This is a genomic window from Aneurinibacillus aneurinilyticus ATCC 12856, assembly GCF_000466385.1.
Lineage (GTDB): Bacteria > Bacillota > Bacilli > Aneurinibacillales > Aneurinibacillaceae > Aneurinibacillus > Aneurinibacillus aneurinilyticus.
Window position 1 is genome coordinate 1 of record NZ_KE952869.1, and the last position, 46097, is coordinate 46097.

Below are 46097 nucleotides of genomic sequence, written 5' to 3' on the forward strand. Positions count from 1 at the left end.
ACGTTTAGAAGTGGGAGACTTCTTTCGGAGGGAATTTAAATGTTCTATAAACACCGTGTCCGCTATGCTCCAGTGCCAAATGTAGTCGCACCATTATTCGAAATTTCAATGAGGTTGTTATCGGGATCTCTTATGTAGACGGACTCGATAGGACCGAGTGCCCCAGTACGCCTGACAGGCCCCTCTTCGATTTCGATTCCAGCCGAGTGCAGATAAGCTATGACCTGTTGCAGAGGTGTATCAGTAATAAAACACAAGTCAGCGGAACCAGGCGTCGGTCTTGCCGCTTTCGGTTCGAACTCCTTGCCCGCTTCGTGCAAATTTATTTTTTGTTCCCCGAATTGCAGTGCTACTCGCCCGCCTCCGAATGTTACCGGCTTCATTCCTAATACTTCGCAATAAAACCGACGTGTATCTTCTATACTTTTTACTGTTAGCACGAAATGATCCAGATGTTTAATATGCATACTTTCACCTCTTTTTTTACAATTTCCCATATTTTTTTGATATTGCTTCCACATTGTCTGTCTATTCTATACATTGTACAAGGCAAACCCATACATTACCATTAAGGAGGAACAAATGATGAAGAAAAAGCTGTATGCCACTTTATTAGGAACCGGAGTTGCACTGGCAGCGATGAGCTCCGTGTTTGCAGCTGAACCAGCGACAGAGCAACAGGCCAATGAACCGGCTGCTGGTCAAGTGCGTATCTGGCATAAAGTCGAAAAAATGGATGAAAGCAAACTTGAAGAATTAGCAAAAGAAAAAGGCATTTCCGTCGGTGAACTGAAGCAGCAAATGAAGCAGAAAAAAGAAGAAAAGCTGGAACAAATGGCAAAGAAAAAAGGAATTTCCGTCGATGAGCTGAAACAGCAATTGCAGCAAAAGCATGAAGAAAAACTGGAACAAATCGCTAAACAAAAAGGGATCAGTGTGGACGAATTGAAAAAGCAACTGCCGGACAGCGGTCAGCTTTAATTCGCTGCACTAATCTTTTGAAAGGGACATGTTGCCTCTGCATGTCTCTTTCTTTATTCTTAACTATATAAAATAAAACTTCCATCGGGGGATGAAGCATGACTTATCACGTATATCTAGTCGAAGATGAAGTCAATTTGAATCGACTGTTAACCTCTTATCTGCAAAACGAAGGATGGCATGTCACATCATTTACTACCGGAACAGAAGCAAAAGCGGCTATCCCACAAAAACCCCATGTGTGGATTCTCGACATTATGCTGCCGGATACAGACGGATTCGAACTCCTTAGTCAGATAAAAAACGAGTGTGCCGATACTCCGATCATATTTATTTCGGCACGTGATGCCGACCTGGACCGGGTCCTCGGATTAGAGATGGGCAGTGACGATTATCTTGCTAAACCGTTTCTGCCACGCGAACTTGTAATTCGCACCAAAAAGCTGCTGGAGCGCATATACGGAAAAACGTCTTCTGCATCTACCCTCCCTATCTCAGACACACTGAGCATTTGCTCCTATACTGTATGGGAAAAGGAGCGCAGGGTATATCATGGTGAGCAGCCAATCGAGCTAACCTCTAAAGAGCTGGATTTGCTGCTGCTGTTTGCAAAACATCCGGGACAGGCTCTCTCCCGCCAGCAAATTCTCAGTCGTATTTGGGGTACAGACTACTTCGGAACAGATCGTGCCGTAGACGACCTAGTACGCCGATTACGCAAGAAAATGCCGGAGTTACACCTTGAAACACTATACGGATATGGCTATAGGATGACGAGCGCATGAAAAACAAACCGCTTGCCGTACAAATCTGGCTCGTATTCTCCGGGGTGATGACGATTATATTATGCATCGTCATCCTGCTCATTCCCCTGCTTGTTCAGCCGTTTCTCGTACAGGATACATATGCGAGAATCAGCGAAGCTCAAACGCTTATCTCAAACAGGCAGGACAATGGCCCAGGCTCAGGGAAACCTTTCCGTACGAAGGATAACGGAGTCGTACATCACTTGTTATTCGTCAATGGGGAGTGGATAGCGCCCCCCTCTTCGCTTACCCGGCTGCCTACAGAGTTTCTGGCCACCGCACAGGGACAAGCTCTGCTTCAAACAGAAGAGGCCAAACAATATAAAGCAGAAGTTGGCCAACAAACGCTATACTATATTATTCGGGTTCAGCAAATGGAAGGACAGAACTTTTTTCTTCTATCCTATGCTTTGGATACGTATCAACGGGAATTTATTTCTTCACTCATCCGTCAATTGTTTGGCATGACTGCCCTGATTTTGTTAGCAAGCTTTCCATTTTGTTATTGGCTATCCAAATATCTGTCTCGCCCGCTTGTGCAAATTGAACAACATGTACAGCGTCTGGCCGAACGCGACTGGAATAAACCGCTGCTGCTGGACCGTAAGGACGAAATCGGCCGGCTGGCAAAATCGGTGGAACGCATGCGTCGCCGATTAGTCAAACAGGATGAGACACAGCGTACCCTGCTGCAAAATGTATCCCATGAGCTAAAAACGCCGGTTATGGTCATTCGAAGCTATACACAAGCTATACAGGATGGCATCTATCCATCCGGAGATCTATCTCAGACGGTCGAAGTCATCGAAAAAGAGGCAGAGCGACTGGAACGCCAAATCCAGCAGCTCCTCTATCTTACCAAACTTGATTATTTGGCAACACAGGAGCTTACAACCCATTCAGTTTGCGTGGTGAACATCATCCAGGATACGGTCCAACGACTGCGCTGGCGCCGCCCGGAATTGGAATGGGAAATTAACGTACCTGATATTCATGTTGAAGGAGATGAGGAGCAATTGCGTACAGCATTGGAAAATATACTTGATAATCAGATTCGTTATGCACAGCAAAAAATCTGGATATCAGGAAAAAAAGCAAATGAAGACGGCGCATACACATTCCAACTGCGACTCGGCAATGACGGGCCGCCGATTCCGCCCGAGAACATTCAGACGATTTTCGAACCCTATCGTAAAGGAGCAAGCGGGCAATTCGGCCTTGGTCTGGCGATTGTTAAGAGGATTGTCGACCTTCATCACGGAAAAATCGGAATAAAAAACGAAGAAACAGGCCCTGTTTTTACGATGCAGTTTCCTCTAGATCAAAAAGATAGCCCCACTAATGTTTCGTAAAAACAACGTTGCCGTATTTATCTGTTGCGTTTATGGGGCTGTATTCATTACAGCCTCGTTTATTGCTTCTACAATACTGTAGAGAGTGCCAGTGTTACGATGGTAAAAAATAAGGCCGAATTGGCAATCTCATAAATGCCAACCTGCAGTATTGATAATTTACGCCCATAAAAAGCATACGCTCGAAAGAGGCTCGGCAGAAACGCTAAACATACAAGCCATTCACCAAACAGCAGCCACGCACATACGATCACACCATGGTAGCCCCATGACACATTGCGATACGTTCGATTGCCTTTCTCTCGAATCATCGTTTTTACATACAAGGCACTGCCCAGGAAGAACAAGAAACAAATGAAAAAGAGGAACAAGCCGATTTTATCCAACTGGTTTGCACCATAAAAATAGCTTGCTGCCCCCGACGACGAGAATATAAAAATCGCACTTATATCATTGGTGAGTGCTCGGTCACAATTTTTTGCGGAGTAATATGCACTTACCGCAAAAAACGGCAACAGGAGTAGTCCAAATCCGATTAGCTTCGGTTGCTGCCAAACCGGAATAAAAATGAATAGCCCTGCAAGACTAAGATAAATGGTCGTCCATTTTTTGTATAAATTTGCTTGCCTCCCCTTAGCCAACATTAACGCGGCATAAGAGGCCAGATAAAGAAAAAGCCAGCCAATGAAAAGAAAAAGGTGTCCAAAGTAAAACGTGGAAGCCATTACACCAAGCCAGAACGGAACAATAAGCATCGCCCAGGCACCATGTTGCTTAGGAATTAACAGTCTCATACTGTCACCACCTCTACATTATCTGTATAAATTACGCTTGATATTTCGACAGGGTGAAGCAGGATCTTCAGAAAAAGAAGAGGTTGGATACGCCCTGCGCTCCAGCAGGATGTCTGCTCTCACGCTTCATTGTACTGCACTATCAGATGGAAAGCTGTAGCATTCATCACACTCTACAAGGAATGATTTAATTTTTATCTAAACACACTTTTCTTCAGATAAAGTTGAATAAACCGAACGATTTTCATTTGACATAACAATATCGTTTGTTTTAATATACAAGTTGTTTGCAATAAAATGTGATACTGATATTAATCGTTCGTATATCCTCGATAATATGGTTTGAGGGTCTCTACAAGGGAACCATAAATTCCTGACTACGGATGGGTGTTTGCTATACCCGTTTTTGGTCAGGAATTTTTCTATTCAATGGATAAGAAAATAGATGTCGTTATAAAGTAAGAAAGCGTCATCTGCTTTCTTCCAAATCATATTGCTTGAAAAACTTGCGAAGCTGCATAAAAGAAATACTTACGAGTTTTTCGCATATTGGGAGGATATTTTATGGAAAATTTTTTTAAACTAAAAGAAAATGGAACAGATGTACGGACCGAATTCATCGCCGGAATTACTACATTTCTGACAATGGTCTATATTGTGGTTGTCAACCCTGCGATTTTATCCTCAGCTGGCGTTCCATTTAACCAGGTGTTCATGGCTACTGTTATCGCAGCTACAATAGGCACACTATGCATGGCCTTATTCGCCAAATATCCTATCGCCATTGCTCCCGGTATGGGCATGAACGCTTATTTCGCAAGCGTCGTCGCAACGCATGGCATTTCCTATCAAACCGTGTTTGGCGCCGTATTTCTAGCTGGTATTATTTTTCTTCTGCTCACCTTCACCTCGCTTAGGGAAGCATTAATTCAATCGATTCCGGCTTCGTTAAAGTACGGGATTACATCGGGGATTGGTCTTTTTATTGCATTTATGGGCTTGAAAATGTCAGGCATTGTAGTACCTAACGAATCTACGATGGTATCGTTTGGAGATTTGCATCAACCTGTTGCATTACTGTCACTGGCCGGTCTCTTTATTACGCTTATCCTTATCGCTAAAAAAGTACATGGCGCTTTGTTCATCGGTATGGCAATAACTGCACTCATCGGATACTTTACCGATCTATTAAAATTTGAAGGAGTCGTATCCTTGCCACCTGCTCCTGTGTTATTCGATATGGATGTTAGCGGTGTCTTTTCCCACGGATTGTACACCATCGTATTCGCTTTTCTTCTGGTAACAATTTTCGATACGACAGGAACAATGATTGGAGTGGCCGAACAAGCGAACTTGCTCCGGGATGGCAAGCTTCCACGGGCTAAATCCGCCCTTATGGCTGACGCCGTAGCTACTACGGTCGGCGCAACACTGGGGACGACTCCATCAAGTGCGTATATCGAATCTTCTACCGGGGTGGCTGCGGGCGGCAGAACCGGATTGACTTCGTTCGTCGTAGCAATGCTCTTCCTAGTGGCTCTTTTCTTTTCTCCTGCCGTCTCTGCCATTTCGTCCCTGCCGGCCATTACAGCACCCGTTCTTATCATTGTCGGATGCTTCATGATGGAAGGACTGGCACGGATCGACTGGAAAACATTTGATGAGGCATTTCCTGCGTTTGCGATTATTCTTACCATGCCGCTGACATCAAGTATTGCCACAGGCATTGCAACTGGCTTTATTACGTATCCGCTAATGAAATTGGTCAGTGGAAAAGGAAAAGAAGTTCATCCTCTGCTTTACGTTTTTGGCGTGATTTTTATTCTTCAAATGATTTATTTTCCGGCACATTAATCTAATCATCTTCCAAAAGCCTCTGTTACAGGGGCCTTTTTCATTTTATTGTAATCTTCTACGCTCGCAAACAAAACCATGTACCAAATATTTCAACTATGTAATAATGGAAAGAACGAACAATGAAAGGAGTCGTTCTGCAATGTGTGCATTAATCAAAAGAATAGCAACGATAATGCTTGTTTGCAGCCTCGCCTTCTCTCTTTCTGCCTGCACGGGGGAGGAAAAAAGTACGAGCGCTGAACAGAGCGAGCCGATTACACCAGGTAACCCGATTGAGCCAGGTACTCCAATTACACCAGGCAAACCGATTGAGCCGGGTACTCCAATCACACCGGGCAAACCGATTGAGCCAGGTACTCCAATTAGTATTTCCATCAATAACCCGGACGTCAAAGTAACGCCAGAAAAGGACGGGATTACCCTCAGGCTTCCTAACAAGTTATTGTTTGATTATAATAGCGATACCCTGCGTCCTGAAGCCGAAAAACTACTTGCACAAATCGCAGGCGAACTCAAAAAAATAGGCAAAGCAAACGTTGAAATTCACGGTCATACCGATAGTAAAGGAAGCGAACAATACAATTTGGCTCTATCGGAAAAACGAGCCAAAGCTGTAGAACACTACCTTGCTACAATGACAGGGCTTGAAGGCATTACACTCTCAACAAAAGGGTTCGGAAAAACAAAACCGACCGCTCCAAATGATACAGAGGAACACCGTGAACAAAACCGGCGTGTAGAAATTATTATACGCTCCAGCGCGCCGTAGCCTTACAACAGGATGAGCCAGGCAAATGTTTGCCTAGCTCATCCTGTTGTATTATCAGCTATTCCATCCATTCCTGCGCTTGCTTAATCACTTGTTCAACAATTGCTTCCGCTCTCTCTCCATCCGTCAGTAGGCGGGTCGCCTGTCCGGCCCATAATGACAGGTAGCGTGAGTCATTCTGTATTGCAGCTGCTCGGCGAATATCACCTGTCGCCGTATTTTGGGTAGGAAAAGGTAACGGCTCTATCCCCGAAGATTCCACATGGTCAATGAAGGCATTGCGAATCCCACGGGCTGGACGTCCCGAAAAAGCTTTTGTAATAACCGTATCTTCCTCCGAGCTAGCTAACAGCGCCTTCCGGTATGCAGGATGCGCACCTGACTCCGCCGCCGTCAGGAAGCGTGTGCCCATCTGTACACCTTGTGCTCCAAGTGCCAGTGCGGCAACCAATCCTCTGCCATCCATAATTCCACCGGCCGCCACGACCGGGATACGCACCTGATCAGCTACCTGCGGAACAAGCGAAAACGTACCGACATTAGCACCGTACGGATGCCGGCCAATATCAAACGTTCCCCTATGTCCCCCGGCATCGCTTCCTTGAGCAACAACAATATCGCATCCTTTTTCTTCAGCAAGCTTTGCTTCCTCAACTGTTGTAATCATCGTTATCACGATTCGGTGTGCCGCCTTGGCTTCACGCATAGCATCATCCGGCAATATGCCGAAAGCCGTACTAATAATTGGTACGCCTTCCTCAAGCAACACTTGAAACTGCTCCGTAAATTTGCTCGGCGTATACAGAGCTTTTTTTCCGGCTTTGATGCCCAATTCATCCCGTATCGGGTCCAGCATTCGCTGCACTTCCTGAACGCGCGATGTATCATCTGTCATATCAGCCGTAAACAAATTCACGCCGAATGGGCGATCGGTTAGCCGGCGGATGGTTCGTACCGTTTCGCGAATCGCTTCCGGCTCCATATATGCTGCTCCAAGCGTGCCCAATCCCCCGGCTCTTGATACGCCGGCCACCAGCTCTGCCGTTGTTGGTCCTCCTGCCATTCCAGCCTGAATGACAGGATATGTAATATCTAATCGTCGGCATAATTCGGTTTGAAAACTATGTTTTATCATCTTTTTCCCTCCTCTGCTTTATTTTCTTTTTTCTCTCTTACTTTTCCTCTTTTTAATTTATCATGTACTCATTGTTTTAAAATGTTATAATATGTAATAGTTACTACATTATATCAAGGATGTTGATATCCAGTACGATCCAGAGTGGGTCGTCACCACACCATGCCCCAAACGGGCGTCGGTTCGTCTCCCGCCCCGAAGCCGTCGAGGGAGCCTCCTATTTATCGAAAACAATTAACACAAAGAAAGCACCAACCATATTACGGCGGTGCCTTCTTTGTATTTATCTACTATTCATTATTCATTTCATAACCTGCGCTCTTCGTTGTTTGCCATTCTTCATTTCCTTTTGCGTGTCTTCGATAGTATCGTACAAGTTCATCAAACGAGCATTCATAAAAATGGCGACCGCCTATTTTGAAAACACCTTGTTCAATTAATTTTTCCTGCAATCTTTCTCTTGTTTCATTCATTTTTCTCACTGCCTTTTTGTTTTCTTACGCTCTTCCTCTTCCGCCAAGCCCTCGTAAAAAAACCTCGAAGAAGAGGCAGCGCCAAAAACCCCTTCTTATCTCTCAGATACGTCTGCTGGAAGTAGCACCGTACAGGTACGCCTATGGTTGCTGAAGCTTCATTGGGCCAGTTCCCTCCACCTCTCTTGATAAGAAAAACTTGCCTACGCAGTATTAATATATAGTATACAGTATACCCAAGATAATACCAAGTATATACATGAGAATTATTGAAATTAGGTGCACAGGATGGTAAAATTAAGAAAACAATGACAAGCTATCAACTTGGCCATACAGGAGGAGAAAGAATGAAGACGATTGCAGTGATCGGAGGAAGTCAGAAGCAAACCCTGGAAAGATTGGCCCGCAAACAAGGATGCAGCATCATTTTTCATAGTGGAAAAACAGGAAAGAAGCGCGAAAAAGAATTTTTGCCTATTTTGCGAAAAGCGGATTGTGTTGTCATAATGGCCGGAGCACTTAATCATCCAAGTATGTGGACGGTACGCGAGGTTGCAGAAAAGCTCGGAAAGCCTATCGTATATCATCAAGGCTTTGGTGCTACTGGTGCCTTGCAAAAAGGAGCAGCGCTGATTAATTGATTCGTCTTTTATTATTTTGCGCAATAATGTCTGGATTGACAAAAAGCCGCAGGCAGAAACCCGCCAGCGGCTCTGTATATTGTTCTTTGTCTACTTCTGCATAGCTTCCGCTGCAATAGCGCGACCTTCTTCTCTACGTACGTCAGCTCCCTGTTGTGCCAGCACTTCTTCAAGTGCTGCAAGGAATAAAAGCACATTGCGTGGCTGGCAGGAGAAACCCATAAGACCGACACGCCACACCTTTCCTTTTAATGCACCCAATCCGCCGCCAATTTCGATGCCGTACTGCTCAAGCAGCTGCTTGCGAACCGATACATCTTCAACCCCATCCGGAATGTATACAGAAGTAAGCTGCGGCAGGCGAATATTCTCGGCTACATGCAGGGACAAGCCCATTCCTTCCAGACCAGACTGTAGGGCGCGACCTAGCTTCCAATGGCGTTCCCACGTATTTTCCAGTCCTTCTTCCACTACAATACGAAGAGCTTCACGCAAAGCATAATTCATGCTAATTGGTGCAGTGTGATGATAAAAGCGTTCTTGTCCCCAATAATTTTGAATCATGGATAGGTCAAGATACCAGCTCTGCACTTTGGATTTTCTTTTCGCCATCGACTCTGCCGCACGTTTGCTAAACGTAACAGGAGATAAGCCCGGCGGTGCACTTATGCATTTTTGCGTACCGCTATAGCATGCATCCACTTCATTCTCATCAATACCTATCTGCACGCCGCCAAGCGATGTAACCGCATCTACGATTAAGAGGGCTTCATGAGCATGAACTAGCTGGGAAATTTCAGCGAGAGGCTGCAGTGCTCCAGTAGACGTTTCGGCGTGTACAACCGCCACAGCCTTCACCCTAGCATGTCCCTGTAATGCTTCTTCCACTTGTTCCGGCTGGATAACCTCTCCCCACGGTGCTTCGATTCGAATAACTTCCGCTCCGCAGCGCTCGGCTACATCTACCATACGCTCACCGAACAGGCCGTTTACACCGATGACGATTTTATCGCCTGGTTCAAGCAGGTTAACAAACACAGTCTCCATACCTGAACTGCCTGTTCCAGACATTGCAAGCGTTAGCTCATTTTTCGTCTCAAATACAGTTCGCATTAATTCCATCGTTTCATTCATTATTTGCAAAAAGCTTGGATCTAGATGCCCGATAAGCGGCGTCGCCATCGCTTTCAATACACGAGGATGAACATCGCTAGGTCCCGGTCCCATCAATACACGGCTCGGAGGATTCAATTCTTTGAACATTGCTCTCATCCTTTCATAATATATTTTCCCCTTACATATGCCATTTTATCTAATAATTTTAAAATGACAAACAATTTCACCGTAAATAAATACCGAAAACGCAATATCTTTATTCTATTTAGCGATCAGATTGTATTATTTTTATCTCTGCACACCGGCTAGGCTTTGGAAACAGCTTATCCGCATTCAATAAGTTGTGAGGATTAAACACTGTGCGAATTCGGGTCTGGGCTTCAATTTCTTCATCCGTGCATACGTACCGCATTTCTTCCCGCTTCTCAATTCCGACACCATGTTCACCTGTAATCGTACCGCCAACATCGGCGCATACTTTAAGAACCGCTGATCCGACCTCTACAGCCAGATCCGTCTCCCCCGGCTTGCGAGCATCAAACAAAATCAAAGGATGAAGATTGCCGTCTCCCGCATGAAATACGTTAGCGATACGCAAACCTGAGGTTTCACTAATCCGTCTGATGCTAGCAAGCACTTCTGGTAGACGACTGCGCGGAATTACACCATCCTGAACAAGATAATCAGGAGAGATTGTTCCCATAGCCGCAAATGCCGTTTTACGGTTTGCCCACCACCGTCCCCGCTCCTCCTCATTTTCCGCAACCCGCACGTCCATCACATTTCTTCGCTTGCATACACCTACAATTTCAGTAATTTGTTCATTGATGCCGGCAGCAATTCCGTCCACCTCAATTAGCAACAGCGCTTGAAGACCGGGGGGGTGACCGACCGGATACGTACCGCATTCCACCCCTTCAATCGCCACCGTATCCATCATTTCAAGCGCCGCTGGAACAATCCCTGCGGCGATAATATCCGAAACCGCGTAGCTGGCGTCTTCTACCTTATCAAAATAGGCGAGCACTGTCTGCTTTTCTTCCGGATTCTTTAAAATACGCACCATAATCTTCGTTACAATACCGAGCGTTCCCTCCGAACCGGTCATTAAACCGAGTAAATCATATCCCGGCATATCAGGTGCACCGCCAAGCTCGATAACTTCCCCATTTGGAAGGACAACCTCCAGACCAAGAACATGGTTAGTCGTCACGCCGTATTTTAAGCAATGGGCACCTCCTGCATTCTCTGCCACATTCCCTCCAATTGTACAGGCATACTGACTAGACGGATCAGGTGCATAATAATAACCTTTATCCGAAATAGAGTGGGTTAGCTTCAGATTGACAAAACCAGGCTGGACGACCGCAATTCGATTCTCTACATCCACATGAAGCAGTTTTTTCATCCGCACCAGGCTGATAATCACTTCGCCACCGAGCGGAATCGCCCCACCGCTAAGCCCCGTACCTGCACCCCGCGGCAAAAACGGAATACGCTTCCCATACAAATGCTTCACTACAGCCGCCACCTCTTGCGTCGTTTTCGGAAAAACAACAGCGCGTGGCATCCCGCGATGAATCGTGTACGCATCGCACTCATACGCCAGCAAATCTTCCGGCTGAAATAATACCGCACTGCTTCCTACGATAGCGGAGAGTTCACCAACTAACGAATCCTTCGTTCCTTTCATCTGCTACACCTCTTCCGCGGGCACATACCGCCCTTCTTTTTGATACGACCAATCAAGCAGCTGCACCGTATGAACAACCTGCTGATTCCGTCCGCATTTGGCCACCCCCATGGCTATCTGGAGCATACAGCCTGGATTCCCCATAGAAATCAGCTCCGCCTCTGCAGGCATGTTCTCCATTTTTTTGTCGAGAATTTTCCCGGCCATGCCCGGATTGGTCAGATTATAGATGCCTGCGCTGCCACAGCAGCGATCGGCATCCGGTAGCGGTATTATCTGTAAGCCTGGTATGCTTTCCAAAAGTTCACGCGGCTCCCGGCGAACACCCTGCCCGTGAGCAAGATGACAAGCATCATGGTATGTAACCCGCGCATTCAGCTTGCCCTGTGGCTTTCTATAGCCGTAATCATGCAAAAACTTCGATACATCCTCCACCTTTGCAGCAAACTGCTTTGCTCTTTCCCTGTATTCCTGATCCTCTCGCAGCAGCTCCGGATATTCTTTCAACGCACAGCCACAGCCCGCTGCGTTCACGATGACCTTATCCGGGTCCGCTTCAAGAAATGCATCAATGTTTTGACGGGCCAAACGTCTGCCTTCTTCCCGATCTCCTGCGTGCACATGAAGTGCACCACAACAGCGCTGGCCTTGCGGCATTTCCACTTCGTATCCGTTGCGCGTCAGCACCCGGATGGTCGCTTCATTAATATCGCTAAACATCACATCCATAATACAACCCGTAAACAGTGCTACCTGCATTTTCACCTTACCGTTTGCCGGAATGCCATGCGGATACTTGGTGAGCGTCGGTTCCGTCACCATAGGCATAATGGCTTCCATATCCCGTAAATGCTGCGGGGCAAGATTGACAAGGCCTGTTTTACGTGCAAATGTCTGCAAACCGCTTCTCTGATATACCTTCAGCGCCTTGCCTAATACTTGCAAACGTGCAGGATACGGAAACAACTTGCGTAAGAACGTGCGACTGATCGTTTTTTTCCATCCAGTCAAAGGTAAAGTTTCTCGAATTTGACCGCGAGCTTCTTCAATCAACGTACCAACCTGCACTCCAGAGGGACATGCGGTCTCACACGCTCTGCAATCTAAACAAGTAAATACCGGGTCTGCAAACGCTTCGCTTATGGCCATCTTGCCCTGTGCCACAGCTTTCATCAAATGCACACGACCGCGTGGGGATTGATGCTCATGCCCAAGCTCATCGTACGTTGGACACGATTCAAGACACATACCACAATGAACACAAGCGGCAAATTTGTCCTCATCTGTTGCACTCATATGTACAAGGGTAGATTCATCAGTATGTGGTTTCACCATCCGAATGCCTGATTGATTCATCGTTATATCCCTCCTATGAACCGGCCCGGATTCAGGATACGATCCGGATCAATCGTATGCTTAATGCCTTCAAGCAATGGAAAATGGGCTGGTACTTCTCCCCACGCTCCTATCCGTCGTCTAAGCGAAAGCGGGGCATGCCTCACGATGGCATATCCTCCCCTATCTTGTGCTAACCGACGAGTGGCATCGGCACAACTGGCAAGCTCCTCCTCGGTTCCTCCTGTAAAAAAAATATATGAAATACCGTGTCCTGCCCCACCATGCGCTTCCACCGTCACCCCCCTGTCCTGCCCTAAATGATGGCAGACAGCAATAATATCAGGTACATCCGTGTTTTTGCTTCCAATTTTCATGGCGATGCGCGTCTCTACCCCGTTCTCCTCTAACCCATATGGCGGAATACAAGCGAACGCATCCCACCACATCTGCGCCTCTCGTCCGATAAGCGTTCTTCCTAACGACGCTTCCGGTGCACAGCTCCGAACCCATGCTTCCTGGTACCTTACCGCACTTTCTACATCTTCAAATGCAATTGCCAGCATATATTCTGGTTTTTCTCCAAGCCGCCCTGCAAGTGTGGGACTAATTAACTCAAGTGAAACCGGCTCCAGCCTTGAATCTTGCAAGCTACGAATAAATCCTCTGATAGCATCCATTTCCCCTTCAGAAAAGGAGAGCAGCAGCAACCGTTCTGCCTTTGGCAACGGCCGAAGTTTAAATGATAATTCGCTGATAATACCTAATGTTCCCATCGAACCGATAAAAAGCTTGTTCATATCATAGCCAGCTACATTTTTGACGACTTTCGCGCCTGTACGAATAATCGTGCCATCCGGATATACAACTCGCATGGCAATCACATGGTCGCGAGCCGATCCGTAACGCAGTCGTTTCGGTCCACTGTCACCTGCGGCAACGATCCCGCCCACCGTAGCGTAAGCCGGCCAGGCAGGATCAAGCGGCAACATTTGTCCATATTCTGCCAAACAATTCTGTAGTTCTTGAACAGTGGTCCCCGGACGAACGGTAACGATCATATCACCCGGTGAATGCTCGATAATACCACTGCAACGAGAAAGTGAGAGTATGGCATCGGCCATTTCCTCCACCCCACCGAATCCCCGCTTCGTACCACCGCCCATCGGAATCAATCTCATCCGGTTCTGCCGGGCATACTTCAGGATTTCTACAATCTCCTGTTCTCCCTCCGGAAAAAATATACAAGGGGCTGTATTGCCTAATGGATGTGAAGCTGGCGCTGCTTCAACGGTAATTTGTTGCAGTAGCGTTCCTTTGTCTATCATTTTTTGTTTGCCTCCCTTTTTTTCTACAAACACGAAACAGGATACAACGATAAAAGGCTGTTGACGGATCGCCAACGGCCTTTAGTATAAGATGATCAGCTTGCATATTATTTATCGTTTTTATGCGCTCCTCTATTGAAAGGGATCGCCTTCTCTTCTTCTGTATTCTGTACTTCCTTAATAACTCGAATATACGATTCTACAACTTTACCCGCCTTTTTAATAACGATATGTTCGTATTTTTCGCTCATATAAACTTCCCCCCTTATTCATATTCGCAAAAAACAGCAGCCTATAATCTATAGGAAAAGCAACGAACAAACATAGAGGAATGAATATTTTTTATTTATTAAATATTTTGATTTCATTTTATCACATATAACTAGCAAAGGTCATCCTTAAAACGTGAAAATCCTGTGTGGTAGACTGAAAAAAGACACACTAGCCTTTCTTCTGCCGAAGCGCAGGGCGCATCGACCCTCTTCTTTTTTCCGAATTTCCTCCTTCCAACCACATGATCATGTCAAAATATCAAGTGTAACTTATATATATTACAAGTGTAGTATGAAGCTGTGCCAAAAGTGTATATTATCTTTTTTGCTGCCGTTTTTTGCGGATCGCATTAAGACGGCGTATTTGCCGATACATGGATTTGTCCTTCAATCGCGCAAACAGCGACTGTGTCGGTGCGGTATTTTCTTCAATAATCCATAGCTTTCCGTTCTTATCTACTGCTAAATCAAGTCCGACTTGCCAATACGTAGTATTGTATTCATCAAATCTTCGGCATGTTCTAAAGCCTAGCTCCTTCATTTCTTCCAATAGCGCATTAATGGACGCTTCGCTTAGGTTAAGTGACTTTTTAAGCGCATATCGAACCCCTGTCACATATCCTTTGCCACGTGCAATGTTCGTCACTGCACTGTTCGGCCCCGCGACTTTAGCCAGCATGCCGATATACTTCCATCTTCCGTATTCACGCATCATCATTAATCGAATATCAAATGGACGACCATTAATTTTAGCGAGGCGAATCCCTTCCTGGATAAGGTATCGTTTTCCTGGTTGCAAGTGCTGTTTTATTTTTCGATACAGGCTTTCTACCGTTTTGCAGCGAATTGTAGCTCCCTTCTCCCGGATGTATGCATATCCATTCTGGGTCCGCCAGATTTTGATGACTCCGCGGCCTCCCCGCCCGTAATCAGGCTTAACGAAAACAAGCTGATACATTCCTATATAGCTCTGCAGCGTATGCTCAGAAAAAATTGCCATAGGCGGCAGATAAGGCTGTATTGCATCTTCTTCCGAAAAGAAATTCCATAGCTTCCATTTCCCCGGCTCACGGCGCCTCGGTTTTCCACCCGGCATCCTATCACCCACTTATCCAAGCTTCTTTTTTTATTGTATTCATGAACAAGCAAAAAGGAACGGGCTGCCTATGCTATAAACTTCTTCATCAAACGTTATTCATCGTCCGCTGCTCCACTTCTAACACACTTGTTCGTATTACCTCCCTTACATCCCGAGCAGTATATACTTTATACTTCTCTATAATTTTAGCCAGAAAGCCGGTTATATGGGCAGCGGCAAAGCTGCTTCCCTGCAGATTAAACTTCTGGAGTGGACCTTCGAGGCGACGAGGAAAACCTAGTGCACGAAAACCAGCGGGTTCTTCTGTATGAAAGTAGAATACTTGCCCATTACAATGTTCTCCCGCTTTTGCACCATATACCGTCGGATAATAAGCGGGCCAGTACAACTGCCTCGTTTCATCACAGGCTGACACGATTATAACACCTTTGCGGTCTGCTTCTTCGCAAACCGACCGCAACTCAGGCACATCTCTGCTTACTCCAAGACTCAAATTAATGATGTGCATCCGTGCATCGATACACCATTCGATGGCGGCACACAGGATTTCTATATGGGTGCTTAATGTACTATGAAAAATTTTAACCGCCCATATGTCCGCTTCCGGTACCTGTTCGTACAGTACGCCTGCCACAGCTGTGCCGTGTCCGAGTTCATCTTGGTAAGCATCACTCAAAAATAATTGCCCTTCCTCCGATACGTGAAAGGCAACTCCGCCTGCCACACATCCGATATGAGAATGTCCTTCATTGATGCCGCTATCGATATGTGCAATCCTGATTCCTTTGCCGCGCCCCCATGCTTCATCAGCCATGTTCCCTTTCCAGAGCATAGGCTTCTCTCCTTTCCGCTCGTCGGTTCCTGATCTGTATCATGGAACCACTTTCCAATGTCCACAACCGGTCTACCCATGCAAGATTTTGTATGCGGTGAGCAATGATGATAACCGTTTGATTCTGAAGTTCCTGCTGGATAAAGTTGAAAATCTCGCCTTCGCCTTCCGCATCAAGATGGCATGTCGCCTCATCCAAAATAAAAATGTCCGCCTCTTGGAGAAAAGCCCAGGCTAGAATAAGCCGTTGCTTCATGCCCGCCGACAATCTGGTTCCCCGCTCTCCAACCTGTGTCTTTAAACCATCCGACATAGCCGCTACCGCTTCCTTAAGCCCAACTGCCTCCAGCATCCTCCACATCCTTTGTCCAGGTATAGGTTCTTTTCCCACCTGTAGAAATTCCTCAATGGTTCCGTGCCAGAGCGGGTGATCGTGCGCAATTAAACATACACGGCGATGCCAGGATTCGCGGGTAAACGCCTGAATATCCACTCCATCGCATCGGATAATGCCGGACGATGGACGTTGCACCCGTACCAGCAGATCGGCCAGCGTGCTCTTGCCTGCGCCATTCGGGCCGATAATCCCTATTTTTTCACCTCTGGCAATAGAAAATGACACATCACTGAACAGTTCAATCCCTTTTTCATGCGAAAACCCTACATTATCGAACGCAATATGCGAATCGAACAAATGCATTATCTCATCCCCGTCCCTATCTACAGACAAGCGAAGAATCGCTTCTGCCCGTTCTACAGCCACTCTGCCCTTCTGCAAACGAATGTACAGCTGAGCGAAGCCTTGGGCGGAAGCGAACAGCTTTGCCTGGTATGCGCCAAACGCCAACAGCGTTCCCAGGCTTAAAGCTCCCGCAAGTACTTTGACACCGAGAAACCAGACCGTGCAAGCGGCGGATGCTAGAATCATTCCCTGTGGAATCCCCTGCGCACAACTAGCAAGCAGGGTGAGTTTGATTTGCTGTTTATTCAGCCCGTTCAGATTGACCCGATATTTGTCTGTAAGTGTATTCGCCAAACCGGCCCCTCTGATAAAGCGTGGGGAAGAGAGCGTATCAAACAGAAAGCTTTGGTTATCTGCAGCCATCGTACGCATTCGCATGTTCGCTCTATACAATAATCGGCGAAACAGACGCGTCACTCCCAAAAGCAAGGGCAACAAACCAAAACAAAACAATGCCATTCTCCATTCCAGATACACCAACAAACTGACATCAATAAGAAATCCCACACTAACGACCACAAGCTGCATTACACCATCCGTGTACAAGCGCTGCGCCTCTCCCGCATCCTCATGAAGACGTGAAATCGTATCCCCGGCTCTTTGCTTCGAAAGAAAAGCACTATTCGCTTTTAGCAAACGGTCATACATAGCACTTTTCACTTCTTTTGTGATTTTCAAGCTAATGTGCAGGTAGCTATATTTGATGGTAAGAAAGAGCAAAAAACCTATGAACATACATGCTATCGCAACCGTCATCGCCTTAGAAAAGGAATAGGCGCGCTCGATAAACACCTGATCGATGATCCACTTGCCAAACAGTGGTTGTACAGCAATAAGCACGGTAGAACAAACGTTAAGGAGAAGAATGAACGAAAGTGATTTCCAATATGGCAGAATAAACGCGTTGATGCGTTCCGGCATCGCGCACCTCCTACCTGTAATAGCACATTAAGCCCGAGTCGCAAAAAGACGGCTGGTTCCTGACTTTCCGGGCAAAGCTTTGAATCTCGTCATCAGCGGCTTTCGCACGCACTTGCTCAACCACCGCCTTGACCAATTGAACGCTTGCCAGCTTCCGATACGGCGAACCTTCCCGTCCTACGATTTTCAACGAATCAATGCCGGCCCGATACAGCTCCGGCAGTGCACATAGACCACACGGACCAAGCGGCAGTCCATCCTGGGCCAATTGGCAGCCACAATCGTTAACAAACCAGACAAACTCACGGTAGTCCGTCACCTGGTTTTCCAATGCTTGCCGCTCCGTATGATTCAGCGATACGTTACCATCAGTTGGCAGCGCGATATACTCCCACTGGCTCTGGGCACAGAATGCCCCTGCCCGATTATGCGTTGTGTGACAAAAGCTTTCTTCATAAACACAGCCATCATTTAAAATAAACATCTCCAGCTCAATATCCCCTGCCGCAGCTTTTAGCTCAGCGATCTCTTCTATTTGTACGGAACGTGATAAAACAATACGCTCCGCTCCCAGCTCCCGGTATAGCTGAACGCTTCCCGTATTCAGCGGAGCAGCCAGACTACTAACATGAATGACGGCAGCAGGCACATTCTCCTTCATCGCCATCATTAGGCCAATATCGCTTACGATAAAAGCATCCACCCCGATGTCCTGCGTACAGCGTGTAATCAACTCCAGCAGCATCGGGTATTGTTCCTGTACATAATACGGTGCGTTCAATGTAAGGTAGACCGGAATGTTGTAGCTATGCGAAGCATTTACTATGTTTTGCAGCTCTTTTAGCGACATAACGCCGGCAAATGGATTTCTCCGATTGAGCCACACCCCGGGAGAATACTTTTCAATCCATTCCATCGGGGTAACGCCGCAGTAGAATTCTTCCGCACCGTTCTCTGCCAGCATCTCCACTTCCTGCAACGAACCAAGAGGCGCCAATATTTTCATGCCTTATCCCTTCTCCCTGTATGAACTATACTGGTAACCGCGGACTATAAACGACTCTGACTGCTCCGGCTTGCATTGCGCGCCGGAGTCCGGTTTCAATAAGCGTTCGGTTATGGGCATAGAAGGCCGTATTTCCTTTTTGAAAAATTCGATGTGTCATATGGGTGAATTGTCTGTTCTTCAATTCAAATGTATAGCGCTGGCATTGTTGCTTACAGTCCGGATCACCACGAAACTTGTCTTTTTTGTCCGAATCCATAAACCCCACCATACAAGCGCTTCCACTTGCTACACAGCCGAACGGATAGTGAAACGATAAAGCATGCGACTCTGTCTCCTGACCGAAACCTTGAATGGCCTCATCGAATTCAAGCCTGACCGTATCGCTCGATTCAAGAAAGCGTCCAAACCATTCGGATACGAGTCCATTTCCCTTTACTACATTTATGGCCTGCGGTGGGGCATTCTCATTGTCATAATAATCCGCAATCCGTGGATCACGGACGACTTTGTTTAACAGCCGTCCGATAACAGGACACAGCATGGGAAACTGTTTTCGGATATGCGAGTATACACCCCAATCGTTCACTACCACTTCTACCTTTTCTTTTACCTTTACGGCCTCTTGCTGCAACTCCGTAAGAATGGTAGTAAGCGCATGGAATTTCACATTATGAACATAAGGTGTGACAAAGGTAAAGGCCAGGCCATTCCGTCGGCTATACTCCAGAGCCTTCATAACGGCTATAGAAGAAGTGAGCCGGTATTGACAAAACTCGGAGCCAAAATAAAGACGATCCGGCATTCGCTTTTTACCATATACCGTTTCCCATGCTTCGAAAAATGCCTTCTGTGTCTGTGTTTCAATCTCATTCTGATAGCTGAAAGGCTTCCATGGCCTCTCGGTAAGCTTCATATCGCGCAGTGACTGAATCGCTATCGCAAACTCCATTGCCTTTCCCCCTTCTTCTTATGAAATGCCCGCTTCTCCACAGGAGGAAGCGGGGACATATTCCGGCAGACAATAGCCGTTATTACAGCGGATTAGTTTTTAATAGCTTTCACTTTAATGTCCATTCCATCTGTCGGTGTTTTTATAATTTTCTCTACGTTCAAATCCGTATCAGCTACGATAAAATCGTTGCCTCCTCCGCCAAGATAAATCTTTTTGCTATCCGTACTCATGTTAATACCGTAAATTGTGCCGGTCGGCGGTTTGGTGTCTTTAATGACATGCCCATTCTTCAAATTGACTTTGTACCAGTGGTTCATAATAACATACCCATATTTTTCCTGATCGTCTATGATAGCGGAGAACATACCTACAGGCTCTTTATCAAAGTCTTTTATTTTAAAAGCGCCTGTCTCCAGATTTGCCCAGCCGATACCCTCTGCCACGCGCCCGTCCGGATACGTTGTTACAGTAGGAAACGAGTTGAATTTCGTATTTTCTCCACGTGGAAAGAGTAGAAGAATATTGGTTGAGCCTTGCCGTTCATCTTTCCTGTTTTTTATTTCCTCTTTTTTCTCAAGCTTCCATGTTTCAGTATGCAGCGTATACAGGTCATATCCCCAGACAAACAACGTGTTCGGATCATTCTTTTTAAACTGTAGACTATGGATGCCATAAGGGGCTTCAATATCTCGTACTACTTCCTTCGTTTTCAAATCGATTTCAATAATTTTACTGGGTAACGCTTTAAACCGATTAGTCTGCTTTTCTCCCTGCGTGACAAACGCGTATGCTTTCAATCCATCCGGCGAGATGGCCGACCCCCATACACGGCGATCCAGCATACCTTTGTCCGTACGCCCAATTAAATTTATTTCTTCCATCACTTTATTCTGTATCGTATCGATCATATATAATGTGGTTCGTCCATTGGCAAGAAGCAGTGCCGTTCGCCCGTCTTCCGTAAAGCTCACATCCCTGACTGGCCCTTTTACTTTAATACTGGCCACTACTTTTGGGACAGCGGGATCGATGACCGTCAGCTCCCCATATCCAGATACATACACCCGTTCTGTATAACTTTGTGCTGTATGCGCTCCAGAAAAGCTGAACACAAGCATAAATAACGACAGCGCAAAAGCATAGGCTACCTTTTTCCACTTCAATTGCTTACACACCCCTCTTTCCCAATGCCTGCAATTCGATCAAGAAATGCCGGATTCTTCTCCATAATCCGTACATATGTCACCAGTCCGACAGTGATCCATTCGTGCATCCAATCACAGTAATGTGCATTTGGCCGACGATAATCTCCCTGACGTTCCATCGCTTCGTAATAACATCCGCCGGAACAAATATGCTTCAATGCACAGGTGGTGCATGATTCTTTACGATCTACATGCAATTCATCAAGCAGATCCCGCTGCCGCTGCCGATTTACTCCCTCATAAATATCACCCAGTTTAAATCGTTCGTCCTCATTAAAGCGGTGGCATAAGTACAAACCTCCATCCGGACTAACAGCGAAAAAACCTAATCCAGCACCGCATCCATACGCCTTGTTCGTTCCGATATGCAGCTCCTTTAGCAAATTCGTCAAATTTGAAAAGCCCAGATACCGATCATTTACAGCGTAATCGATATACAAATCAGCAATATCTTCGAATTGTTCGAGCAGGTCCCGCATGTCTTGCTCATCCAATGCCAGACGATCATCTGTCTCAGTAACAGGCGCAAACCCTACTTCATAAAACCCTTTTGCCAGCAGATGAACCAATGACTTTTCTACTTTCTCAAATCCTTTGGAGACGGTCACTCGGCTTCCCACCGGCGCACTTCGATGCCCCTCTATCAACTGAAATACGTTGCGACTTATCTTCTCATATGAACCCTGTCCACCAGCAAACAAACGATGTCTGTCATGCGCCTCTTTCGTACCGTCCATGCTGACCGATACGCCTACCCTGTATTGTTCGAGAAACCGCACCTTCTCCTCGGAGAGCAGTGTACCGTTGGTTGTGAGGGAATAGTTGACCTTCTTTCCCCATATGCGTCCCTGCTCACTTCCGTACTCGACAAGATGCTTCAGCACCTCCCAGTTTAAAAATGGTTCTCCCCCAAATAAAACAAGCGTAACTTCTTTCTCTTCATAGCTGTTCTCCATCAGAAAACGAACCGCCTGTTCGGCCACTTCGCGGGATAAGTATTTTTTCGGTGCGCCATATTCCCCGTCTCCTGCATAGCAATACGTACATCGCAGGTTGCATTCGTTAACCAAATGCATGACAAGGGTTTTTACCGGCATTCGTTCTGTATGCCGAGGAGCGGGCGGTGTAAGTGTAAAGCCCTGTTCCGGACTTTTGCCTTCATATTGCAGGATTTCCAAATATACAAGCTCCTGCAGCGCCTGCCTATGGTTCTTCTGACCATTCGTCTGTCCGAAATATGCTTCTGCTTCGAATATCATGCTATCCCCTACACGCTCCCCGTTCTGTTTCGCAAAGGAGACGATATCCGCTGCTACATCATCGAGAGCAATAATCGTACCGGTCAAGCCATGAAACAAGTACGGTCGACCATCCACTTCAAAATCGATGTAGTTGCTTAGCCGCATCGTTGGCATATGCTTCCCCTCCTCTTCCGCTAGTTAATAACGTTATTATAATCAGGTACCGTAACGACCAAATGGGTTTTCCCTGTCAACGTATTTCCTCCATAGCGGTATTCTGCGATGACACTGACGCTTCCCACATTTTCCTGGGTGAACGGACGCTCCTTGTTTACTCCTTCGGCCGCCGGCGTAAATAATCCGGTTTTGCTGTCTATGCTACCAATATAATGTAAGTCTTCGTCTTTTTCTCCTTCCGGGTATGAGGCCAACGCCCACTCAGCCGTCACCGGCATCAATTCAATATCGTCGTCTGTTCCCTGTTTACCGTCTTTGCCACTGCTATAGGCGTATGCGACGAATTGTGTACTCACTTTGTGCATCAGCCCCGCGCCCCCTACTCGGGCTACCGCGTACGGCGGAGTTACTTTTATATAATCAATGCGATCGTAGACCACCAGCTTCGGATGAACAATCGCCTTTTCCGTACCGATGATACTCGCCCCTGTCAAAGCAGCGTCATCAACCGCAAGCGATATTTTCACTTGATCATCCGACAGAACGAACATGTTTTTAAGCGAAACGCCAGCCGGCAATTTCAAATCCTGTGCTGTTAGCTGTTTTACATTCATGCCATACAAGGTAAGGTCCTGTGTTTGCCCACGCTGGATAGCTCTGGGCTCCATGTGGATGATTTCAGGCTTTTCGGTTTGTACTTTATAATACGTCTCCTCCCCGGTGATGCCCGGATTGTTCGCATCTGACCAATCGCCTGTAATCGTTTTTCCGTCCCTTCCAACGTTGAATGTACCGCGCAGCTTTTTGCCGGCCTGTTCATACTGCATACGCAGCGCATATCCCGAATACATCTCTACGTTTCCTGTCGACTGAAGCGACACATTTTGGTCCAAATAATGCACGCTCTTTTTTTCGGTCAATTTGCCATCCGTACTCATAAACTCACTGTCTCCAACGTACGCACCTTTCGTCCCCTGAAAACCGACCACTTTCCATTTTCCGTCGACTTGCTGGTTTTTCCCCTTCCAATTCTCCCATTCTTTGTTCTCTAGCGGATATTGTTTAGCCAGATAATTGATGGCAGCATCCGCCACAACCGGCCAGTCCGTATGCCGATGATTTAAATAAATAGATGGAAACATTACGAGATGGAAGTCTTTTAAATTCTTCCACTCTTCCTCCGTTCTGCGCTGTGCCATAAAGCGCCCACCAGCATGACAGGTCATACATGCGTTTTGCAAATTCGGATTTTTAATTTGATCTTCCATATGGGAAGGCTTCTCAGCTAACCAATACTGTACGCTTTGCGCCTCCTCTGGCGAAAGTCCCCGCTCGTTGCTTAAATCCCGAATCAGTTGCTTGCGCTGTTCATCGGTTACTTTCAATCCATGCAGACGTTCCATACGCGCAATCGTCTGTGACCATCCTTCCGGTGTTTTTCTCATATATTCGATTCGCGCCAGCTTTCCGTTTTCATCTACAGCATGACATCCCATGCATGAAGCTTCTACTTGCTTGCTCACATGGGTTCCGCCCACGCTCGGAGGTATGGCTGCTGTTTCTCTTGTCTGGTTGCCCTGTCCATTCCAGTACAAGGCAAAAAATATAATTGCACTGACAGCTATAAGCCCCAGCAAAAGAAGACGTATCCGATTCTCCTTCATGCTTCTTCTCCTCTCTATGGTTTTACGTACTGCAACTTTCGCCAATCATTCGCTGCCACCGGACATTCGTCAGAGTAACTGCCATAGTTCGTCAGGCCATCCGGTACCTGGGCTGCCCACCAGCAATCACCATAACAGCCATAAATGTCCCGGTAATGGGGTTGGCACAATCCATCAAGCACCATCCCCGAAAAATCGGTTTCCCATCCAGGATCAAATAACGTGGCACACCCCATTGGTAGCAGGGATAGGCCTTCAACTTCCGGTTTTTTCTTCACATCTATGCGCGACTGCAGCCTTTTTCCTTTCCAGTTCAAAGGTTTTATATGCTCCATATGCCGCCCTCCTTTTTATAATTTTCTAACTATTTTAACGTAAATAAGACAAATATCTGTTAGCGCACCATTAAATTCCCATCAAATTTCTATCAACTTCATTTGATAATTCCCGGCCTAATTGCGTATTTATTATCAATAAAAATAAACAAATATTGATTTTAAAACGTTATTGTAAGAAAATTTAAATATATTACTAAAATTGCACGAGGTGAAGAGGATGAAGCCCGTACTTATCGTAGAAGACGACAAGGACATACAACGTCTGCTGTCGACTTGCTTTGAACAGGAAGCGTTGCCCTACTCAATAACTTCTTCTGGTCTGGAAGCGGTCGAGCTTGTCAAAAAAACTTCTCCTTCGCTCATCCTGCTCGACATTATGTTGCCCGACTCGGACGGCATGGAGATTTGCCAGCAAATACGTATGCTTACCTCCAGTCCGATTATGTTTTTGAGCTGCAAAAACAAAGATACCGATAAAATTCTCGGCTTCAGTCTTGGTGCCGACGATTATGTAGAAAAACCATTTAATATTGGTGTGCTGATGGCCAGAGTACGTGCCCATTTGCGTCGGAGTCGTCTGCTACAACAACAACAGCAGCAGCACGAAGATCACCAAATACGCTTTGATAACATTTGCATCAATGTACATTCGCGTGAAGTGTTTCGGGACAAGAGGGTGATTTCCCTGACAGCGAAAGAGTTTGACTTACTCTGTTTCTTTGTCCGGCATCCCAACCGCGTCTTTACGTCTGAGCAACTCCTTGATAGCGTCTGGGGAACCGATACGCTCAGCGAAAAACGAACAGTAGTTGTTCATATCTCCAGCCTGCGGCGAAGCATTGAGGAGAATGCGCTTCAGCCAAGATATATCGTCACTGTCAGAGGAGTGGGATATAAATTTGCTGCCGTTTAATGCAATGACCCGATCTTTTTTTCTTAAAATCGTATGCTTTACAACGCTCCTTTCCTTTCTTCCATATACAGGATTGGGCTTGTATAGCTTAATTCAGGTTAAATCGTTGTCCAACCGCATCACAGAAGAGCAAACCCGAACAGCTATTGATGGTGTTCTCGCTCAAAAGCTAGCATTACTTGAAAAAGAAGCAGAGCTAAATCAAGCGGAATTCATCCGCATTGAAACCGCTCTCAATCTGCTCCAAAAGCAGGCCGAATACATATTCACATACTCCAAGCCGGATGGTGGAGCACATATCGCCCTTAAGCGGACGAAGGAGGGGTATATGGCTTACCCGGATCATAAAAATGCATCGCTCTTCCTCAGCTCTATCGCTCCCTTATCCCCCCGTCTACGAACGGATCTGGAAACGGCTGCGCAGCTGGAGCCACTGCTAAAGGAAATTTCGCGCAGCGAACCGAGCGTTAAAGCTGCCTTCTTCTGTTTTTCTGAATCGGGTTTCCTGATTTACCCGCCCATTAATCTTGAATATGAGGTGTCCCTGGGCCAACTGCCTACGGATATGCATGTTCAGGATTATGAATTTTATTATATTGCCGATGCCGCACACAATCCGGACAAAGGCGTCATATGGACACGCCCATATGAAGATCTCACTCATTGGAAATGGGTTGTAACCGCCAGCGCCCCCGTATACCTTCCGAACGGCCAATTGCGGGGTGTGCTCGGAATCGATTTCCCGCTTGATCATATTGTCGCCAAATTTCTGTCATTAACCTTTTCCGAACCGAATGCATTTGCTTTCATTACAGGCGAACAAGGTCAACTAATTGCAAGCAACCAGTCGAAAACGGGACATACGATTTCCGACCATTCCACGTCCGGCCTCTTTGATTCCAATAACCGGCTGATCTCGCCTATTCCAGAAGCAGGAACAAAGACAAAAGGCGTGCGAAAAATCTCTTCTGCAAACGGCGACGCTTACCTTTTATTTGCCCCAATATCAAACAGCGGCTGGACGATGAATTTCTATGTGCCGGAGGCGGATATCGCGGAACCGATTGCCGTCCAGGCAGCAAAGCAAACGGATACGCAGCTAAAAAACTTCATTTTCCAGCTTTTATTTTTTTTGATTGTTGGTGCCGTTCTGCTTGTGCTCTTTTCATACCGCTTCTCAAGAACCGTAACGGAACCGGTCAAGCGCCTGACAACAGCAATCCAAAAAAGCGGAGAAGGCTATTACCGGCAACAAATCGAAGTTACATCACAAGATGAAATCGGTAATCTGACCCATACGTTTAACTGGATGAGCCATACGATTCAACAGCTAATTAGCGAGCTTAAAAGGCGTGCCGACCAATTGGAAGAGAAAATAGGAGAGCGAACGAGGGATCTGCAAATTGCAAATGAAAGACTACTGGAGATGTACAAGCGTTTGAAACACTCGGAACAGGCACGCTCTGAGCTTATCGTGCAAATCTCCCATGATTTGAAAACGCCGCTCACTTCCATCAAAGGATATTTGCAGGCTCTTGCCGCATACGAGCTTACGCCCGAAAAAGAAGAAGAATTCATGCGTACTGTTCTTGCCCGTACCAATCATACGATTCAGCTTATTGATGATTTATTCGAACTGTCTTCACTAGAAACCCATGCCTCTGCTTTGCAAAAAGAATGGCTTACGTTTGATTTTCTGCTTGATTATGCATTGGATATGGCAATAAAAGAAGCGGAGGAATTAAATATTGAGGTGCGTACGAACTATCCGTCTGATTTGCCGCTCATTTTCGTCGATCCGGCAAAGATGAATCGTGCACTCGTGAATATTCTGGGGAATGCGATTAAATATTCCCGAGAGAAGGAGTTAATCCGTATCCATATCGTTTGTTATGAAAAGGATGGGCAAGTAGTCGCCGAGATCACGGACAATGGTATGGGGATTTCAGAAGAAAATATGAAAAACATTTTCAGCATGTTCTATCGCGAACCGAAAGCGAAGGAAGCAAACCAAACCGGAAGCGGTCTCGGCACGAGCATCGCCAAAAAAATCATTGAAAAGCATGGCGGTGATATCTCGATTGCGACAACATCCGATGTAGGAACAACCATTCGCATTTCCCTTCCTTGTGAAACGGACACAGAAGAAAGCGTCGGATGATGGTATCAACTGACGCTTTCTTCTATTCTACTATATTTCAAGATATCGGTGTTATCTCAATCTCTAACAGCCGTCGGTTCTCCCGGCGGCTATTATCGATGTGTTACTTTTATATTGTCAAGCGCCTTATCTGACAATAAGGAGGCTGCTTCCTCATCCATCAACACGGTTACATTCGCATGCCGCCTTAATACCGTAACCGGCCACTCGTTCGTAACTTCCCCCTCCAGCAATTGGAACATCGCCTGGGCTTTCCTCTCTCCGCTTGCCAGCAGAAGAATTTCTTTAGCATGAAGAATGCTTGCAATCCCCATTGTTATCGCATGCTGTGGCACGCGCTCTAAAGAACCGAAATGCTTGGCATTCGCCTCCCGGGTCGAGGAAGACAATTCTACTTTATGGGTATGGCTATCAAACGATGTTCCCGGCTCATTAAAGCCAATGTGGCCATTTCGCCCTACTCCAAGCACCTGCAAATCAATTCCACCCACTGCCTTCATTTGCGCTTCATACTGTTCACACTCGGCCTCTATATCTGCCGCCATGCCATCTGGGACATGCGTCTGGGCAAGCGGTATACCGAGCGGGAGAAACAATTGCTGGTTCATATAATAACGGTAGCTACAAGAGGACTCCGCCGCCTCTCCCACATACTCGTCCAGATTGAATGTTGTGAGCTTGGAGACGTTCAGCGGATGCTCATGATGCAACCGTAGAAGCTCGCGGTACAAGCCAAGCGGTGTATCACCTGTGGCAAGGCCAATTGTAATCTTCTCCTTCTGCTGGATACAATCGTATACATGCTGTGCCGCCGTTTCGCTAATCTCCGGATAATCCTTAACTATTCTTACATTCACTTCGATCACTCCTACATTATATAAATATATTTGGATAAATGGACATTTTTTCATAGACTGAATTGAACTACCCCCACCTACGTTTTATGTTGAGGAAGAGGTCTTCTCGGTAAAGTGATAAAAAAAGAGGGAGGGGCGGATTCAGTTGGAAAAAGGCACGCTGGCCTTTTTCTGCCGGAGCAGGCCACATCTGCTCCCTCCTTCTCGTTCTAAATTATAGAAGAGTGTCAATTTACCAAAGTTACCTATATATTACACATAATCATCTAATATTGATAGAGGCTTTAGTTTTTCATTCCACTCTGTGCAATTCCCTGAATAATATAGCGCTGGAAAAAAATAAATACGAAAAGAAGCGGCAAGGTCGCCATCGTTAGCGCCGCCATTACTTGACCATATTGTACAGGCGGCTGATGAAAGAAGAATTGCATGCCAACCTGCAAGGGACGTACACGGTCATCCGTCGTCATAATTAGCGGCCACATGAAGTCTCCCCAATGGGTAATAAAAGTGAGGATACCGACGGTTGTAAATACTGGCTTCGAGATAGGTACAACGATTTGAAAGAAAATACGCAGTATCGATGCGCCATCCATACGGGCCGATTCCTCCAATTCACGCGGGAGATTAAGAAAAAACTGGCGAAACATGAAAATATTAAAGGCATTAGCGATAAACGGTACAATCAATCCTGTATAGGAATTCAGCCAGCCGAATTCGTCTACTACAATATAGAGCGGTAGCAGAACGCTTTCGAACGGTACGATAATGAGCGCCACTACTACCGAAAACAGCACATCCCGCCCCTTGAATTCCATCCGGGCAAACGCATAGGCTGCAAGCGCATTGACCAAAAGTCCGAACAGCATAATGAGTGTAACATACAGTACACTCGTCCACATATAATGCAGAAAAGGAATACGAGTAAACACTTGACGATAATTCACCAGCGAAAAGGAAGTCGGAATAAATGCTTTAAAGGAACGCAAATCAGCAAAGATTTGTGCCTCATTCTTAAAGCTGGAAACGATCATCCAGAGCAAGGGAAACAGAAAAGCCACCACCAGTAGCAGCAAGACAGCATAAAGCAAAATCGTTTGCATATGAGAATACCGCCGCATGTTTTCATCTCCTTACGATTCTTGTGTTTCCTTCAGTAGCTTGCGTTGAATGATAGAAATGACAAGTACAATCACGAAAAATACGATAGCAATCGCTGAGGAATATCCAACATCACGAAACTTGAACCCTTCTTCATATACCATATAAACAAGCGTTTTCGTCGCATCAAGCGGCCCTCCCTGCGTCATAACAAACGGCTGGATAAACAGCTTGGTGGCAGCGATGAGCGTAATCAACCCAACGAAGACGATAACATTGCGCAAACCCGGCAGCGTAATATGGAGAAGCTTTTGCCATGCGCTTGCTCCATCGATGGAAGCAGCCTCATACAAATGCTCTGGAATATCCTGAAGTCCGGCAAGAAAGATCATCATCTGATACCCCGCTCCCTGCCAGACTGACATCAATACGATCGAGGGTATTGCCTGTATTGGATTGGTCAGGTATTCAAATGGACCAAGTCCGACAATGCCGAGCACGGCATTCGCCAGCCCATTTGTCGGATTATAAATAAACGTCCAAAGAATAGAGACGACGACCATCGATGTCATCACAGGTGCAATAAATGCAGCCCGGAACCACCGGATTCCCCCGAGCTTCTGATTAACGAGTAGAGCAAGCGTAAGGGCTGTTATGGTTTGCAATGGCACAACCAGCCCGACAAACAAAAACGTATTGCCAAGCGAACGAAGGAACAATTTATCTTTCAGCAGCCGTGCATAATTTTCTATACCGATAAATTCCGTCTGATCAGGCAAAAGCAAATAATAATTCGTAAAGCTGTAATAGAGGGCCATCAAGGTCGGTAGAAGCAAAAACACAAACAAAAGAACAAGCGCGGGCGCACTAAACACATACCCGGACAATGAACGCATAAAACGCTCTCGAACGGTTCTATTCTTTTTCGGACTCACTACAAAAGCTCCCCTTTCCTAAGCAGCACATGGAAGAGAAGGAGTGTACGCAATGTGCGCACACTCCCCCTCATTACCGATTAAAACGCTGTAATTCCCTGTCGGTTTCCTGTGCCGCTTTATTCAGTGCTTCCTGCACGTTTTGTCCCATTGCAGCGGCTTGATACGCTTCTGCGAATTTCGCGCTCAAAACAGGGTACGCGGGCGTAGCTGGACGGGCATGCGCTGTATTAAGCACCTGATCTTTGACCACTTTTAGCGGCATCTCGTTATACTGCGGCAGTTCCTTAAATGCAGATTCACGCGCCGGAGGCATGCCGGTCAGCTTGGAAATTTCTACTGTCGACTCCTTATTGGTCATCCATTTGACGACTTCTGCCGCTTCCCTCGGATGTTTCGTCTGCGCTGAAATGCCAAACGCCCAGGAGCCGGATGCTGATACTTTCTGCTTGCTGTACGGTAGATACGTCATACCCCAATCCAGATCTTTATATTTATCGAATCCTTGTATAATCCATGGCCCCTGAATCGACATAGCGGCACGCCCTTCTTCAAAGTCGGTTGGTGTATCCGAGATGTTGGCTGATTTATCCGCAAACAGCTTATGAATAAATTGAAGCGCTTCCACAGAGGCTGGTGCATTTACATACCCCTCTGCTTTTTTCTTATCCGGCGAGAGCAATTCTCCTCCGTTCGACCAGACAAATACAGAACCGAGAAATGTCATCCATTCTCCGACTCCGAGATTCATATTGAGTGTAACGCCATAGCGACCTTCTTTGGATAACTGCTTTGCATGATCAGCGAATTGTTGCCAGGTCCATGCCTTGTCGAGGCTGTCCGGCGGCGTAATTCCCGCTTCCTGCAAAAGTTTCTTATTGTAAAAAAGAACGAGTGAGGATTCCATAGCTCCAAGCGCATACAGTTTGCCTTCATACGTACCTTGCTGCATAATGGAAGGAGCAAAATCTTGTTTATCCGTTTCATCGATGTATTCATCGAGCGAGGCAAGAATACGGGTGGACGCATAATTGGCGACAAATGGTCCATCCATATCAAGAATGTCTGGCAATCCGCCACTTGTAACAGCGGCATTGATTTTATCTTCATATGCATGCCCTGCACCGCTCGGAATAATCTGCAGATTGACGTTAATCTTTCCTTTATGTGCTTCATTGAACTTCTGGATGCGCGTTTTATAGAATGCGACCTCCTTCTCCTGCCCTTGATGGGCCCACATGTTCAGCTTAACTTCACCGCTTTCCTTTGGATTATCCTGAGCTGGAGCCGATGTTGAACCGCTCCCGCATGCAGCCAGCAAGAACACCAGTAGCAAACATACAGACACAACACCTATTCGTTTACGAATATGATACATACATACACTCCTTTCTAAAAATATAAAAAGGCATCATGCATAAAATATGTAACGATTACCTCTTACCGCTTTTTTCTACTTTTAAATTTATTCATCGTAGCTTGCCTTCTATGCTGTTGAATATACAAATATGGCAAAATGTATTTCTATGTATGATAGGATTTATCTTCTGTGGTAAAATAAAAGAGACAAGTCGATCACATATACAGCAAGGTGATATGATATGGGAATGATTTATTTGGCTTTCGGTACAGCCGGAGCCATTTGGTTGATTATCCTTATAGGAATTGTTGTCGGAGTTGTTCTCAGCCGAAGAGACAAGAAGAGAAAAAACTCCCAATAGTCCGATGCTTTCAATGAAAAAGGCTGCCATCTAATAGGCTGCTTTTTTTCTTTGCCTACACCATAAAAAAACGCCTCCGTTGCCGACTTTCACCGCTTCTTCCGCATTCCATAATACATAATCGGCTGCGATTTTTACTTCGCTAGCACATCAATACGAAATGATGCGATAAATAGATGATATTAGTCATACTTGACTATATAGACCTTTAAGTCGTATAATCACACTCAGATTAGTAATAACAAGGAAATGTATGGAGTCATTGCAATGAGGTGTAAAAAATGAATACTAAGAGAGCGCTTCCTATTTTATTTGCCGTGATGTTTCTTGTTATGGTCGGCTTCGGCATTATCATTCCAGTGCTGCCATTCTTTGCGGAACAACTCGGCGCGACTCCGGCACAGCTCGGGTGGCTGATGGCCGTTTATTCACTTATGCAATTTATATTCGCTCCAATGTGGGGTGGAATCTCTGATCGAATCGGACGCAAGCCGGTCATGCTTATCGGTATCGCAGGGCTTTCATTGTCTTTCTTCCTGTTTGCTGTTTCTACACAGTTATGGATGCTGTTTGCGGCACGGATTCTTGCCGGCTTTCTATCATCAGCTAATATGCCGACTACAATGGCCTATGTCGCTGATGTTACCACGCCTGAAAACAGAGGCAAAGGCATGGGCATTATCGGGGCAGCGGTAGGACTTGGCTTCATTTTTGGGCCTGCCATCGGCGGTATCTTTTCCAAAACAAGCTTAAACATGCCGTTCTTCATTGCGGGAACCGTTTCAGCTATCACGTTTCTATTCGTTTTGTTCTTCTTAAAGGAATCACTTCCGCCGGAAAAGCGTACCGTTCGTACACCGGGCACAAAAGAGTCTCGCTGGAAAGCGTTCAGCGGGCCAACATCTGTATTGTATATTCTACAATTCTTCGTTTCTTTTTCTCTGGCAGGGCTTGAAGCAACGTTCGCTTATTTTGCATTCGCCCGCGCAGGCATCGGCACAACAAACCTTGGCTATATCTTCATGATTATGGGATTGGCTGGTGCGGTCGTGCAGGGTGAGCTTGTAGGCAGATTGACCAAAAAATTCGGCGAAGGTGCAGTTATTCAGATGGGACTCGTCGTCTCTGCCATCGGGTTTGGCCTGATTCTTTTGACTGACAGCTTTGTAACTGCAGCAATTTTCCTGACGGTTTTCGGCCTCGGTAACGGGGTAATCCGTCCAAGCGTATCAGCGCTTATTACAAAACGGACAGAAGTCGGACAAGGCAGCGCTACCGGTCTTCTGTCATCGTTCGACTCACTCGGGCGCATTGCAGGCCCTCCGATTGGCGGGGCATTATACTCGATGCAAATCGGTCTGCCATACATCTCAGGTCTTATCGTATCCGCCATTGCATTTATTTTGTACCGCTTTTATATGAAAAAAGAGCAAAAAACCTCATTACCTGCTTGATTAAGCAAAGCCGCAGTCATATGTCTGACTACGGCTTTTGAATACATTCGAAGAAACGATAATGCCCTATCTTATTATGTAACGATTGAACACAAAAAATGGCTATTCTTCCAGCATAGAAACAATATGTTGAATGATACGTTCAAACCGTTCATCCTGGGATTTTCGGTCCGTCCATTCATCTACCCCAAGGCTCCATTGATATATTTTTTTGTCCGTGTTTCTGATCTTATCGACTCGCTCCGCTCCGGCCACATATAGCAGGATTCCTGAAGATGTACTTCGCGCGGTCATATAGGCGAGCATCTGGTATACATCCGGATTTCCTGACCTTTCCCCTCGCACTTTATACTTGGCATCCAATACGATTTCCCGTCCTGAACGATTTTTCAGAATGAGATCAGGTATAATACGCAGGCGGTTGGCTTCAGCCAGCCAATGGAGGGGCTGGGCTTGCACTTCAATGCCATGCACACGAAGCTCTTCCGCCAGACGCCGTGCAATATATCGCTCGAACAGCTCATTCATATCAAGTATAAAGCTATCACAAAGTACATTTCCTTCGTACATGGAGAACTCTGTCATCTTCCAGTATAGTGCAAGCAAGGAAAGGGCCTGGACATACTGTCGATTCAAACGGGTAATCCGAATACGTGCAAGCTCTGCTACCTGCTCAGAAGCAGAGACAGGCAATGCTGGCGTATCCATCTGTCCTTTCTCTACTGATTCGAACAAACGAAGCAGCCTTTCAAGTTCTCTCCTAATCTCTCCATTCCGATATCGCTTCTGTGCCATATGCCGCATACCGGCATAAAGCAGCTTGTTTTCCTTTCCCTGCCGCGTCGGTTCATCGTACGTACAAACGAAGCGGTACTCCTGCTTCATCCAACGCTGTAACGTCGGTGCCACCCGCAACTGGCCCCGAATTTTATCCAGCGTCTGCTCCTGCTGTTCATATTCCGTTCGCAAACCTTTGCGCCATATTGTAAAGCACTCCTTAATAAAAAACAGGACAAGCCATTCGGAGTTGCCTGTAAGCTCATCCACCGACGTCACAGGAGGTCGAAATCGCAAGGAAGAAATATCATACGCCCAGGTAAGCCATTCCCATAGTGTGCCTACCGCAAGCTTGGGCCTGATATGAAAAATAGCATCAGAAAGCTCAATGCATCCAACATAGGAGGAAGCAGTTATGTCCCATGTTTCCCCAGGACCTGGACGAAGCGTTAGCACGACCCCGAATCCCCTCCGCAATTGTGCAACACTGTCAGTTGAAAGAACCACACCGGTCACTGTTTCATATTCCTTAAGGCGGTACAATACTTTATTAATCCCCACCGACGTTTTCCTCACCTTCCAGCAGCGAATCCAGCTCAAACTCCCGGACCCGTTCAGGCTCATAAGCAAAGTACTCTTCAAGATACGGAATGATTTCATACTTCCAGATACGTCGTAATTTCTGAGGATTCAAGCTTCGATTCATAAAATAGCTATGCCCTAGAAAAAAATCGGGATTGCCAATTCTGTCATTAACCTGGCGAACAAGCCTAGCCACCCATGCCATGTCGGAATGGTGTACTTCTAAATATTTATGCAAAACCCGCTCTGACTCGCATGATGACACATATATAGCTGGGAAACGACGGCGCAATGCGAAATCAAGCTGGGCTAGCGAACGATCTGTCGTATTCATCGTTCCGATGATATATATATTGTCAGGCACAACCATTTTGCTCTTCGAGTATGGGAGCGGAACAGCAGAATTACGATACTCGAGCGCATACAATAGCTCTCCAAATACTTTGGCTGTGTTGGCACGATTCATTTCGTCAATAATAAGCGTATACGCGCAATCCCGGTTCTCCTGCTTAAGAGCCTCGTTACACAATTCAAGAAAAATGCCCGGTCTAACAGTCACATTCATATGAGCAGTCCCGCTCTCATCTTCGATAACTTCCGGACGTACACCTTCAATGAATTCTTCGTACGTGTAGGAAGGATGGAACTGTACCAGGCAGATTCGCCGTTCGCTCTGGGTCATAATTCTTGCCAATCGTTGTGCAATATATGTTTTCCCTGTACCTGGGGGTCCATATATAATCATCTGCTTTCGCTCATGAAGAACATCAAGCCATTCCTCAAGTATCTCCCGTTCGAGGTACGCATCCGCTGCAGCGTCGCCGAGCGTATACTGGCGCCATTCGTCCCCCTTGCGCAAAAGATGCGCATGAAGCTTTGCCAGAAAGGTTCGTTCATCTTCCGCTTCAATACTATAGAGCTTGCGCAAAAATCCTTCTTCATTCTCTTCGTAAACAGTGCAAATATACTCGGAAGGCATATCCCAAACGAACACGTATGCACATGTTGTTTCTCCTTCCGTACCCGCAAATCGCCAAATAACTTTGTTCCTGAACTCTTCCGGCACATCATCCGGTATACTCTCCACTTCTTCAGCATACGAAACAATGAAGTTATGCTCACGAAGCAGACGGATAAGACGCTGTGCAGCTCTTGATTCCCGCAGATTTCCCGTGTCCGCAGTTTCTATCGCCTTCGTTTCTCCTAAACGGTGCGAAACATAGAACAAGAAATGCTGGACTTCCGATACGCTCCATGCTTTACCGGTTAATTGGCTACTCTTGTCACGGAGCGTCTGCAAACAACGGGTGAAACGGAAATAAGCGGAACTGTCGAACGGCTTGTCCCTGCCGCCCGAATCATATCCGAAGTACGCCAGTGCTTCACGATCTGCTTTATAATAAATCGGGTAATGCTCAAGATCCTGCAATCCCCAGAAAAAGCTTAGAAAGAAAGTCGCGAATTTGATGGACGCGCACTTTTGCGGCGGATATCCTTTTTCCAGCGCCGCTTTTTGTGTCTGACGAATGACATTCACAAAGCCGGCAAGCTTGTCCTGTGTCCAGCTCTCGCATTCCATATGATCAGGTGGAATTTCGACTGCCTCAAGAAATGCATTCGTCAGCTCTACCATCATGTCTGCATATGCTGCCTGATTATAAATCTGGTTAAAAAACATTTGTCCAGAGAATCCGCTGAATCCCCATATATTTGTTTTTTTTCCATGGATTCGATGCTTGCTTTTCGTTTTATGGTCCAATGTTTTCTTGAATTGCAGCAATGTTATCTCTTTGCGGCGCAACGCTTCAAGTTCACCGAAATGAGCAAGGAATGCTCTGCGCAGCTCATCAATTCTCTGTGCCTGTTCAAGAGCCTCCTGATCACTCAAATAGGCTTGTACCCACTTTGCCAATTGCTCCGTCAATCGCACTCCCTCCTTTCTTCTACTCTTTCAGCACGAAACGTGTTCGGCTAAAGCCTTCTTTTGTCTTCCGTACATCCAGTGTAGCCGGCATTGCATTCTTCAATTCCTGCACATGCGAGATAACTCCGATCATTCGTCCGGAGCTTTGCAGCTCAATCAGCGTATCAATCGCTTTCTGCAGCGATTCATCATCCAGTGAACCGAACCCTTCGTCGATAAACATTGTTTCAATTGAAATACCACCTTGGTACGCCTGAATCACATCAGCCATACCGAGTGCAAGGCAAAGCGAAGCGTTGAACTTCTCTCCGCCAGATAGCGTCTTCACATCTCTTGTCAATCCTGTGTAGGCATCATATACATCTAATCCAAGGCCGCTCTGGCGCCCCCTTTTCTCAAGCCTGTCACTGCGCCGAAGCTGGAACTGGCCGTTTGACAGCCTATATAAACGTTGATTGGCCATGTGGATAATTTTCTCTAGAAATTCGATTTGCAGGTAGCGTTCAAACGAGATTTTGTGTCGGTTTTCGCCGCGTATCATATTGTACAAATCAACGATTCTTGCACGCTCCTGATCCAATTCCTTAAATTTCTGCCCCGCTTCCTCTATTTGTTTCTGTAGCTCACGCGCCCGTTCGCAGCAGGCGAGTGCGTCCTCATACTGTCTGCGTGCCTGCTTGCACGCTGCATCAAGCCGTTCTACTTCAGCAAGCAGCTCCGCCAAATCAACACGTTCCTTGTCGGCGAGCTCCTCTTCCAAAGCGCTAAGCTGTGCCCCCGCAGCTGCCCGTTCGGAAGCGAATTGCTCAAGTTCTTCTTTGAGGCGGTGTCGTTCCGGCTCTGGCAGTTTCGCTGTCCGATATACGTCCTCGTCTGCAAATCCCGCTTCGCTGAGCGCCCGGATAAAACGCTGCTCAGCCTGCGCCGTCCGCTCAACCGCCTCCGTCACCTTCTGCTGTGCATACTGGAGGCTGCTCGTTGCCTTGATTGCGTTCTCCGAGGCTATGCGATACCGCTCCTGCGCCTGCTTCCACTTCGTCTCAAGCATCTCTTTGCGATGTGAAGCTTCCTTTATTGAGGCTTGCAGGCACGCTAGCTCCTGCAACGATTCCGGTATCTTCTGCAAATCAGCCTGATACAATACATTATTTTTTTCGTACTCCATACGAACGGTATTCAATTCGTCTGTCAGGCGTGCCTTCTGCTCTACCTGAAGCTCCAGCTTCCGCTCCGTTGCTTCGCGCTCTTCCTTTCTCATACTCAAAAGCTGTTCGTCTTTTTTGAGCTCTTCCACTTCTTTTTTCAACGTCTGCCCCTCTTCTACAAATAAAGGGTATCTCTGTACTGCCGTATCCGGCGAAAATCCGTATTGCTCGATTTCGTGCGCAAGCTTTGTAAGCGTGTTTCTCTCAGCTAGCAGACGCGCTTCCGCTTCGCGGAACAAGCTTTCCTGCTTTTCCTTCTCACGTTTTCTTTCCTCAATATATTCCTTGGTCAGGGCGCCGTCTTGCGCCGTAGCTTTTTTCGGGTGCTCTATGCTACCACAGACCGGACACGGCGCACCATCATGCAGATGCTGTGCCAGCACGGCAGCTTGCCCTTCCATCCAGCGTCTCTCCAACACCTCGAATTCCGCACGTGTTTTTTCATATGCAGCTTTTTTATCGATTGCATCCCGTGTCAATGCGTCCATTCCCTGGATCGCTTTCACATAATTTTGCAGAGCATATACCTGCATACGCATGTCTGCCAGGCGTTCCTGCTTAGGTTTTAGCTCCTTCATCCGCTCTTCTACCTGTTTAATTTCCGTATCAAGTGCGACCTTTTTCTCTTTGTCTGCCTGCCAGGCCTTCTCCGCCTCTACAAGTCGGAACTGCAGCTTCTCCATTCGCTCTCTTCTCGCCTTAAGCTCGGCTTCTCTGTGGGTGAGTGATTGTACTAAAGGCAGCAGCTCGCGCAGATGTTCTGCTTCACGAAATGCTGTCTGCCGCACTTCTTCTCCCGCTTCTTCCCTTCGGTATACTTGTTCAGCTTGAACCAATCCTTCTCTCGCTTCCTGCTCAGCCCGCTGCGCCTGAATGAGTTCCAACCGCTTTGTTTCTTCTTCTTTTCTTGTAGCAATACACTGCTCCTCATGTACCCCCATACGTGCCGCCTGCTCGGCAAGCGCTAGCGTTTGCCCTTTATGCTCCATCACAGGCACCTTTTGCTCCAGCTCTCTTACTCGCTCCCGCTTTCGCTCCAGCTCATCGAACCTTTCATTAACCGAGCGGGCGCTATGGTACGCCTCGTTGTATTTCCGGTATGCTTCCTCAGCCTGCAACTGACCTGTTTTATGTATGGCAACTTGCATATTATGAAACGCGTACTCTTCATCAAGACCTTTTATGATTTGATCGAGATTACGGTACGGCTGGCGCAGTGTTTCAAACAACAGAGACTCCGTGCGTTCCGGAAGTACGGCCAGAATTTGACTTATGTATTTCTCCTGCTCTTTCTCCCCGATGCGACACTGCTCTTCCGCTTCCCGACGCCGCCGGTTCAGCTCATCAACAACCGCCTGATACGCTTCGGTTTTAAAAATGCGACGCAAAATTTCTTCCTTGTTTTCTGTATCCGATGTCAACAGCTTGCGGAATTCACCCTGTGGCAGCATAACAATTTGGCTAAACTGCTGCTTGGTTAACCCAAGCAGATTTTCGACTTTTGCATTTATATCATGGACAGCAAACCGATCGACACAGGGCACTTCCTTCCCTTTAGTTATCTCATACAGTTCAATTTGCGCACCTGTTGCTGTTTTATTTCCTTCCTTTATGTGACCAAGCTGACGAAACACACGATACCGGCGACCACGCAGCTCGAATACCAAATCTACAGAAGTATGCACATCATCTTCGGCAAAATGGCTGCGTAAAAACTTCGAATCGTTTCTCTCCTCTCCGCTTGCTTCCCCATACAAGGCAAAACAAATTGCGTCGAAAATAGTAGTCTTGCCTGCGCCCGTCGTACCGGAAATTGCAAACAAACGATGCTCGCCCAGTTCCGTGAAGTCAATAACCTCCTGCTGCTTGTAAGGTCCGAAAGCTGTCATCGTTACCCGAATCGGCTTCATACGCGCTCCCCTTCCTTCGCGAATACTTCTTCGAGTACATCGCGGAAGAGTCTCTCTTTCTCTTCCGTTAACTCGCTTCCCTTAACTTCTTTATAAAAAGCGCGGAACAATGCCAGGTCATCCTTCTCTGCCTTTTCAACCTGCTCAGCTCCAATCTCTTCAACCTGTGCTATCATAATGTTCTGTGTAACATGCATCGCATTCGGATAAACCGAACGAACCCTCTCCATGGCAGACAGTACCGGATTTTCGTCAAGCAGTTGAACGAACACATAATCCTCGCTTCGCTCATGGGTTTCCAGCTCATCAATCAACGCACGCACGCTCCGCATATCCCTGCGCGGTGTAAGCAGTCTTTTCTCGACATGAACTTGCCCTTGTCCATCCATCTCAACAACATAGAATCCTTTATTATGGTGCTCTTCCGAAATGGAATATTTAAGCGGAGAACCGGCATAACGGATCGTCTCATCGCCGACATGATGCGCCTGATGCAAGTGTCCAAGCGCCGTATAGTGAAACTTATGAAAATAACGTGCATGCACATACTCAGCACCACCAATAGATAACGGACGCTCTGCATCACTGGCGTTCTCCATGTCCTCCTTCTCACCTGAAGAGGTAACAAAAGCATGCCCGACAAATACGTGACGGGCACCATTATCCATCTTCTCTATGATACGGTTGGTAATTGCTTTTGCCGCATCATCGTGTGTACGAATCGTTTCGTCATCCAGAACACTGCGCACCCGTCCCGGGTCGGCGTATGGCACCAGATGAAAATGCACGGGCCCGTGTTCGTCATGCAGCACTACCGGATTATCCTCACCAGTATAACGCCCTGAGATATAAAGTCCTTGCTCTCGCATCATACTGCTACCAAATTCAATCCGATCCGGACTATCATGATTTCCCGCGATCGCCATTACCGGTGTCTTCAGTTCAATAACCAGTTCATGCAATGTGCAGTTCAGCAGTTCAACGGCCTCGGTAGGCGGCACAGCCCTATCGTATAAGTCACCAGCAATCAATACTGCATCCGGCTTCTCTTCCCTTACCGCATCAATAAAGCAGCGTAGAATGTATTCCTGATCTTCCGTCATGTACACGGATTGGATAATCTTTCCCAAATGCCAATCGGCCGTATGAAAAAATTTCATTGTACTTCCCCCGATTTCGTTCACTGTTTTTTTCTATTCTATCAGAAATTGCTAGATGAAGGCAGAAGGTAGCTTCTCCTCTTTTCTTCATCGGTAGAACCGTATAATATGAAAAAGAAAGCATGATAGAAAGGAACGAGACGAATGGAATTCAAACTTGAACGGATTCATGACAAAGTGGAATGCTTCGAAGCGTATGATATAAAAACGCTGGAGAGAAAAATCGAAGAACAAATCGAAAACAACAAAGTGCTTATGCTTGAAGTACATTCGGTTACACACCATGTATGCTTCCCGCCGGATTCGGGACGACCGTTATATACGGCTATCGTTCACTTCAAGGCCAAACCGTAATACATCAAACAGCCCATGACCTGTCATATACAGACCATGGGCTGAATCGGGTCAAGCATATTAGTGTGCAAGCCATTCTGTTAACGAATCAGCCATCCGCCGTGCGTCCTCGTATCCTTGATCGTATAACGCGGACAGCTTCTCTTTGTTCTTCTCCATTCTATCGACCACAAGCGGTTGCGTCGGGCGGATAACGAACACTTTTCCCTTCTGTTCAAGTTCATCAATGTATGCGAGTGTATCGTTATAAACCTCATGGCGGCGAATCAGTGTATTTACCAATTCCGGATGCTTGCGATACTCCCGATTACGTGTGAGGATAATAACATTCTTCCCGTTTCCGTCTGCCATCGCCTTGCGAATGGGTATTGGGTCAGAAACGCCGCCATCCAGCAGGGGCCGGCCATCAATCGTAACCATAGGCGAGACGAATGGCAAGCTGCTCGAAGCACGCAGCACCGCAAGCATATCTGCCGAATCTTTAGAGAAATAAACCGGATTGCCACTCATGCAGTCAGTCGTACCAACAATAAAAGTCTGCGGCGATGCATAAAACGCATCAAAATCAAACGGTACCAGCCTGTTCGGCAATTCGTCGAATATCAGCTTCATACCAAACAGGCTCTTCTCACGAAACAAGTTTCGATAACTAAGGTAGTTCGGATGGTCAATATAGTCGATCGTAACTTTTTTGTTGCGGCCGATTTGTCTAGCAACATATGAAGAACCGTGACAGGCACCAGCAGATACGCCGATTACGTATGGAAAGTACATGTCATGTTCCATGAAAAAATCAAGCACGCCACCCGAATAGACGCCACGCATGCCGCCACCTTCAAGCACCAGCCCAGTCCGTTCCATCATTCCACCTTCTTCACTTTAGCTTTTTCCACTTCTAACTATAAATTATTGGAAGACAGAACGCAAAACTGCACTGTAACAGTTTAGCATTATTATATACGCAGTATTTTACTACTTAATTCGTACGATAAAAGCGCTTGGACAGATTTTTACACCTGCATCAAGCGCCAGACGGTTCTTTCATATCCTTTTTATCCCTTGACCTGTCAGCCGACCAGCTGCAATCGTTTTTCTTTCCTCTGCTCTACCTGTGGTACTTCTGTCTCTGCCAGCGCGTATGCCGGAAACGACGGGTAGCCAAACTCTTCGATATCCATACAAACCTGGCAGACATTTGTTTCTTCCGTACGTTCACCGCAAATTGCGCATTGCTCTTTCATTTTTTATTACCCTCCTTAAGGTAGGTGCTTCCGCTTCTTCACAATTTATTGTAATACAGACGCTTTAAGAAAATGTTGGGAATTATTAACGGTTTATTAAACTTTTAATGAATATTATGTGATTGTTAACAAAATAATCAGAAATATAAGAAGCCCATGTACTATCACATTAAGAAAAGCCCTCTCAAGAGAGCTTTTCCATTTACAGTACTCCTTTATTTCTAATTTCCAATTGTCTGAAAAAACAATAGCGGATAATTCTTTCCCGATGCAGCTCCGCAATCTCTTCATATGTAACGGCAACGGTTTGTAAGCCGTTCCCGTCCGGCATCGGCTGACGGATGATTTTCGCTTTTAGCGGTATACAAAGCTCTTGGTTCGTTTTCTTATTCTGGGTATTAACCTCTGGCAGGTATAGCTGACATGCAATTATATTTTCTTCTGGAAATGAGATGCCTGCCTTACAAACAAACTTAATACCGCCGCCACTAATATCAACCGTAAGACCGGTATATGTTTTCTGGCCGTCTTGCGCCTGCCACGAAAATTCCAGCTCGACTTTTGCAGGCACACGTAAATAATCTCTTCGCTGAATGCGCCGGATATTGTCCTTAGCGGGTTTGAGAAGTACGAGCATCGGAATATTTTCTCGTTGCTTACCCACAATAACACTTAAAAACTCATATTGTGCCCCGTCCGGATGATTATAGCTTACATACACGGTCCAGCCATCAAGCAACAACGACGTTCGCCCGCTTTTCTCCTCTATCGGATAGGTGAGCATAATATGCTCGCTCGTACTGTCCGCTACAAGTGCCTTATATTTTTTCTCTTCATTCCCCTCATTAAAGGAAATGATTTGGACCATTTGATTTACCGCAGGAAACACGGAACCCACCTCCTACTTTCTTTCAGAAAAAACCTTATCTCTTCCTGGATGTCCGCATGTCAAAACTTTTATAATAGCATAATACTTATTACTTACTAATTTTAGCAAAATAAAAACCTTCGATAAGAAAATATTACTACATTCTTGTATAATTTCCAGATGAAATTTTTTTGAGATGTGCTCTACTAAACAATCGAATACCTTAGACCTATACTTTATGTATTATACAACTACTTTCTTACCTTAGTATTGATTCGATATGGAATCATCGATAAAAAATTCATATACATGTTTTTTTTCCGTGTCTTCTATACGATATGATCAATGCATAACACAACAATGATTAGAGCCCCTTCATGTCTCCAATCGAGCCGATTGACACACTTTATAGAACAACATATAATAAATAATTGTTACTATTACTAATTATTCACAATCCTAACTATATATACAATAATATTTAACACTCTCCCCTTACCAGCCATTACTTGTCCCATTCACCGAAAACATCAGCACACTAACATAGTACATATACTCTGCATATATACATCTGATTTGATAAATCGACACATGTTTGTGGTGGGAGCAGTTGGAAAAAGACTCTCTGGCCTTTCTTCTGCCGGAGCGCAGGGCACATCCACCCTCCTCTTCTTTCCGAATCTCCTCCTTCCAACCACACTCCCCTGTCAAAATATCAAGTGTAATTTATATAGAAAAGAGATGACATATCATGGTAGAATATGAGCTTACCGAGGAACGCTCCAATCTGCTGCGAGAGTTGGAACGCACCTCTCAAATTACTTTTCGTAAAGCAAAAGCAAGTCTGTACAAAAATCCCATGCAGGAATTATCTCCTTCACAAGCATTCATTCTTGAACATATCGCCATATATGGCCCGAAGCGAATTTCAGATTTGGCAGAAAAACTTGAGATAACCCTCCCTTCCGTTACCGGGTTGTCTGATCGCCTCATCTCGCTAGGCTATGTAACACGTAGACGCTCGGAAAAAGATCGACGTATCGTTTTGCTTGATATTACAAAGGATGGACAAAAAGCATTGCAAGGTTTTCAGCGTAGACGACAACAAATACTAAGCTTTTTTTGCGATCACTTATCTACAGATGATCTCCAGCACCTTATCCGCATCTACAACAAAGTTCTTCCTTATATTTAAAGCGTAAAATTCCTCTTCTGGGATTAGGCGTGTTCATTGCAGCCTATTAGCCTACTTATCATGGTAACAGGTTATTTATCATGTGATAAAATGAACGTGAGCAAAGCAGGTGAACCATAGGAGGAGGCAACATTAATGATTCATAGCATTTCTGATTGTGCAGTGCTGCATAATGGTGTTCGCATGCCATGGCTGGGCCTTGGCGTCTATAAAACGCAGGACGGCGAAGAAGTCGAACAGGCGGTGAAGGCTGCGGTAGAAGCCGGTTACCGAAGTATCGATACAGCATCTCTTTATCACAACGAAAGGGGCGTCGGCAAAGCCATACAAGCATGCGGTATCCCGCGCGAAGATTTGTTCATTACGACGAAAATATGGAATTCGAATCAAGGATACGATTCTACGCTATACGCTTTTGAAGAAAGCCTGAAAAAACTCGGATTAGAATATCTTGATTTGTATCTTATTCATTGGCCTGTGAAAGAAAAATATAAAGAAACATGGCGTGCGATGGAAAAATTGTACAAAGATGGACTCGTGCGCGCGATCGGTGTTAGCAACTTTCATGTGCACCATTTGGAAGATTTGCTAACCAGTGCCCATATCATCCCGATGGTTAATCAGGTCGAATTTCATCCGCGGCTAACACAGAAAACTCTGCTTATTTTCTGCAAAGAGAAAGGCATTCAACTTGAGGCATGGAGTCCATTGATGCGAGGTCGTCTGCTTGATGAACCAATGCTGAACAATATCGCTCGCAAACACGGCAAAACGCCTGTCCAGGTAATTCTACGCTGGGATTTGCAACATGAGGTCGTTACGATCCCAAAATCGGTTCATGCCGAACGAATTGCAGCCAATGCAGACATCTTTGACTTTACACTATCGGATGAAGAAATGAGGCAAATTGATGCGCTGAACCGCAATGAGCGCAGCGGGCAGGACCCTGATCATTTCCATTTTGACTTCTAGCACCAAGGGTGTTGATTATCCAGTATAATCCAGAG

General features: G+C 46.1%; 41 protein-coding genes and 2 riboswitches. Of the genes, 12 read left to right on the plus strand and 29 right to left on the minus strand.

Going from position 1 to position 46097, the window contains the following annotated elements:
- Positions 1-62 precede the first annotated feature (62 nt).
- Positions 63-467, minus strand: coding sequence for a VOC family protein (locus HMPREF0083_RS20035; RefSeq protein WP_040304073.1), 405 nt, complete (start codon positions 465-467; stop codon positions 63-65).
- A gap of 115 nt (positions 468-582) precedes the next feature.
- Between HMPREF0083_RS20035 and HMPREF0083_RS20040 the strand changes: the two genes are divergently transcribed.
- The 3 genes from HMPREF0083_RS20040 (at position 583) to HMPREF0083_RS20050 (ending at position 3139) form a co-directional block, all read left to right on the plus strand.
- Positions 583-981: a hypothetical protein gene (locus tag HMPREF0083_RS20040; protein WP_245191361.1), complete on the plus strand. Its 399-nt coding sequence runs from the start codon at positions 583-585 to the stop codon at positions 979-981.
- Positions 982-1079: 98 nt separating this feature from the next.
- Positions 1080-1766, plus strand: coding sequence for a response regulator transcription factor (locus tag HMPREF0083_RS20045; protein ID WP_021623551.1), 687 nt, complete (start codon positions 1080-1082; stop codon positions 1764-1766).
- Positions 1763-3139 carry a sensor histidine kinase gene (locus tag HMPREF0083_RS20050; protein WP_021623552.1) on the plus strand — a complete coding sequence of 459 codons (1377 nt, stop codon included), beginning with the start codon at positions 1763-1765 and terminating at the stop codon, positions 3137-3139. The genes HMPREF0083_RS20045 and HMPREF0083_RS20050 overlap by 4 nt, the downstream gene beginning before the upstream one ends.
- Before the next feature lie 68 nt (positions 3140-3207).
- On the opposite strand, the gene HMPREF0083_RS20055 is transcribed toward HMPREF0083_RS20050, so the two are convergent.
- Entirely contained in the window at positions 3208-3933 is a 726-nt protein-coding gene (locus HMPREF0083_RS20055) for a YwiC-like family protein (protein WP_021623553.1), read from the minus strand.
- A gap of 299 nt (positions 3934-4232) precedes the next feature.
- Positions 4233-4333: riboswitch (purine riboswitch) on the plus strand.
- Between the two features lie 164 nt (positions 4334-4497).
- On the opposite strand from HMPREF0083_RS20055, the gene HMPREF0083_RS20060 reads away from it, so the two are divergent.
- Positions 4498-5787 (plus strand): NCS2 family permease, encoded by a 1290-nt coding sequence (locus tag HMPREF0083_RS20060; RefSeq protein WP_021623555.1) that lies wholly within the window; start codon positions 4498-4500, stop codon positions 5785-5787.
- 142 nt (positions 5788-5929) lie between these two features.
- Positions 5930-6559: an OmpA family protein gene (locus HMPREF0083_RS29830; RefSeq protein ID WP_051354739.1), complete on the plus strand. Its 630-nt coding sequence runs from the start codon at positions 5930-5932 to the stop codon at positions 6557-6559.
- 58 nt (positions 6560-6617) lie between these two features.
- Here HMPREF0083_RS29830 and HMPREF0083_RS20070 read toward each other — a convergent pair whose 3' ends face one another.
- Positions 6618-7694, minus strand: coding sequence for an NAD(P)H-dependent flavin oxidoreductase (locus tag HMPREF0083_RS20070; RefSeq protein WP_021623557.1), 1077 nt, complete (start codon positions 7692-7694; stop codon positions 6618-6620).
- Between the two features lie 290 nt (positions 7695-7984).
- Positions 7985-8167 carry a Fur-regulated basic protein FbpA gene (locus HMPREF0083_RS20075; protein WP_021623558.1) on the minus strand — a complete coding sequence of 61 codons (183 nt, stop codon included), beginning with the start codon at positions 8165-8167 and terminating at the stop codon, positions 7985-7987.
- A 92-nt stretch (positions 8168-8259) separates the two neighbouring features.
- Positions 8260-8362: riboswitch (SAM riboswitch) on the minus strand.
- Positions 8363-8514: 152 nt separating this feature from the next.
- Between HMPREF0083_RS20075 and HMPREF0083_RS20080 the strand changes: the two genes are divergently transcribed.
- The gene (locus tag HMPREF0083_RS20080; protein ID WP_040304075.1) at positions 8515-8808 is read left to right on the plus strand and encodes a DUF2325 domain-containing protein; all 294 of its coding nucleotides are present in this window, start codon (positions 8515-8517) and stop codon (positions 8806-8808) included.
- 90 nt (positions 8809-8898) lie between these two features.
- Here HMPREF0083_RS20080 and HMPREF0083_RS20085 read toward each other — a convergent pair whose 3' ends face one another.
- The 14 genes from HMPREF0083_RS20085 to qhpC all read right to left on the minus strand — a co-directional run bounded on the left by HMPREF0083_RS20085 (position 8899) and on the right by qhpC (position 24729).
- The gene (locus HMPREF0083_RS20085; RefSeq protein WP_081696136.1) at positions 8899-10071 is read right to left on the minus strand and encodes a pyridoxal-phosphate-dependent aminotransferase family protein; all 1173 of its coding nucleotides are present in this window, start codon (positions 10069-10071) and stop codon (positions 8899-8901) included.
- 118 nt (positions 10072-10189) lie between these two features.
- Positions 10190-11617: an FAD-linked oxidase C-terminal domain-containing protein gene (locus HMPREF0083_RS20090; RefSeq protein ID WP_021623561.1), complete on the minus strand. Its 1428-nt coding sequence runs from the start codon at positions 11615-11617 to the stop codon at positions 10190-10192.
- A 3-nt stretch (positions 11618-11620) separates the two neighbouring features.
- Complete coding sequence (locus tag HMPREF0083_RS20095) at positions 11621-12952, minus strand: (Fe-S)-binding protein (RefSeq protein ID WP_245191363.1); 1332 nt, start codon at positions 12950-12952, stop codon at positions 11621-11623.
- A 23-nt stretch (positions 12953-12975) separates the two neighbouring features.
- A complete protein-coding gene (locus tag HMPREF0083_RS20100) occupies positions 12976-14280 on the minus strand; it encodes an FAD-binding oxidoreductase (RefSeq protein WP_051354740.1) in 1305 nt (434 codons plus the stop codon).
- Positions 14281-14387: 107 nt separating this feature from the next.
- Positions 14388-14531, minus strand: a complete 144-nt coding sequence (locus tag HMPREF0083_RS28295) for a hypothetical protein (protein WP_021623564.1) — start codon at positions 14529-14531, stop codon at positions 14388-14390.
- Between the two features lie 337 nt (positions 14532-14868).
- Entirely contained in the window at positions 14869-15660 is a 792-nt protein-coding gene (locus HMPREF0083_RS20105) for a YheC/YheD family protein (RefSeq protein WP_148316028.1), read from the minus strand.
- A gap of 76 nt (positions 15661-15736) precedes the next feature.
- A complete protein-coding gene (locus HMPREF0083_RS20110) occupies positions 15737-16483 on the minus strand; it encodes a S8 family serine peptidase (protein ID WP_021623567.1) in 747 nt (248 codons plus the stop codon).
- Positions 16458-18146: an ABC transporter ATP-binding protein gene (locus tag HMPREF0083_RS20115; RefSeq protein WP_021623568.1), complete on the minus strand. Its 1689-nt coding sequence runs from the start codon at positions 18144-18146 to the stop codon at positions 16458-16460. Before HMPREF0083_RS20115 ends, HMPREF0083_RS20110 begins: the two co-directional genes overlap by 26 nt.
- A 10-nt stretch (positions 18147-18156) precedes the next feature.
- Positions 18157-19152, minus strand: coding sequence for a peptidase U32 family protein (locus tag HMPREF0083_RS20120; RefSeq protein ID WP_021623569.1), 996 nt, complete (start codon positions 19150-19152; stop codon positions 18157-18159).
- Positions 19153-19177: 25 nt separating this feature from the next.
- A complete protein-coding gene (locus tag HMPREF0083_RS20125) occupies positions 19178-20104 on the minus strand; it encodes a hypothetical protein (protein ID WP_021623570.1) in 927 nt (308 codons plus the stop codon).
- 92 nt (positions 20105-20196) lie between these two features.
- On the minus strand, positions 20197-21270 hold the full coding sequence (locus tag HMPREF0083_RS20130; RefSeq protein ID WP_040304078.1) for a YncE family protein: 1074 nt from the start codon (positions 21268-21270) through the stop codon (positions 20197-20199).
- A complete protein-coding gene (locus tag HMPREF0083_RS20135) occupies positions 21267-22727 on the minus strand; it encodes a radical SAM/SPASM domain-containing protein (RefSeq protein WP_021623572.1) in 1461 nt (486 codons plus the stop codon). Before HMPREF0083_RS20135 ends, HMPREF0083_RS20130 begins: the two co-directional genes overlap by 4 nt.
- Positions 22728-22747: 20 nt before the next feature.
- Entirely contained in the window at positions 22748-24394 is a 1647-nt protein-coding gene (peaA, locus tag HMPREF0083_RS20140) for a quinohemoprotein amine dehydrogenase subunit alpha (RefSeq protein WP_021623573.1), read from the minus strand.
- Between the two features lie 14 nt (positions 24395-24408).
- Positions 24409-24729 carry a quinohemoprotein amine dehydrogenase subunit gamma gene (gene qhpC / locus HMPREF0083_RS20145; protein ID WP_021623574.1) on the minus strand — a complete coding sequence of 107 codons (321 nt, stop codon included), beginning with the start codon at positions 24727-24729 and terminating at the stop codon, positions 24409-24411.
- A 220-nt stretch (positions 24730-24949) separates the two neighbouring features.
- On the opposite strand from qhpC, the gene HMPREF0083_RS20150 reads away from it, so the two are divergent.
- The gene (locus tag HMPREF0083_RS20150) at positions 24950-25645 is read left to right on the plus strand and encodes a response regulator transcription factor (protein ID WP_021623575.1); all 696 of its coding nucleotides are present in this window, start codon (positions 24950-24952) and stop codon (positions 25643-25645) included.
- Positions 25632-27806 carry a HAMP domain-containing histidine kinase gene (locus tag HMPREF0083_RS20155; RefSeq protein WP_040304080.1) on the plus strand — a complete coding sequence of 725 codons (2175 nt, stop codon included), beginning with the start codon at positions 25632-25634 and terminating at the stop codon, positions 27804-27806. The genes HMPREF0083_RS20150 and HMPREF0083_RS20155 overlap by 14 nt, the downstream gene beginning before the upstream one ends.
- A gap of 92 nt (positions 27807-27898) precedes the next feature.
- Here the strand turns inward: HMPREF0083_RS20155 and nagB are convergent, their stop codons facing one another.
- From nagB to HMPREF0083_RS20175, 4 genes are all read right to left on the minus strand, one after another.
- The gene (gene nagB / locus HMPREF0083_RS20160; RefSeq protein ID WP_040304098.1) at positions 27899-28663 is read right to left on the minus strand and encodes a glucosamine-6-phosphate deaminase; all 765 of its coding nucleotides are present in this window, start codon (positions 28661-28663) and stop codon (positions 27899-27901) included.
- A gap of 284 nt (positions 28664-28947) precedes the next feature.
- Positions 28948-29784: a carbohydrate ABC transporter permease gene (locus tag HMPREF0083_RS20165; protein ID WP_040304082.1), complete on the minus strand. Its 837-nt coding sequence runs from the start codon at positions 29782-29784 to the stop codon at positions 28948-28950.
- A 12-nt stretch (positions 29785-29796) separates the two neighbouring features.
- Positions 29797-30699 (minus strand): carbohydrate ABC transporter permease, encoded by a 903-nt coding sequence (locus HMPREF0083_RS20170; RefSeq protein ID WP_040304084.1) that lies wholly within the window; start codon positions 30697-30699, stop codon positions 29797-29799.
- 73 nt (positions 30700-30772) lie between these two features.
- Positions 30773-32077, minus strand: a complete 1305-nt coding sequence (locus tag HMPREF0083_RS20175; RefSeq protein ID WP_021623581.1) for an ABC transporter substrate-binding protein — start codon at positions 32075-32077, stop codon at positions 30773-30775.
- Between the two features lie 624 nt (positions 32078-32701).
- Here HMPREF0083_RS20175 and HMPREF0083_RS20180 point away from each other — a divergent pair.
- Positions 32702-33874, plus strand: a complete 1173-nt coding sequence (locus HMPREF0083_RS20180) for a tetracycline resistance MFS efflux pump (RefSeq protein WP_021623584.1) — start codon at positions 32702-32704, stop codon at positions 33872-33874.
- 102 nt (positions 33875-33976) lie between these two features.
- Here the strand turns inward: HMPREF0083_RS20180 and HMPREF0083_RS20185 are convergent, their stop codons facing one another.
- From HMPREF0083_RS20185 to HMPREF0083_RS20200, 4 genes are read right to left on the minus strand one after another with little or no spacing between them, the layout of a single operon-like run.
- The gene (locus HMPREF0083_RS20185; protein ID WP_021623585.1) at positions 33977-35212 is read right to left on the minus strand and encodes an McrC family protein; all 1236 of its coding nucleotides are present in this window, start codon (positions 35210-35212) and stop codon (positions 33977-33979) included.
- Positions 35202-37157 carry an McrB family protein gene (locus tag HMPREF0083_RS26595; protein WP_051354741.1) on the minus strand — a complete coding sequence of 652 codons (1956 nt, stop codon included), beginning with the start codon at positions 37155-37157 and terminating at the stop codon, positions 35202-35204. Before HMPREF0083_RS26595 ends, HMPREF0083_RS20185 begins: the two co-directional genes overlap by 11 nt.
- Positions 37158-37176: 19 nt before the next feature.
- Positions 37177-40272, minus strand: a complete 3096-nt coding sequence (locus tag HMPREF0083_RS20195; protein WP_021623587.1) for an AAA family ATPase — start codon at positions 40270-40272, stop codon at positions 37177-37179.
- Positions 40269-41432, minus strand: a complete 1164-nt coding sequence (locus tag HMPREF0083_RS20200; RefSeq protein WP_021623588.1) for an exonuclease SbcCD subunit D — start codon at positions 41430-41432, stop codon at positions 40269-40271. Before HMPREF0083_RS20200 ends, HMPREF0083_RS20195 begins: the two co-directional genes overlap by 4 nt.
- 144 nt (positions 41433-41576) lie before the next feature.
- Between HMPREF0083_RS20200 and HMPREF0083_RS20205 the strand changes: the two genes are divergently transcribed.
- Positions 41577-41786, plus strand: a complete 210-nt coding sequence (locus HMPREF0083_RS20205) for a YrzA family protein (protein WP_021623589.1) — start codon at positions 41577-41579, stop codon at positions 41784-41786.
- A 60-nt stretch (positions 41787-41846) separates the two neighbouring features.
- Here the strand turns inward: HMPREF0083_RS20205 and HMPREF0083_RS20210 are convergent, their stop codons facing one another.
- The 3 genes from HMPREF0083_RS20210 to HMPREF0083_RS20215 form a co-directional block, all read right to left on the minus strand.
- Complete coding sequence (locus HMPREF0083_RS20210; protein WP_021623590.1) at positions 41847-42650, minus strand: patatin-like phospholipase family protein; 804 nt, start codon at positions 42648-42650, stop codon at positions 41847-41849.
- 203 nt (positions 42651-42853) lie between these two features.
- Positions 42854-43027 carry a hypothetical protein gene (locus HMPREF0083_RS28300; RefSeq protein ID WP_021623591.1) on the minus strand — a complete coding sequence of 58 codons (174 nt, stop codon included), beginning with the start codon at positions 43025-43027 and terminating at the stop codon, positions 42854-42856.
- A gap of 202 nt (positions 43028-43229) precedes the next feature.
- Positions 43230-43916 (minus strand): flagellar brake protein, encoded by a 687-nt coding sequence (locus HMPREF0083_RS20215; protein ID WP_040304086.1) that lies wholly within the window; start codon positions 43914-43916, stop codon positions 43230-43232.
- Positions 43917-44646: 730 nt separating this feature from the next.
- Here HMPREF0083_RS20215 and HMPREF0083_RS20220 point away from each other — a divergent pair.
- Positions 44647-45090 carry a MarR family winged helix-turn-helix transcriptional regulator gene (locus HMPREF0083_RS20220; protein WP_021623594.1) on the plus strand — a complete coding sequence of 148 codons (444 nt, stop codon included), beginning with the start codon at positions 44647-44649 and terminating at the stop codon, positions 45088-45090.
- 135 nt (positions 45091-45225) lie between these two features.
- On the plus strand, positions 45226-46062 hold the full coding sequence (locus HMPREF0083_RS20225) for an aldo/keto reductase (RefSeq protein WP_021623595.1): 837 nt from the start codon (positions 45226-45228) through the stop codon (positions 46060-46062).
- Positions 46063-46097 lie beyond the last annotated feature (35 nt).

Coding starts and splice junctions, on each gene's coding strand:
- HMPREF0083_RS20035 (WP_040304073.1), bottom strand. CDS start 467: ATGCATATTAAACATCTGGATCATTTCGTGCTAACAGTAAAAAGTATA.
- HMPREF0083_RS20040 (WP_245191361.1), top strand. CDS start 583: ATGATGAAGAAAAAGCTGTATGCCACTTTATTAGGAACCGGAGTTGCA.
- HMPREF0083_RS20045 (WP_021623551.1), top strand. CDS start 1,080: ATGACTTATCACGTATATCTAGTCGAAGATGAAGTCAATTTGAATCGA.
- HMPREF0083_RS20050 (WP_021623552.1), top strand. CDS start 1,763: ATGAAAAACAAACCGCTTGCCGTACAAATCTGGCTCGTATTCTCCGGG.
- HMPREF0083_RS20055 (WP_021623553.1), bottom strand. CDS start 3,933: ATGAGACTGTTAATTCCTAAGCAACATGGTGCCTGGGCGATGCTTATT.
- HMPREF0083_RS20060 (WP_021623555.1), top strand. CDS start 4,498: ATGGAAAATTTTTTTAAACTAAAAGAAAATGGAACAGATGTACGGACC.
- HMPREF0083_RS29830 (WP_051354739.1), top strand. CDS start 5,930: ATGTGTGCATTAATCAAAAGAATAGCAACGATAATGCTTGTTTGCAGC.
- HMPREF0083_RS20070 (WP_021623557.1), bottom strand. CDS start 7,694: ATGATAAAACATAGTTTTCAAACCGAATTATGCCGACGATTAGATATT.
- HMPREF0083_RS20075 (WP_021623558.1), bottom strand. CDS start 8,167: ATGAATGAAACAAGAGAAAGATTGCAGGAAAAATTAATTGAACAAGGT.
- HMPREF0083_RS20080 (WP_040304075.1), top strand. CDS start 8,515: ATGAAGACGATTGCAGTGATCGGAGGAAGTCAGAAGCAAACCCTGGAA.
- HMPREF0083_RS20085 (WP_081696136.1), bottom strand. CDS start 10,071: ATGTTCAAAGAATTGAATCCTCCGAGCCGTGTATTGATGGGACCGGGA.
- HMPREF0083_RS20090 (WP_021623561.1), bottom strand. CDS start 11,617: ATGAAAGGAACGAAGGATTCGTTAGTTGGTGAACTCTCCGCTATCGTA.
- HMPREF0083_RS20095 (WP_245191363.1), bottom strand. CDS start 12,952: ATGGTGAAACCACATACTGATGAATCTACCCTTGTACATATGAGTGCA.
- HMPREF0083_RS20100 (WP_051354740.1), bottom strand. CDS start 14,280: ATGATAGACAAAGGAACGCTACTGCAACAAATTACCGTTGAAGCAGCG.
- HMPREF0083_RS28295 (WP_021623564.1), bottom strand. CDS start 14,531: ATGAGCGAAAAATACGAACATATCGTTATTAAAAAGGCGGGTAAAGTT.
- HMPREF0083_RS20110 (WP_021623567.1), bottom strand. CDS start 16,483: ATGCTCTGGAAAGGGAACATGGCTGATGAAGCATGGGGGCGCGGCAAA.
- HMPREF0083_RS20115 (WP_021623568.1), bottom strand. CDS start 18,146: ATGCCGGAACGCATCAACGCGTTTATTCTGCCATATTGGAAATCACTT.
- HMPREF0083_RS20120 (WP_021623569.1), bottom strand. CDS start 19,152: ATGAAAATATTGGCGCCTCTTGGTTCGTTGCAGGAAGTGGAGATGCTG.
- HMPREF0083_RS20125 (WP_021623570.1), bottom strand. CDS start 20,104: ATGGAGTTTGCGATAGCGATTCAGTCACTGCGCGATATGAAGCTTACC.
- HMPREF0083_RS20135 (WP_021623572.1), bottom strand. CDS start 22,727: ATGCCAACGATGCGGCTAAGCAACTACATCGATTTTGAAGTGGATGGT.
- peaA (WP_021623573.1), bottom strand. CDS start 24,394: ATGAAGGAGAATCGGATACGTCTTCTTTTGCTGGGGCTTATAGCTGTC.
- qhpC (WP_021623574.1), bottom strand. CDS start 24,729: ATGGAGCATATAAAACCTTTGAACTGGAAAGGAAAAAGGCTGCAGTCG.
- HMPREF0083_RS20150 (WP_021623575.1), top strand. CDS start 24,950: ATGAAGCCCGTACTTATCGTAGAAGACGACAAGGACATACAACGTCTG.
- HMPREF0083_RS20165 (WP_040304082.1), bottom strand. CDS start 29,784: ATGCGGCGGTATTCTCATATGCAAACGATTTTGCTTTATGCTGTCTTG.
- HMPREF0083_RS20175 (WP_021623581.1), bottom strand. CDS start 32,077: ATGTATCATATTCGTAAACGAATAGGTGTTGTGTCTGTATGTTTGCTA.
- HMPREF0083_RS20180 (WP_021623584.1), top strand. CDS start 32,702: ATGAATACTAAGAGAGCGCTTCCTATTTTATTTGCCGTGATGTTTCTT.
- HMPREF0083_RS20195 (WP_021623587.1), bottom strand. CDS start 40,272: ATGAAGCCGATTCGGGTAACGATGACAGCTTTCGGACCTTACAAGCAG.
- HMPREF0083_RS20200 (WP_021623588.1), bottom strand. CDS start 41,432: ATGAAATTTTTTCATACGGCCGATTGGCATTTGGGAAAGATTATCCAA.
- HMPREF0083_RS20205 (WP_021623589.1), top strand. CDS start 41,577: ATGGAATTCAAACTTGAACGGATTCATGACAAAGTGGAATGCTTCGAA.
- HMPREF0083_RS20210 (WP_021623590.1), bottom strand. CDS start 42,650: ATGATGGAACGGACTGGGCTGGTGCTTGAAGGTGGCGGCATGCGTGGC.
- HMPREF0083_RS28300 (WP_021623591.1), bottom strand. CDS start 43,027: ATGAAAGAGCAATGCGCAATTTGCGGTGAACGTACGGAAGAAACAAAT.
- HMPREF0083_RS20220 (WP_021623594.1), top strand. CDS start 44,647: ATGGTAGAATATGAGCTTACCGAGGAACGCTCCAATCTGCTGCGAGAG.
- HMPREF0083_RS20225 (WP_021623595.1), top strand. CDS start 45,226: ATGATTCATAGCATTTCTGATTGTGCAGTGCTGCATAATGGTGTTCGC.